This window comes from Paraburkholderia sp. J63 (assembly GCF_905220245.1).
Lineage (GTDB): Bacteria > Pseudomonadota > Gammaproteobacteria > Burkholderiales > Burkholderiaceae > Paraburkholderia.
In genome coordinates, this window is record NZ_CAJMZF010000008.1 from 173,015 (window position 1) to 230,685 (window position 57,671).

48 protein-coding genes, 1 tRNA gene, 1 pseudogene and 1 riboswitch (1 of these 51 cut by a window edge) are annotated in these 57,671 nt (G+C 66.1%); of the genes and pseudogenes, 26 read left to right on the forward strand and 24 right to left on the reverse strand.

The genetic code is table 11. From position 1 onward, the window contains the following. The first annotated feature begins 341 nt into the window (after positions 1-341). The gene (locus U5775_RS11700) at positions 342-806 is read left to right on the forward strand and encodes a rhodanese-like domain-containing protein (RefSeq protein ID WP_322058293.1); all 465 of its coding nucleotides are present in this window, start codon (positions 342-344) and stop codon (positions 804-806) included. A gap of 169 nt (positions 807-975) precedes the next feature. On the opposite strand, the gene U5775_RS11705 is transcribed toward U5775_RS11700, so the two are convergent. From U5775_RS11705 to hrpA, 5 genes are all read right to left on the reverse strand, one after another. Next, the gene (locus U5775_RS11705; protein WP_322058294.1) at positions 976-1,812 is read right to left on the reverse strand and encodes a competence/damage-inducible protein A; all 837 of its coding nucleotides are present in this window, start codon (positions 1,810-1,812) and stop codon (positions 976-978) included. Between the two features lie 42 nt (positions 1,813-1,854). After that, a complete protein-coding gene (locus U5775_RS11710; RefSeq protein ID WP_322058295.1) occupies positions 1,855-2,688 on the reverse strand; it encodes an EI24 domain-containing protein in 834 nt (277 codons plus the stop codon). Between the two features lie 176 nt (positions 2,689-2,864). Beyond that, on the reverse strand, positions 2,865-3,905 hold the full coding sequence (locus U5775_RS11715) for a sterol desaturase family protein (RefSeq protein ID WP_322058296.1): 1,041 nt from the start codon (positions 3,903-3,905) through the stop codon (positions 2,865-2,867). Between the two features lie 36 nt (positions 3,906-3,941). Next, positions 3,942-4,973, reverse strand: a complete 1,032-nt coding sequence (locus tag U5775_RS11720; RefSeq protein WP_322058297.1) for a beta-propeller fold lactonase family protein — start codon at positions 4,971-4,973, stop codon at positions 3,942-3,944. A 224-nt stretch (positions 4,974-5,197) separates the two neighbouring features. Further along, positions 5,198-9,427, reverse strand: a complete 4,230-nt coding sequence (gene hrpA / locus U5775_RS11725) for an ATP-dependent RNA helicase HrpA (protein ID WP_415913558.1) — start codon at positions 9,425-9,427, stop codon at positions 5,198-5,200. A gap of 398 nt (positions 9,428-9,825) precedes the next feature. Between hrpA and argA the strand changes: the two genes are divergently transcribed. The 3 genes from argA to proP all read left to right on the forward strand — a co-directional run bounded on the left by argA (position 9,826) and on the right by proP (position 13,674). Then, positions 9,826-11,226, forward strand: a complete 1,401-nt coding sequence (gene argA, locus U5775_RS11730) for an amino-acid N-acetyltransferase (RefSeq protein ID WP_322058299.1) — start codon at positions 9,826-9,828, stop codon at positions 11,224-11,226. A gap of 63 nt (positions 11,227-11,289) precedes the next feature. Then, positions 11,290-11,565 (forward strand): oxidative damage protection protein, encoded by a 276-nt coding sequence (locus U5775_RS11735; protein ID WP_027793465.1) that lies wholly within the window; start codon positions 11,290-11,292, stop codon positions 11,563-11,565. A gap of 639 nt (positions 11,566-12,204) precedes the next feature. Next, on the forward strand, positions 12,205-13,674 hold the full coding sequence (gene proP, locus U5775_RS11740; protein WP_322058300.1) for a glycine betaine/L-proline transporter ProP: 1,470 nt from the start codon (positions 12,205-12,207) through the stop codon (positions 13,672-13,674). 173 nt (positions 13,675-13,847) lie between these two features. Here proP and U5775_RS11745 read toward each other — a convergent pair whose 3' ends face one another. The 5 genes from U5775_RS11745 to U5775_RS11765 form a co-directional block, all read right to left on the reverse strand. Next, positions 13,848-14,327 (reverse strand): metallophosphoesterase family protein, encoded by a 480-nt coding sequence (locus U5775_RS11745; protein WP_322058301.1) that lies wholly within the window; start codon positions 14,325-14,327, stop codon positions 13,848-13,850. Between the two features lie 156 nt (positions 14,328-14,483). Further along, positions 14,484-14,882, reverse strand: a complete 399-nt coding sequence (locus tag U5775_RS11750) for a cupin domain-containing protein (RefSeq protein ID WP_322058302.1) — start codon at positions 14,880-14,882, stop codon at positions 14,484-14,486. Then, positions 14,879-16,327, reverse strand: a complete 1,449-nt coding sequence (locus U5775_RS11755; RefSeq protein ID WP_322058303.1) for an FAD-containing oxidoreductase — start codon at positions 16,325-16,327, stop codon at positions 14,879-14,881. Before U5775_RS11755 ends, U5775_RS11750 begins: the two co-directional genes overlap by 4 nt. A gap of 301 nt (positions 16,328-16,628) precedes the next feature. Further along, the gene (locus tag U5775_RS11760; protein WP_322058304.1) at positions 16,629-16,838 is read right to left on the reverse strand and encodes a hypothetical protein; all 210 of its coding nucleotides are present in this window, start codon (positions 16,836-16,838) and stop codon (positions 16,629-16,631) included. Between the two features lie 237 nt (positions 16,839-17,075). Beyond that, positions 17,076-17,690, reverse strand: coding sequence for a glutathione S-transferase (locus tag U5775_RS11765; protein WP_322058305.1), 615 nt, complete (start codon positions 17,688-17,690; stop codon positions 17,076-17,078). A 551-nt stretch (positions 17,691-18,241) separates the two neighbouring features. Between U5775_RS11765 and U5775_RS11770 the strand changes: the two genes are divergently transcribed. The 11 genes and pseudogenes from U5775_RS11770 to U5775_RS11820 all read left to right on the forward strand — a co-directional run bounded on the left by U5775_RS11770 (position 18,242) and on the right by U5775_RS11820 (position 27,536). Next, positions 18,242-18,490, forward strand: coding sequence for a hypothetical protein (locus U5775_RS11770; RefSeq protein ID WP_322058306.1), 249 nt, complete (start codon positions 18,242-18,244; stop codon positions 18,488-18,490). A gap of 402 nt (positions 18,491-18,892) precedes the next feature. Continuing rightward, positions 18,893-19,165 (forward strand): hypothetical protein, encoded by a 273-nt coding sequence (locus U5775_RS11775; RefSeq protein WP_322058307.1) that lies wholly within the window; start codon positions 18,893-18,895, stop codon positions 19,163-19,165. Between the two features lie 98 nt (positions 19,166-19,263). Then, positions 19,264-19,437 carry a hypothetical protein gene (locus tag U5775_RS11780; protein ID WP_322058308.1) on the forward strand — a complete coding sequence of 58 codons (174 nt, stop codon included), beginning with the start codon at positions 19,264-19,266 and terminating at the stop codon, positions 19,435-19,437. Positions 19,438-20,217: 780 nt separating this feature from the next. Next, on the forward strand, positions 20,218-21,357 hold the full coding sequence (locus U5775_RS11785; RefSeq protein WP_322058309.1) for a substrate-binding domain-containing protein: 1,140 nt from the start codon (positions 20,218-20,220) through the stop codon (positions 21,355-21,357). Continuing rightward, positions 21,270-22,160 (forward strand): annotated as a pseudogene (locus U5775_RS11790) (ABC transporter substrate-binding protein); the annotation flags it as partial. The gene U5775_RS11785 and the pseudogene U5775_RS11790, both read left to right, overlap by 88 nt. A gap of 47 nt (positions 22,161-22,207) precedes the next feature. Next, entirely contained in the window at positions 22,208-23,032 is an 825-nt protein-coding gene (locus U5775_RS11795) for an ABC transporter permease (RefSeq protein ID WP_322058310.1), read from the forward strand. Then, a complete protein-coding gene (locus U5775_RS11800) occupies positions 23,029-24,006 on the forward strand; it encodes an ABC transporter permease (RefSeq protein WP_322058311.1) in 978 nt (325 codons plus the stop codon). The genes U5775_RS11795 and U5775_RS11800 overlap by 4 nt, the downstream gene beginning before the upstream one ends. After that, entirely contained in the window at positions 24,003-25,043 is a 1,041-nt protein-coding gene (locus U5775_RS11805) for an ABC transporter ATP-binding protein (RefSeq protein WP_322058312.1), read from the forward strand. Before U5775_RS11800 ends, U5775_RS11805 begins: the two co-directional genes overlap by 4 nt. Positions 25,044-25,079: 36 nt before the next feature. Continuing rightward, positions 25,080-25,916, forward strand: a complete 837-nt coding sequence (locus U5775_RS11810) for a phosphodiesterase (protein ID WP_322058313.1) — start codon at positions 25,080-25,082, stop codon at positions 25,914-25,916. A gap of 199 nt (positions 25,917-26,115) precedes the next feature. After that, positions 26,116-27,327, forward strand: coding sequence for an MFS transporter (locus tag U5775_RS11815; RefSeq protein WP_322058314.1), 1,212 nt, complete (start codon positions 26,116-26,118; stop codon positions 27,325-27,327). Positions 27,328-27,398: 71 nt separating this feature from the next. Further along, a complete protein-coding gene (locus U5775_RS11820) occupies positions 27,399-27,536 on the forward strand; it encodes an entericidin A/B family lipoprotein (protein ID WP_322058315.1) in 138 nt (45 codons plus the stop codon). 107 nt (positions 27,537-27,643) lie between these two features. On the opposite strand, the gene U5775_RS11825 is transcribed toward U5775_RS11820, so the two are convergent. Further along, positions 27,644-28,639: an EamA family transporter gene (locus tag U5775_RS11825; RefSeq protein WP_322058316.1), complete on the reverse strand. Its 996-nt coding sequence runs from the start codon at positions 28,637-28,639 to the stop codon at positions 27,644-27,646. A gap of 655 nt (positions 28,640-29,294) precedes the next feature. On the opposite strand from U5775_RS11825, the gene U5775_RS11830 reads away from it, so the two are divergent. The 4 genes from U5775_RS11830 (at position 29,295) to U5775_RS11845 (ending at position 34,783) form a co-directional block, all read left to right on the forward strand. Then, positions 29,295-29,702, forward strand: a complete 408-nt coding sequence (locus U5775_RS11830) for a GreA/GreB family elongation factor (RefSeq protein ID WP_322058317.1) — start codon at positions 29,295-29,297, stop codon at positions 29,700-29,702. Between the two features lie 93 nt (positions 29,703-29,795). Beyond that, a riboswitch (TPP riboswitch) is annotated at positions 29,796-29,935 on the forward strand. A 99-nt stretch (positions 29,936-30,034) separates the two neighbouring features. Further along, positions 30,035-31,966, forward strand: coding sequence for a phosphomethylpyrimidine synthase ThiC (gene thiC, locus U5775_RS11835; RefSeq protein WP_322058318.1), 1,932 nt, complete (start codon positions 30,035-30,037; stop codon positions 31,964-31,966). Positions 31,967-32,499: 533 nt separating this feature from the next. After that, positions 32,500-32,895, forward strand: a complete 396-nt coding sequence (locus U5775_RS11840) for a hypothetical protein (protein ID WP_322058319.1) — start codon at positions 32,500-32,502, stop codon at positions 32,893-32,895. A 286-nt stretch (positions 32,896-33,181) separates the two neighbouring features. Further along, on the forward strand, positions 33,182-34,783 hold the full coding sequence (locus tag U5775_RS11845) for an L-lactate permease (protein ID WP_322058320.1): 1,602 nt from the start codon (positions 33,182-33,184) through the stop codon (positions 34,781-34,783). Positions 34,784-34,909: 126 nt separating this feature from the next. Here the strand turns inward: U5775_RS11845 and bamC are convergent, their stop codons facing one another. Further along, positions 34,910-36,157, reverse strand: a complete 1,248-nt coding sequence (bamC, locus tag U5775_RS11850; protein ID WP_322058321.1) for an outer membrane protein assembly factor BamC — start codon at positions 36,155-36,157, stop codon at positions 34,910-34,912. A gap of 41 nt (positions 36,158-36,198) precedes the next feature. On the opposite strand from bamC, the gene U5775_RS11855 reads away from it, so the two are divergent. Together U5775_RS11855 and U5775_RS11860 are read left to right on the forward strand one after the other, a co-directional pair. After that, positions 36,199-36,558: a hypothetical protein gene (locus tag U5775_RS11855; protein WP_322058322.1), complete on the forward strand. Its 360-nt coding sequence runs from the start codon at positions 36,199-36,201 to the stop codon at positions 36,556-36,558. Then, on the forward strand, positions 36,555-37,040 hold the full coding sequence (locus U5775_RS11860; protein WP_322058323.1) for a DUF2844 domain-containing protein: 486 nt from the start codon (positions 36,555-36,557) through the stop codon (positions 37,038-37,040). Before U5775_RS11855 ends, U5775_RS11860 begins: the two co-directional genes overlap by 4 nt. On the opposite strand, the gene U5775_RS11865 is transcribed toward U5775_RS11860, so the two are convergent. Beyond that, positions 37,018-37,353, reverse strand: a complete 336-nt coding sequence (locus tag U5775_RS11865) for a hypothetical protein (RefSeq protein ID WP_322058324.1) — start codon at positions 37,351-37,353, stop codon at positions 37,018-37,020. The genes U5775_RS11860 and U5775_RS11865 overlap by 23 nt on opposite strands. Here U5775_RS11865 and U5775_RS11870 point away from each other — a divergent pair. Then, positions 37,346-38,371 (forward strand): DUF3443 domain-containing protein, encoded by a 1,026-nt coding sequence (locus tag U5775_RS11870; protein WP_322058325.1) that lies wholly within the window; start codon positions 37,346-37,348, stop codon positions 38,369-38,371. The genes U5775_RS11865 and U5775_RS11870 overlap by 8 nt on opposite strands. An 18-nt stretch (positions 38,372-38,389) precedes the next feature. Here U5775_RS11870 and U5775_RS11875 read toward each other — a convergent pair whose 3' ends face one another. Then, complete coding sequence (locus U5775_RS11875) at positions 38,390-39,004, reverse strand: hypothetical protein (protein ID WP_322058326.1); 615 nt, start codon at positions 39,002-39,004, stop codon at positions 38,390-38,392. Between the two features lie 192 nt (positions 39,005-39,196). Here U5775_RS11875 and U5775_RS11880 point away from each other — a divergent pair, with 192 nt between their 5' ends. Then, the gene (locus U5775_RS11880; RefSeq protein ID WP_322058327.1) at positions 39,197-41,008 is read left to right on the forward strand and encodes a VRR-NUC domain-containing protein; all 1,812 of its coding nucleotides are present in this window, start codon (positions 39,197-39,199) and stop codon (positions 41,006-41,008) included. Then, positions 41,005-43,302: an ATP-dependent DNA helicase gene (locus U5775_RS11885; RefSeq protein ID WP_322058328.1), complete on the forward strand. Its 2,298-nt coding sequence runs from the start codon at positions 41,005-41,007 to the stop codon at positions 43,300-43,302. The genes U5775_RS11880 and U5775_RS11885 overlap by 4 nt, the downstream gene beginning before the upstream one ends. An 81-nt stretch (positions 43,303-43,383) precedes the next feature. Here the strand turns inward: U5775_RS11885 and U5775_RS11890 are convergent, their stop codons facing one another. The 3 genes from U5775_RS11890 to xylA all read right to left on the reverse strand — a co-directional run bounded on the left by U5775_RS11890 (position 43,384) and on the right by xylA (position 49,447). Continuing rightward, the gene (locus U5775_RS11890) at positions 43,384-46,251 is read right to left on the reverse strand and encodes an ATP-dependent Clp protease ATP-binding subunit (RefSeq protein WP_322058329.1); all 2,868 of its coding nucleotides are present in this window, start codon (positions 46,249-46,251) and stop codon (positions 43,384-43,386) included. Positions 46,252-46,576: 325 nt separating this feature from the next. Next, positions 46,577-48,067, reverse strand: coding sequence for a xylulokinase (gene xylB, locus U5775_RS11895; protein WP_322058330.1), 1,491 nt, complete (start codon positions 48,065-48,067; stop codon positions 46,577-46,579). Between the two features lie 57 nt (positions 48,068-48,124). After that, complete coding sequence (xylA, locus tag U5775_RS11900) at positions 48,125-49,447, reverse strand: xylose isomerase (RefSeq protein WP_322058331.1); 1,323 nt, start codon at positions 49,445-49,447, stop codon at positions 48,125-48,127. A gap of 314 nt (positions 49,448-49,761) precedes the next feature. Here xylA and U5775_RS11905 point away from each other — a divergent pair, with 314 nt between their 5' ends. Both U5775_RS11905 and U5775_RS11910 read left to right on the forward strand, forming a co-directional pair. Next, positions 49,762-50,991, forward strand: coding sequence for a DNA-binding transcriptional regulator (locus U5775_RS11905; protein WP_322058332.1), 1,230 nt, complete (start codon positions 49,762-49,764; stop codon positions 50,989-50,991). A gap of 54 nt (positions 50,992-51,045) precedes the next feature. Then, complete coding sequence (locus tag U5775_RS11910; protein ID WP_322058333.1) at positions 51,046-52,122, forward strand: aldose epimerase family protein; 1,077 nt, start codon at positions 51,046-51,048, stop codon at positions 52,120-52,122. Between the two features lie 54 nt (positions 52,123-52,176). On the opposite strand, the gene U5775_RS11915 is transcribed toward U5775_RS11910, so the two are convergent. From U5775_RS11915 to pheT, 7 genes are all read right to left on the reverse strand, one after another. Further along, positions 52,177-53,037: a 3-hydroxybutyryl-CoA dehydrogenase gene (locus tag U5775_RS11915; RefSeq protein ID WP_322058334.1), complete on the reverse strand. Its 861-nt coding sequence runs from the start codon at positions 53,035-53,037 to the stop codon at positions 52,177-52,179. Positions 53,038-53,231: 194 nt separating this feature from the next. Further along, positions 53,232-53,798, reverse strand: coding sequence for an acyloxyacyl hydrolase (locus U5775_RS11920; protein ID WP_322058335.1), 567 nt, complete (start codon positions 53,796-53,798; stop codon positions 53,232-53,234). Between the two features lie 553 nt (positions 53,799-54,351). After that, positions 54,352-55,290 (reverse strand): DMT family transporter, encoded by a 939-nt coding sequence (locus U5775_RS11925; protein WP_322058336.1) that lies wholly within the window; start codon positions 55,288-55,290, stop codon positions 54,352-54,354. Between the two features lie 295 nt (positions 55,291-55,585). Beyond that, a tRNA-Pro gene (locus U5775_RS11930) sits at positions 55,586-55,662 on the reverse strand. Between the two features lie 84 nt (positions 55,663-55,746). Then, complete coding sequence (locus U5775_RS11935) at positions 55,747-56,145, reverse strand: MerR family transcriptional regulator (RefSeq protein WP_322058337.1); 399 nt, start codon at positions 56,143-56,145, stop codon at positions 55,747-55,749. A gap of 135 nt (positions 56,146-56,280) precedes the next feature. Beyond that, positions 56,281-56,691: an integration host factor subunit alpha gene (locus U5775_RS11940; protein WP_028216809.1), complete on the reverse strand. Its 411-nt coding sequence runs from the start codon at positions 56,689-56,691 to the stop codon at positions 56,281-56,283. Positions 56,692-56,782: 91 nt separating this feature from the next. Further along, on the reverse strand, positions 56,783-57,671 hold the final stretch of the coding sequence (gene pheT, locus U5775_RS11945) for a phenylalanine--tRNA ligase subunit beta (RefSeq protein WP_322058338.1). 1,568 nt of this gene lie beyond the right edge of the window; the window shows 889 of its 2,457 coding nt (coding positions 1,569-2,457); its start codon lies beyond the right edge, outside the window; its stop codon occupies positions 56,783-56,785.

Genomic DNA, 57,671 nt, shown 5'->3' on the forward strand with positions numbered 1-57,671 from the left:
TGGGCGCACTCCTGGAGTGAAACGGCGCACGCCGCAAACGGGCTGGCGCCCCAAACGAGCCGCCCGCCGCTTCCCTGCTCGCACCATTTCCGTGCAATCCCGAATTTGGCGCGCGAAACAGACTCCATTATGGTGCATAAAATCCCGGCCGCACCATTCCGATGCAAACCCGGCGGCGCAACAAAGCGCGCGCACCAGCCAGGCGGGCGCGAAGCGAAGATGCGGACGCATCACCGCCCCGCCGATGCGCATTGCTGCGCCACGAACGCCCGCTTCCCGCACTCATGCAGCGCGCTAGAATGATCTTTTGGTCCAACACGAGAAACAGGAGATCTGCTGTCATGAGTACGCTCGAACAGTTGTACGCCCAAGCCGAAAAGCGCCGCGCCGAGAACCAGTTGCCCTACGCGGGCGCGGTCTCGCCCGCCGAGGCGTTCGAGCTTCTGCAACTCGATCCGCGCGTGAAGCTCGTCGACGTGCGCACGCGCGCCGAGCTCGACTGGGTCGGCCGTCCCGTGGTCGGCGACGGCCAGTATGCCCATGTCGAATGGACGCGCTACCCCGGTGGCGTGCCCAACGCCGAATTCCTCGCCCAGCTCAAGAACGTCGCCGATCCCGACGCGCCCGTGCTGTTTCTTTGCCGCAGCGCCGCGCGCTCGAAGCTCGCGGCCATCGAGGCCGCCAAGGCCGGTTTCAAGCAGGCGTACGACCTGCTCGAAGGCTTCGAAGGCGACAAGAACAGCGAAGGACATCGCAAGACGGTCACGGGCTGGTGCTTCCGCGGCCTGCCCTGGCTGGGCGCCTGACCGTCGACGCCTGATAACAACCGGGCCGGCTTGCACCGGTTGCCGGCACGGTCCGTCGGGCGCCAGTCGGACGGACCACTTTGACCGTGCCATATGACACGGCGATGATGCCGCGGCGCGCCCGGCGTACCCACCGCGCATCGGCAAAAATCCAGACGATGTCGCGGCGTTACCGGCCCGGCGCGGCGTTCGCGCCCTTGAGCTGCTCGGGCGGCTCTACAACGTCGCCGCCCAGCAGATGCACGCCTTCGCGCAGCTTCACGAACGCTGCCGCCACGGCCTCGGGCTCGCCCTTCACGCCCAGATCGATATGCCGGCGCGCATAAATGCCGCCGCGCTCCGCGTCGCCCACGCTCGGCAGGCTGAACACGCGCACGCCCGGGAAATCGCGCTCGATGCGCTCCATGAGCGGCGTGAGCGTCGACTCGGGCAGTTCGAACACCAGCAGCGACTTCTCCGCATGCGGCGTCTGATGATGCAGATGCGCGTACTTCGTATCGAGCACCCATTCGATCATCGGCCAGGCCATTACCGGAAAGCCCGGCACGAAATGGTGATCGCGAATCGAAAAGCCCGGGATCTTGTTATAGCCGTTCGGGATGATCTCGCAGCCCTGCGGGAAGGTGCCCATCTGGAAGCGGTGCTGGTTCTCGGGCGAGTTGAAATCGACGGGATCGGCGCCCGTATGCATGTCGCGGATGCGCTCGCGAATCGCCGCCCCGGCATCGGGATGCAGCGCGAGCGGCACGCCGAGCGCGGCCGCCGCGCACTGACGCGTATGGTCGTCCGGCGTCGCGCCGATGCCGCCCGTGGAAAACACGATGTCGCCCGACGCGAACGAGCGCTCGAGCGTCGCGGTGATGCGCGCGGGGTCGTCGCCAACGTACTCGGCCCAGTCGAGCGCGAGGCCACGCGCGCCGAGCAGTTCGATGACCTTCGGCAGATGCTTGTCGCTGCGGCGGCCCGAGAGAATCTCGTCGCCGATGATGATGACGCCAAATGCCATGAGTTGCCTCGTCGTAATCGCAGGAATGGGAGGGAGTGAATGTCAGTGCGTGACGGTCATGTCGCGCCCCGTGCGGCTCGCCTCTTCCACGCGCAGGCGCTGGAGCGCGCGCAGGCAATAGTGGCCGAACCAGAGCGCCGTGAACACCAGAATGAACGCATAGATCCAGATGGTCGCCACGGCAACGAACGGGAAAAACAGCAGCAGCCACGCGGACGCGATCCAGATCGCCGTGGGCAACGAGCTGAGCAGACCGCTCGCCACGCCGATCGCGAGCAGCGGCAGCCGGTGCCGGCGCACGAGCTCGCGCCGCTCCGCGGCGGTGGCGTGCAGCGCGAGCGCGTCGTAGGTCATCACCCGATAGGTGAGCCAGCCCCACAACAGCGGCGGCACGAATGCGAAGAACGGCGGGAAGAACCAGAGCGGCAGCGAGACGCACAGCAGTACGATGCAAACCACCGTGGTCCAGAGCGAATGAAACAGGCTGCCGTACCAGCTGCCGCCGTGCCGAGCCTCGAGCGTGGCGTACTGCCTGAGCGTGAGATGGCGGATCACGCGCGGCATCGAGATCGCAACGATCAGCAGCAGCACGGTAATGACGATGAGCGGCACCGAGAGAACGATCACCACGAACGGCCCGATCATGTTGCGCAGCGAGCCGTAGCCGAGCAGATCGAACAGATGGTAGAGGTACGCCGTGGCCCACCAGTGTTCGAGCGCGGGACGCAGCGCATCGACGAGCGGTTGCCAGAACGCGTAGAGCAAGCCGCCCCACAGCGCCGCCGCCATGAGGAACGGCACGAAGGTGAGGAACAGCATGGAGGGGTGGAACGCGCCGGCGAGCGCGCGTCCGAACGAGCGCAGCAGATCGTTCATGCGAAGGGAAAATGAGCGGTAAGACGAGGAAGCATCGCGAGGCCCACGGGTTCGGTGCGTCAAATCGACAGCATAAACCACGGCGCGGCGGGCCGGCGAAACACGCAGAGCGAAGCGCACGCGGCGCGCGAAGGATCGTCGCGGCGCGAAAGCGGAGGAACGGCGGAAACGTGGGATCAGGCGGCGCTGGCGTCGTCGCGGGTATCGCCTGGGGTATTGCCTTTCGTGCGCCGCTGCGCCGCGAGCCGCCGCGCGATGCGCTGGAACGCGAGCCCATGCTGCGCCCAGAAACCCTCGCCATAGCGCACGCCTTCGAGCTGGTCGCGAATGCCGGTAGGCTCGATCTCGCGATTGAACGACGCGCTGCCGAACATCATGTCCCACCAGGGAAACAGCACGCCGAAATTGCAGCCATAGGTCGTGCCCTCGTGGCCATAGCCGATCGCATGATGGCGACGGTGAAAGCGCGGGCTCACGAGCAGCCGCTCGCCAAGCCAGCCGAAATGTATGCGGATATTGGCGTGCTGCACGTTCTGCACGAAGTCCGTGATCGCGACCAGCACCACGAACTGCGCGGGCGGCACGCCGATCACGAGTGCGATGGCGGCGAACATGCAGGACTGCCCGAGCACGTCCAGCAGATGATTGCGGTTATCGCACCAGAACGACATCTTGCGCTGGCTATGATGGACCGCGTGCAGTTCCCACCAGGGGCCGAAGCGGTGCGAGAGCCGGTGATACCAGTAGCCGAAGAAGTCGAGCACGACCAGATAGATCGCGAACGTGACGAGCGGCACGGTCGTCACGCCGGGCCAGAGATTGTCGATGTCGACGCTCATCACGCCATGCAGGCGCAGCCAGCCCTGCGCGCGGTCGAAAACCGGCTGCAGCGCGAAAAAGAACAGCAGATTGAAGACGCCGAGCCGCGTGATCCAGGTATAGAGCGCGTCCACGCCCACGCCCTTGCGGCCGCGCCATTTTTCCACCGGCATGAGCGCTTCGAGCGGACGCAGGATCGCGTACATGGCCGCGATCTCCAGCACGCCGACGATCACCCAGTAGAGCGCGTCGAACGTGTCTTCGTCCACGTCCATGAAGCCCGCGTAAAAGAGCAGCGGCTGCAGTACGTTCACGTACACGAGCGTCTGGAGCCACGACACGAAGTCGTCGGCGCCGGACGCGGCCCAATGTGCGCAGGAACTCAGGAACTCAAGCATGTGCGGCGGCGATCGATCGGCAAGGCGCGTGCTGCCTCAGGCGCCGTTGGGCGACATGACCGGCGCGCGGTCGTAGAAGTAGATGCCATGCGGCGAACGGCCCACGGCAATCGTCTTGATGAGCTTCTTCGTCTGCATGTCGATCACGCCGATGCGCCTGGCGAAACGGAACGTGACCCACAGATAGCGCTTGTCGGCGGAGAGCTCCATGTCGTCGGGCCCGGGCAGCAGCCCGTTGATCTCGCCCACTTTCTCGAGCGACTCTTCGTCGATGATGCTGATGACGTTCGACACGCGGCTCGACACCAGCACGTGACGGCCGTCCACGAGCGAGCGGAAGTTGTGCGCCGCCTTGCCCACCTGGATCGTCTTGATGACCTTCTGGTTGCGCCAGTCCACCACCGCGACGTAGTCGGCGCCCGTCATGCCGACGAGCAGATACTTGTCGCCGGGCGTAAGCCACAGACCCGCGGGCGCCGCGCCCACCTTCATCTTCCAGAGCACGCGCTGAGTGGGCAGATCGACCGCCGCGACCTCGCCCGACACCTGGAGCGAAACGAACACGATATGGCTGTCCTTCGTGAACGCGAGGTGGCTGGGCATGGCCGAGAGCGGCAGGCGCTTGGCGACCGTGAAATTGCCGGCGCCGCCGTAGTGATAGATGTCCAGACGGTCCAGACGCAGGCCCGTGGTCACGAACCACTTGTTGTCGGGCGAGAAGCCGAGCTGGTACGGGTCTTCGATGTTCTCGATCCAGCGCTGCGGCTTGCCGGTCTTCGGGTCGACGAACATCAGGTTGTTCGACACCGAATTCGCGACGATGAGCGAGCTGTTGTCGGGCGTCGGGAACAGGTGGTGAGGCTCCTTGCCCGTGGGCACGGTGCCCACGACCTCGTGGGTTTTGTCGTCGATGAGGCTCAGCGTGGCTTCGCCCGAATTCAGCACGATGATGTTGTTCGCGCGCGCGACGGTTGAGCTCACGCCGGCGAGCGCGGCACAGGCCAGCGCGGCGCAGGCGGCCTTCACGACGAGGCGGCCCGCGGCGCGGCGAAATGATTGATTACGCATGGAGAGTCGGTTCCGGACAGATTCGTGATTGTAGAACGTCTACCTTCCCGCAAGGTTGACGTAGGGCCCATGAAATGCGGCAGGTGCGACGCTTCGTCCGCTTTTTCACCACTTTCGAACCTTTGCGATGACCCGAGGGCTCGGGGGCCGGTCACGCTCCTGATCACACCCCATCATCCCGGACGATCCGCGAAGCGCCGCAGGCCGTCGCATGGCACATGGCGTTAGCGCTGCATCGACTCCCAGACCTTGTGGAGCCGCTTGACCGACACCGGCATGGGCGTGCGCAATTCCTGCGCGAACAGCGAGATGCGCAGTTCTTCCAGCAGCCAGCGGAACTCGGTCAGACGCGGATCGAACACGCCGCCGCGCTGCGAGAGCGCGCGCTGATACTGCTGCGCGAGCGGCAGAAGCTCGGCCGCCTGGCGCGCGTCGCGGGCAGGATCGGCGCGCAGCTTGTCGATGCGCAGCGCCACGCCCTTCAGATAGCGCGGGAAATGCACGAGCTGCGCGTAAGGCGTCTCCAGAATGAAGCGCTTGCCGATGAGCGCATCGACCTGCGCCTGCATGTCCGCCGCCGGCGCGCCGAAAGCCTTCGCCTGCACGAGCTTCTTCGTCAGCGCCGCATATTCGGCGAGGATCTGGCCCACGAGCCGCGCAATCTCCTGCGCGAGCAGCGAGAGGCGTCCGCGGCCTTCGTCCTTGCGCGCGTGGAAGCTCGCGTCGTCGTCGGGTAGCGGGTCCTGCAGGCAGGCGCGGTCGAGCGCGAGCTCGATCAACTGGTCGCGCAATTCCTCCTGGGTGGCGCGCGCCATGAACTGCATCGCCATCTCGCGCAGGCCCGGCAGATTCTTCTCCATATAGCGGATCGGCTCGCGCAGTTGCAGCGCGAACAGACGCCGCAAGCCCGCGCGATGGATGCGCGCGGCCTCCTCGGGCGAATCGAACACTTCGACGTCGCAATGCGTGCCGCGGTCGACCAGCGCCGGATAGCCGAACAGCGTCTGGCCACCGCGGCGGATCTCCAGCAACTCGGGCAGCTTGCCGAAGTTCCAGGTCGTGAGGTTCTCGTACAGCGCGGTGGCCGGCGCGGCGTCGGCGGACGCGCTCGTGTGCGGCGCGTTGTTCTTCCTCTGCGCGCTCGCCGGCGCGGCCGCGCCCGTCTGCGCGATGTCCGGTGAATCCGGCGAATCTGGCGCGGCGGTGCGCGGCTCGCCAGCCCCGCGCGCCTCAAGCGCCGCCAGCGCGGTCGCGCTCGCGAGCTTCTGGAACTGCTGCTGCGCCTGCGCGCCCAGTTCGCTGCGCAGTTGCGCGAGATTGCGGCCCATCGCGAGCTGGCGACCGTGCTCGTCGATCACCTTGAAGTTCATGAAAAGGTGCGCCGGCAGCAGTTCGAGCTTGAAGTCGGACGACTTCAGGGCGACCTGCTTCTGCTCGCGCACATCGGCGATGAGCGCCTCCACGAGGCCACCCGCGCCGAATCGCTCGGCGCCCGCGCGCTCCGCAAAGCCCGCCGCGTACTCGGGCAGCGGCACGCAATGGCGGCGCAGCTTTTGCGGCAGCGACTTCAGCAGCAAATGCGCCTTCTCCTTGAGCATACCCGGCACGAGCCATTCGCAGCGGCGCGCATCCACCTGATTGAGCGCGTAGAGCGGCACCGCGAGCGTCACGCCATCGCGCGGCGAACCGGGCTCGAAGTGATAAGTGAGCGCCATCGCCACGCCCGACATCGTCATGCGCTTCGGGAACAGCTCGGTCGTCACGCCGGCGGCTTCGTGGCGCATCAGATCGTCGCGCGAGAGATAGAGCAGACGCAGCTTGTCCTCCGGCTGGCCGCTCTTTTTCACCTCGTCGCGATACCAGCGCTCGAACGACGCGCCCGAATACATGCCCTCGGGAATCGCCTGATCGTAGAAACCAAAGATCAATTCGTCGTCGACGAGCACGTCCTGGCGGCGCGACTTGTGCTCCAGTTGCTCGATATCGGCGAGCAGCTTGCGGTTGTGCGCGAAAAACGCGAGCTTCGTGTCGAATTCGCCCTCCACGAGCGCGCCGCGAATGAAGAGCTCGCGCGCACGCGCCGGGTCCTGCTTGCCGAATGCCACGCGCCGGCGCTGATAGACCGGCAGGCCGTAGAGCACGCCGCGCTCGAACGCGCTCACCTGCGCCGCGCGCTTTTCCCAGTGCGGCTCGGAAAGCGACTTGCGCAACAGATGCGCGCCCACTTTCTCGAGCCATTCGGGCTCGATCTTCGCGACGCAGCGCGCGTACAGACGGCTCGTCTCGACGAGCTCGGCGGCCACGACCCAGCGCCCCGCCTTCTTCACGAGCGCCGAGCCCGGCCACAGGTGGAACTTGATGCCGCGCGCGCCGAGGTAATAGGGCTCGTCGTCGGCCTTGAGGCCGATATTGCCGAGCAAGCCGGTCAGGAGCGCGTGATGGATCTGCTCGTAGGTCGCGTCGGCTTCGTTGATGCGCCAGCCGTGCTCGCGCACGACCGTGAGCAGTTGCGAATGCACGTCGCGCCATTCGCGCAGACGCAGATGCGAAAGGAAGTTCGCGCGGCACGAATCGACGAGTTGCTTGTTCGACTTCTTGTGCGCGACGGCGTCCTCGAACCACGCCCAGATCTTGAGCCACTGGAGGAATTCGGAGCGCTCGTCGGCAAAACGGCGATGCGCCTGGTCCGCCTGCTCCTGCGCCTCGATGGGCCGGTCGCGCGGGTCCTGCACCGAAAGCGCGCTCGCGATGATGAGCACCTCGCGCATGGCCTGTTCGTCGCGGGCGGCGAGAATCATGCGGCCCACGCGCGGATCGAGCGGCAGGCGCGCGAGCTCGCGGCCGAGCGGCGTGAGCGCGTTGTCGTCGTCGACGGCGCCCAGTTCGCCCAGCAACTGATAGCCGTCGGCGATCGCGCGGCCCGGCGGCGGCTCGATGAACGGGAATGTCTCGATCGCCGTGAGATGCAGCGATTTCATGCGCAGAATCACCGCCGCGAGCGACGAACGCAAAATTTCCGGATCGGAAAATTTTGGCCGCGAAAGGAAATCGGGCTCCTCATAGAGGCGGATGCAGATGCCATCCGCGACACGGCCGCAGCGGCCCGCGCGCTGGTTCGCGGCGGCCTGCGAAATCGACTCGATCTGCAACTGCTCGACCTTGTTGCGGTACGAGTAGCGCTTCACGCGCGCGAGGCCCGTGTCGACCACGTAGCGGATGCCCGGCACCGTGAGCGAGGTTTCCGCGACATTGGTGGCCAGCACGATGCGGCGCGCGTTCGACGGCTTGAACACGCGCTCCTGCTCCTGCGCGGAAAGCCGCGCGAACAGCGGCAGGATTTCCGTGTGCGGCGGATGATGCTTGCGCAGCGCTTCTGCGGCGTCGCGGATCTCGCGCTCGCCGGGCAGGAACACGAGCACGTCGCCCGAGCCCTCGCGGCACAGTTCGTCGACGGCATCGACGATCGCGTCCATCAGATCGCGGTCAGTGTCGCGCTGCGATTTTTTCGTCGGCACGTTGCCCTGCGCGTTCTTTACCACGGGGCTGTCCTCCTGCACCGGGCGATAACGCACTTCCACCGGATAGAGCCGCCCGCTCACCTCGATCACGGGCGCGGGCTTCTCCTCGCTGCCGAAATGGCGCGCGAAGCGATCGGCGTCGATGGTCGCCGAGGTCACGATCAGCTTCAGATCGGGCCGGCGCGGCAGGATCTCTTTCAGATAGCCGAGCAGGAAGTCGATGTTCAGGCTGCGCTCGTGCGCCTCGTCGATGATGATCGTGTCGTAGGCCTTGAGCAGCGGATCGGTTTGCGTCTCGGCGAGCAGGATGCCGTCGGTCATGAGCTTGACCGAGGCGCCCGGCGCGAGGTTGTCGGTGAAGCGCACCTTGTAGCCGACTACTTCGCCGAACGGCGTGCCGAGTTCCTCGGCGATGCGCCGCCCCGTAGCCGACGCCGCGATCCGGCGCGGCTGCGTATGGCCGATGAGGCCCGTGCCGCCCGCGCCGCGCCCGCGACCGAGCGAGAGCGCGATCTTCGGCAACTGCGTGGTCTTGCCCGAGCCGGTCTCGCCGCTCACGATCACGACCTGGTTTTCGGCGATGGCGCGCGCAATCTCCTCGCGGCGGCCCGAGACGGGCAGCGCTTCGGGGAACGTGATCGGCGGAATGGGATTCGGCGCGATCGGGGGGCGTGGTTCGCGTTGTTCTCGTGGTTCACGCGGCGCGTGGGGCTGGCGTTCGGCGCGCGGCGCGCGCTCGCCTTCGTTGGCGGGGCGCGATGCGTTTTCGGATTTGGGCTTGCCGGTGTGCGGCGGATTCGGCCCGCGCGGCTGATCTGCTTGCTTCAGTGGCTTCGGTTGCTGCGTGCGCGGCGGTGGGTTGCGCGGCGTCTGCGCTTGCGCATTGCGCGGCTCGCCTCGCGGCTGTGCGCGCGGCGGCGTGTGCGTTTGCGGCATGGATGCCTGGGACTTTGCCTGCGGCGTGCGCGCCGGGGCTTGCCCTTGCGATCGTTCCTGCGTCGGCTGCGGCGTCTGCGCAGCCGCATGCGCCCCAGCGCGCGTTTCGCGCGGCGCGGCCTTCGCCGTGTCTAGCTCAGGCGCCGCTTGCGCGCGCTTCTGCTCGACAGGCTGGCCACCTTCCTGCCCGCTCTTTTTCTGCTTGCCCGCCCCGCCGCCCACGAGCGCGGCAAGCCGCTCGGAGGACGCCAGCTTCTGCCCGTCGCCATACTTCTGCGACGCGCGTTTTTCCTGCGCGCCGCCGTGCGCCGCGTCTTTCCCTGCAGGGGTGTTGCTGCCCTGCGCCGAGGCAGGTCTTTTGGGTACATTCGACATGGGGGCGCATTATAATCCCGGGCATGAATTCCCAAACCGACCTCGTCCCCGCCTCCGCGAGCGCGCCGGCCTCCGCCGCCGCGGAATCCGCTTCCGAGCAAGCTGCCCAGCAGGCCGCGCAGCACGCGCAGTTCGTCGACTGGATGCGATCGGTCGCGCCCTACATTCACGCCTTCCAGGGCAAGACCTTCGTCGTCGGCTTCGGCGGCGAGGTCGTGCACCAGAACCTGCTCAACGCGCTCGTCGCCGACATCGCGCTCCTGCAGGCGATGGGCATCCAGATCGTGCTCGTGCACGGCTCTCGCCCGCAGGTCGAAGAACAGATGAGCCTGCACGGCGTCGAGTCCGAGTTCTCGCACGGCATGCGCATCACGAATGCCCGCGCGCTCGAATCGGCGAAAGAAGCGGCCGGCGAAGTGCGCCTCGACATCGAGGCCGCGATCAGCCAGGGCCTGCCGAACACGCCGATGGCGCACGCGCATATCAGCGTGGTCTCGGGCAACTTCGTGACGGCGCGCCCGGTCGGCATTCTCGACGGCGTCGACTTCCAGCACACGGGCGTCGTGCGCAAGATCGACGCGGACTCGATCCGCCATTCGCTCGCGAGCCGCAAGCTCGTGCTGCTCTCGCCGCTCGGCTTCTCGCCCACGGCCGAGGCGTTCAATCTGTCGATGGAAGACGTCGCCTCGGCGGCGGCCATCGCGCTGCGCGCCGACAAGATCATTTTCCTCACGGAAACGCAGGGCTTGATCAGCGAGGAAGGCGAGCTGATCCGCGAAATGTCGCTCGACGACGCCTACAAGCTGCAGGAAAGCGGCACCGTGCTCGGCGACGCGGGCTTCTATCTGAAGCATTCGATCCGCGCGTGCCGCGGCGGCGTGGGCCGCGCGCACATCCTGCCCTACGCGCTCGACGGCAGCGTGCTGCTCGAACTGTTCCTGCACGACGGCGTGGGCACCATGATCTCGTACGAGAATCTGGAGAGCCTGCGCGAAGCGACGCCCGACGACGTCGGCGGCATTCTCACGCTGATCGAGCCGCTCGAAAGCGACGGCACGCTCGTGCGCCGCGGACGTCACCAGATCGAGCGCGACATCGACCACTTCTCGGTGATCGAGCACGATGGCGTGCTGTTCGGCTGCGCCGCGCTCTATGCGTATTCGCAGGAGCGCATCGGCGAAATGGCGTGCCTCACGGTCTCGCCCGAGGCGCAAGGCTCGGGCGACGGCGAGCGGCTCCTGCGCCGCATCGAGCAGCGCGCGCGGGCGCGCGGCCTCACGCGCATTTTCGTGCTCACCACGCGCACCGAACACTGGTTCCTCAAGCGCGGCTTCGTGAAGGCCACGGTCGACGACCTGCCCGAAGACCGCCGCCGCCTCTATAACTGGCAGCGCAAGTCGCTCGTGCTGATGAAACAGCTCTGAGCGTCGCCATCTACGGATGAAGCGCCCCGCCGCCCCCACATACGACTACAGGAGAAGCACAGCATGGCCCGTATGATCCAATGCGCGAAGCTCGGCAAGGAAGCCGAGGGACTCGACTTTCCCCCGCTGCCGGGCGAACTCGGCAAGCGTATCTACGAAAACGTCTCGAAAGAGGCATGGCAGGCCTGGCTCAAGCAGCAGACCATGCTCATCAACGAGAACCGGCTGAACATGGCCGATCCGCGCGCGCGTCAATACCTGATGAAGCAGACGGAGAAGTTCTTCTTCGGTGAAGGCGCCGATCAGGCGTCGGGCTACGTGCCGCCGACCGAAGGCTGAAACGCCTGCGCCGCGCGCCGGAATCCGGCTCCGGCGGGCCGTTTTCACGGCAGCACGGAAGGCGGCCAGACGGACTGCAAAAACCGCGCCCTCGGGTGCGGTTTTTTTATGCGCTTCATGCGTTCCCGCGGTGCGTTTCAGGAGCCGCCAGAATCGCGCTATCCCCCGCCACACGGGGCCGGGCGCCCCCGCCCCAAAGTCCCGCCGAACGGGCGGTTTGCGCGATCTTCAGCTATCGTGCTATCATGTCGCTTCGTTCAACAGGCATTAGTCATCAATTGCAGTCAGGCTGGCACCCCAAACCGCCTTCTTCCTGATTGCTTTCATACAAAAAGAACGCTCCGCCACGCGGGTTTCTTTTTCGTTCAGCGGCGCTTTACGGGTACCCTCGTACCGGTCCAGCGTCCTCATGCGTCCTGCCCCCCAACCACGGCCACGCAGGCGCGTAACGCTTACGCACAATTCGACCGAGTGTCGTTTCGCGACATCTCAGCATGCCACTCGTGCGCCGCCTGCCTTGCAGACGGACCGGGCGCCCGCCTTTTGTGGCGTTCCACGCGCGAAATGTCGCCGCTATCGCGAAACGGCACTCTCCGGCAACCGTGGCGGGTCTTTGCAGGCCCGTCGCTGTCATTGGAGATGCAAACCTTGACCGCTTCCACTTCCGGTAAATCGGCGACTTCGACCGATCTCACCCTCGACGACATAACGATCGTCGATAAAAGCCTCCTCAAACGCGCCGTCGGCGCCATGGCGCTCGGCAACGCCATGGAATGGTTCGACTTCGGCGTGTACAGCTACATCGCCGTCACGCTCGGCCAGGTGTTCTTCCCGTCGAGCAGCCCCTCGGCGCAGCTCATCGCCACCTTCGGCACCTTCGCGGCCGCGTTCCTCGTGCGCCCGATCGGCGGCATGGTGTTCGGGCCGCTCGGCGACCGCGTCGGCCGCCAGCGCGTGCTCGCGATGACCATGATCATGATGGCCTGCGGCACCTTCGCGATCGGCCTGATTCCGTCTTACCACTCGATCGGCATTGCCGCGCCCGTGCTGCTGCTCGTGGCGCGCCTCGTCCAGGGCTTCTCGACGGGCGGCGAGTATGGCGGCGCGGCGACCTTCATCGCCGAGTTCGCCACCGACAAGCGCCGCGGCTTCCTCGGCAGCTTCCTCGAATTCGGCACGCTGATCGGCTACGTGTTCGGCGCGGGCACGGTCGCCGTGCTGACCGCCGTGCTTTCGCACCAGCAACTGCTCGACTGGGGCTGGCGCGTGCCGTTCATGATCGCGGGCCCGCTCGGCCTCGTGGGTCTCTATATCCGCATGAAGCTCGAGGAAACGCCCGCGTTCAAGCGCGAAGCCGAACTGCGCGAAGCCGAAGAGCATGCGCGTCCGAAGCTCACGCTCAAGTCGCTCGTCACGGAGCACCTGCGCCCCTTCCTGCTGTGCGTGGGCCTCGTGCTGATCTTCAACGTGACCGACTACATGGCGCTCTCGTACCTGCCGAGCTACCTCTCGGCGACGCTGCACTTCAACGAGACGCACGGTCTGTTCCTCGTGCTGATCGTGATGGTCCTGATGATGCCGATGACGCTCGCGTTCGGCCGTCTCTCGGACGCCATCGGCCGCAAGCCGGTGATGCTCGCGGGCTGCGTGGGCCTGATCGTGCTGTCGATTCCCTCGCTTACGCTGATCCAGACGGGCGAGCTCCTGCCGGTGTTCTTCGGTCTCCTGATTCTCGGCGCGTTGCTCTCGTGCTTCACGGGCGTGATGCCTTCCGCGCTGCCGGCGCTGTTCCCGACCGCGATCCGCTACGGCGCGCTCGCCATCGGCTTCAACGTCTCGGTGTCGCTGTTCGGCGGCACGACGCCGCTGGTCGCCGCCTGGCTCGTCGAGCACACGCAGAACCTCATGATGCCCGCGTACTACCTGATGGGCGCCGCGGTGATCGGGATCATTTCCGTGGTGTCGCTGCACGAGACCGCACGCAAGCCGCTGCCAGGCTCGGCGCCGTGCGTGGGCACCCGGGCCGAAGCCCACGCGGTGATGCGCGGCGTGCGCGTCGCCCGCGAAATCGACGAGGATTACGCCACGCACGGCGCAGTGCGGGTGTAACGCAGTCACGAATGCAGCCGTGGCACACGTAGCGCCGTAGCGTTACGTGCTGCGGGTTACGTGCTGCGGATTTCGCATCGGAAATCTTCGAAGGTCAGCCACGTGCTGGCCTTTTTTGCGTCTTGCGCGCGCTGCTTCCGATGTGCGCAACGCCTCGAATAGACGCGACGTGCTCAATCGATCAGTCGAGTGTGCTCGATGTGCAGGACACCGTCCTTTCCGATCGTCAACATCGCAGCGGAAATGGGCAATTTGAAGCGGCGCGGTCCTGCGCTGCCCGGATTCACGTAGTGCACGCCGTCACGCATTTCGAGCGCCGGCTTGTGCGAATGCCCGCTGACCACGACGGCGATGCCCTGCGCTACCGGATCACCACGCAGATCGGGCAGCTCGTGGACGACGGCCAGCGCGATGCCGCCAATTTCGACGACGGTTTGCACCGGCAGCGCCTCGGCCCATGCGCCGCGGTCGTTGTTGCCGCGCACCGCGGTTAGCGGGGCAATCCGGGCGAGCTGGTCGAGCACGCCTTGCTCGCAAATATCGCCCGCGTGAATGATCGCATCGCTGCCCTCGAGAAAGCTCAGCAGCTCGGGCCGCACGAGATTGTGCGTATCGGAAACCAGCGCGACGCGCAGCGGACGTTGAGGTGACATGAGGCGGTGTTTCGTAACGGAAAAACGGTTGCGATACTGGCGGTGACCGGTCGTGCACAATTCGCACGATTCGGGCTCAGCCGATAGGGGCGATTATCGTCGACGTCACTGGCGCTGCTTGTCCGAAAGGAAATTTTCGTCGCGGCGCGCGCCGGTTCACTCGCGTTCGTCAGCGCCCGCGCCCGCACCAAAATACACAGCGAGCCAGACCGTGGGCGCCGCTGTGTCGGTCCACGCCACGCGGTGCCGGCAATGCGCGGGAATATGCACGTAGTCGCCGGGGCGCATCCGGTGGTGTGCGCCGCCTTGCGCCTCGAATTCCAGCTCCGCCGCGCCCGCGAGCAAAACCACCCATTCGTCGCGCGGGTCGTCGTACCAGAACCCTTCCGGACTCGCCTGCCCCGTCGAGACGATCCGCTCGATCAGCACGCCAGCCTGCGCGACGAGCCGCTCGAAACGCTCGTCACGCGCATCGGCTTTGATGCCGGCGTAGAGGTTGCCGACGTGGTTGCCTGCATGCTCGCCGGCCTGCGCGTTTTCGCCGGAAACGTTCATTCAAGCGGCCTCAATCCGTCGAGCAAAGTCGGCACCAGCTCGCTCACCGTCGGGTGGATGTGCATCGCGTACTCGAGCGTCGTGTACGGCGCATCGGCGGTCATGGTGTCGATGAAGGTGTGGATCGCCTCATCGCCTTCTATGCCAAAGATCGTCGCGCCCAGAATGCGCCGCGTCTGGGCGTCGACCAGCGCTTTCATGAACCCGTCTGTCTCGCCGCGCTCGCGTGCGCGGCCGACGCGCGACATCGGCATCGTTGCGATCAGCGCGGGCCGCCCGCTTGCGCGCACCTCGCGCTCGCTCGATCCCACCCGCGCAAGCGGCGGGTCCACGAACACGGCATAGGCGGGAATGCGCGTGTCGGCGCTGCGATGCGCGCCGTCGAGCAGATTCGCGGCGACGATCTGGTAATCGTCGTACGAGGTGTGCGTGAACGCCCCGCGCCCGTTCACGTCGCCGAGCGCCCACACGCCGGGCGCTTGCGTGCGCAGCTCGCCGTCGACGGGGATGAGTCCGTGCTTGTCTCGCGCGATACCCGCCGCGTCGAGCCCGAGATCGTCGGTATTCGGAATGCGGCCCGTGGCGAACAGCAGATGCGAGACGTCGAGCGCCTCGCCATCAAGCTCGATGCGGATGCCGTCCGGGTGCGTGACGCCAGTGCCGCTCACACCGAGCGGCGCCACGCTGCGCGGCGCGTTGCCGAAGCGAAACTCCACGCCTTCGCGCGCAAGCACGTCCTGGACGGCCTGCGCGACGTCGTCGTCTTCGCGAGCAAGTATGCGTTCCCCACGCACGAGCACCGTCACGCGGCTACCGAAGCGGCGAAACATCTGCGCAAATTCGAGCGCCACGTAGCTCCCGCCGACAATCGCCAGATGCGCCGGCACCGTCTCCAGAGCGAGCATCGTCGAGTTGGTTTCGTATCGGATACGGTCGAGCCCGGGCACGTCGGGCACGGCGGCGCGCGTTCCGGTGTTGATGAAGATCTCGGGCGCTTCGAGCGTCGTCGTTTCGCCCCCCGCCGATGTCACGCTGATCGTATGTGCCGCGGTGAAGCGGGCATGCCCCTGCAGCACCGTCACGTTGGGCGCATTGCGCAGCCAGCGCTCGACGCCGTCGCGCGACGCGCCGATGATGCGGTCCTTACGCGCCTTCACGAACGCGAGGTCGACGCTCACATCGACACCTTGCGCGCCGTTTTCCAAACCGCCCTGCGCGGCCCCGCCGATCCGCACGCCAAAGTCCGCCGCGTGACGCGCGACGTGCGCGGCACGCGCACAGGCCACATAGGCCTTGGTCGGCGTACAGCCGACATTGACGCAAGTGCCGCCGAACGCCGCGCGCTCGATCACCGCCGTCCTGCGCCCACTGGCGCCGAGCCGCACCGCGAGCGGCGGACCGCTCTGCCCCGTGCCGATCACGATCGCATCGAAACGCTGTGCCATGCCGACCTCCTCGCGAAATGTCCTGCCGCGCCCGTCTCACGTTCGCGCCATATTACGCCGCCGACGCATACCCCGCGCCTGGGTGCGCACGCCTCGTTCGCGCATCGGCACCCCGGTGCGACAGCGCGACGAAGCGGTCAAATGCCCCTGGTTTCGAATCGGAAAATGAGAAAAAAAGAGCCGCCCCAAATCATGAGGCAGCTCACAGGGTGACGTCACAACAGCAAACGGGCGATGCCGCTGCGCGTCGGGGGGGAATCGCCAAACCGGTACGCTATCTGTCGTTCGAAGTAAAACGGGATCAGTGGACGCGTTCGTCCAGCTCGGCACATCCATGGCTTGCGACCCAGAGTTCGCGCGAGCGCTGCAACGCCGCGCGCGCTCCGCGCGTCGCGACCATCAGTCCGATCTGACCCACGTTGAAGTCGAGCGACACCATCAACTGCATCAGATCCACCATCGGCAGAACCAGGGCTGGCTGATATAGCTGTCGTTCGATAAAGGATTTCATGACGGCTCCCGCTTGAGCCGCCGCGTCGTCGTGACGCAGCGGTATTCCAATGAGAGTCATTCTAGGAATGTAGCGTCTGCCGATAAATGGCCCGAACGCGAAGTCACTTGTCGCTATCCGCGAACAATCGGGCGAGGCAGCAGCGCAGGCCGCCGCGCTAACCGCGGGGAAAACAGCGAAGCAGAAAACAGCAGCGGGAATGAGCGACCCGCGGACCCGCACGCGCGGGCCCATGGCTCATTCGAGCGGCGTCGCCACGAACTCAGGCAAGGCTTCAGCGCGCAGGGAGTGCGCGGCGAGCGCCGGATAGCGCGCAGGATCCACGACGCCCGGCAAGATGTGCTGCGTAAAGCGCCAGGCCACGGCAGCCGTGATGTCGGCCTGCGTGATCCGCCCCGCGCACAGCCAGCCCGCGCGGCCGTTCAACAGCTTGTCGAGCACCGCGTACGCGGCGTGCATCTGCACATTGACACGCTCGAACCACGGCTCGTGCTGACGCTCCTCGGGCCGCAACTGGCGTTCGTATACCTGCTGCACCGTCTTCTCCATGGCCGCGAGCGCAAATCCGTTCACGCGCAGCGCGTAGGTGCGCTCCTGCGATTCCTCGGGCATCAAACGCCGTGCCGCCGGCACCTTGCGGTCGAGGTAGTCGAGGATCAGCGTGGAATCGATCAGCAGCGTGCCGTCGTCATCGATGAAGGTCGGCGCCTTCACGACTGGGTTGATCTGCGCGAACTCGTCGTAATGCCGGAACACCGACACGCTGCGATGCTCGAACGGCATCCCGAGTACATGCAGCGAAATCGCGACACGGCGCACATACGGGGAATCCATCATGCCAATCAACTGCATTGCTTCACCTCGTACGAAGAAAAAGGGGAACGGACAATCGATAGTGCAGCATCGGCCGATGTATTTCAAGATTGGCGGTCATCCATGCAGTTCGCCGTTCCCGATTTACGACCGCCGCATTCGCTCTCAATAAAACAGTGCCGGAATAAAAATCGCCAGAAAATGCTGACTGGAAAATTGCACGACCGGCCGAAAAATATGATGGATATCAAACATTAAATGAGCCGAAATATGGCCGTGTCGATGTGCCACGCAGGATTTAATTCGCTCAACGCTAAATTCATTAGCTGACGTCGTGCGTGACGCGACGCGCCATTGTTGCATCGCAACGTCCGCTTATTTGGGATGCCGCAGCAACATACCCGCGCGCACAGCCGCGTCATACAAGGCTCGACGGGTCGCAGGTCGCAACGCAAGGACGCCGAAGTATTACTCACCCTGCATTTCAAGGGGTTTTCGCGCGCCGCATGTGTTGCACTGCATCGCCGGGAAACTCCTGGATTCGTAGGCCGAAAGGCTGAGATAGTCTGCTTGCACAAGGAGACGAAATCATGAGACAAGCATTCAATGTTGGCGTTGTCATCGTCCTCGCACTCCTCCTGGGGAACCGGGTGCTGACGCGTGTACAGGCGCACGAGAGCGGCTCGGTCACCTGCGCGAAGGGCTCCGAACTCGTCCGGCTCGGCGCACTGGCGCGCGGCTTCACCGACATGGGGGCACGCAGCCAGGGGGAGAACTTCCTCTCGTCGTGCCTCGTTTCCGGGCAAGCGCAGGTTGGCGATATCGTCGCGCACGACTGAATTCTCTGAACCATCCCGGGCGCCTCCCGTGCGGGGCGATCTGAAAAGGCCGGCGCGGCTAGTCACGCCCTGCGACGGGCATATGGGCTTGCCACGTTTTGTGACATGACCGGACGTCGCGAATAGCGCTGCGCACGTCGTCTGCGAGCTTGTTAGCGCCCGCGCAAAGCGTATCTGCGTATGCTCGTTAGAGGTCCCTGGTTTGGGACCGCGTGCACAACGCAGTGCACGCCCTTATGGGCTGTGCTTCCACGTACGCCCCTCATAACGCCTTCGCTCGCCCTCAAGAACACGCGTTATTGAGCCCACGTTCCGATTCACAATCTATGTTAACTAACGTTTCCTCCGAGTTGCCAATGCCTGTGTTGGCGGCGACAATGGTGCGCGATCAGGAGGGAATTTATGAAAGGCAGCATCCTGTTGCTTGGCCTTGGCATGTTGACGGCATGCACGTCGGTCACCGGCGTGAATTCGAGACAGGATGGGCATCTTGCGGTAACCAGCCGGGCGCGCTGGGACATTGTCTCGTGGAACCGTGTGCGCAGCGCCGGCTTCAAGGAAGCACAAGCCTATTGCCGCAAGCAGCATAAGGAGATGCACGCCGTCGAAGTCCACAGCGAAGGCCTGCGCGGCGTCACCACGCAAACTGTAGAGGTAATCTTCGACTGTATCTGAGACGGCCTCCGATACGCCGTCCAGCCCCGCCCCTCAAGCGTTTCGCCGCTTTACCCAGCGCTTTTCGGACGCAAACCTTACATATCAGCAATGGTTTGTTGTCGTTCTCCCTGATATTCAATTCGCATCCTGCAGATACACTGACGAAACATTTTGTTACGTCTTGTATCATGCTCACAGCCTTCTACATCGTGTCGCCTTTGGCGATTGCGGCATTGTTCGGTTTTGCGCGGCTCGTCAACCCGCGCACCGGCCAGATCGGCAGCCGCTGACTGCACGCCCGCCGCGGCCCGGCGGAGATTCCGTCGAGCGCGTGGCCGCCCGGCTGACGCTTTGCGCCGCCACGCGCCTGTTCACGCGCGACCAGGCTCCATGAACTCGCCGGTTTGTCTCTCTTCCCCCTGGCCTATCCCGATTGCTGCGCGCGTCTGCACGCGTGAAACGCTCCGCATACCCCCAGCCACCCATAATCTCCGTCGGACCACGACGGAAAAGAAAAACCCGCGAAGCCTTAAGCTATCGCGGGTTTTCCGGAATCCAGCGGAATTCGCTGGAACAACATCTGGTGCCGGCGACCGGACTTGAACCGGTAAGCCGTGAGGCGGCGGATTTTCGTCACACTACGTCTTTCGACGCCGCCCGCGGGTCTTGCGGGTGTTCGTGCGCTGGACTATGCCTTCGCCCTAGCGATCCGGAGCGGTCAAGCCGCGCCAAAGCCTTAGGCGCCCCCCGTCTAGTCTCTACACCTTCCGGGCCGGCGCAAGAAAGCGCCAGCCGGCTTGGCTCGGCGTTGCCTCGGTGCAATGCGCGCTCGCGCATCGCAAAGTCCAGGGGTTTCGCCGAATTTGAGGGGTTCTGCACCGGCCGTTTCCGGCTGGGCACTCAATCTGGTTTTAAGTCCGCTATGTTTACCAATTTCATCACGCCGGCAAAGCGGACGCGATTCTACCACTGCCCCGCGCGCCCTCCCAAGCGCTCCGCGTCATCGGGCGGTCATATGCCCTTCTCATAATCGGCCCGTCGAAAACGTTTACATCGCTCGGGCCGCCAGCATGACGTCAACCATCAAGGATGTCGCCGCACACGCCGGTTTTTCGATTGCCACCGTTTCGCGCGCGATCAATGCGCCGCATACGGTCAATCCCGTCACGCTCGCCAAGGTGCGTGAGGCCATCGACGCACTCAAGTTCCGTCCGAGCCAGATCGGCCGCCAACTGCGCGGCGAACGCACGCGCCTGATCGGCGTGGTGCTGCCCACGCTCGCCAATCCGGTGTTCGCGGAGTGCCTGCAAGGCATCGACGAGCTCGCATCGGCACAGGGTTTCCGGCTCATGCTGATGACGACGCAATACGACGCCCAGCGCGAGCGCCATGCCATCGAAACGTTGCGCACGCAACTGGTCGAAGGCCTGATCCTGACCGTCGCCGATGCGGACACGCATCCGCTGCTCGACGAACTCGACGCCGACGGTCCGCTCTACGTGCTCATGCACAACGACACGAAGCGCCGCCCGTCGGTCTCGGTCGACAATCGCCAGGCCGCCTTCGATGGCGTGCGCATGCTGATCGCCCATGGGCATCGGCGCATTCTCATGCTCGCCGGCACGCTGGCCGCATCGGACCGCGCCCGCCAGCGTCACGCGGGCTACGTCCAAGCAATGGAGCAGGCCGGGCTCACGCCGGCGCCCGCGCTCGAAGTCGACTTCAATGCCGAGGCGCTCGCGCCTTCGGTGCTCGCGCACCTGAGCACGGGCCCGGCGCGGCCCACGGCCCTCTTTTGCAGCAACGATCTGCTCGCGATGGTGGTGATGCGCGGCCTGCGCCGCGCGCGTCTGCGCGTGCCGCACGACATGTCGATTCTCGGCTTCGACGGTCTCGCCGTGGGCGAGCTGCTGGCGCCGCCGCTCGCGAGCATCGGCACGCCGAACGGCGAGATCGGGCGCGCCGCCTGGCAGCGGCTCATGGCGCGCATCGGCGGCGAATACGCGGGCGCATCGCTCGGCCTCGCGCTGCCGCACACGCTGCGCGAGGGCGGCACGATTGCAGCCATTGCGAGCGCGCCACTTTCCGGGGCGCCAGGCCAGCGTTTCATGGCCGGCCCGACGCACGCCAGATTCAGGCGATCCAGCGCGCGACCGGCATTCGCGTGCCGTTCGACAACAAGAACTCGGGCCAGGCCATCGCCCAGTTGATGGCCGAGCAGAAGAGCCCGGTCGCCGATGTGGTCTATCTGGGCGTTTCCTCGGCGTTCCAGGCGAAGGACAAGGGCGTGATCGCGCCATACAAGCCCGCCCACTGGGACGACATTCCCGCGAACATGAAGGACCCGCAAGGCTACTGGTTCGCGATCCATTCAGGCACGCTGGGTTTCTTCGTGAACAAGGACGCACTCGAAGGCAAGCCCGTGCCGCGCTCGTGGGCCGACCTGCTCAAGCCCGAGTACAAAGGCATGATCGGCTACCTCGACCCGTCCAGCGCATTCGTGGGCTACGCGGGCGCCGTGGCCGTGAATCTCGCACTCGGCGGCACGCTCGATGACTTCCAGCCCGCCCTCACGTGGTTCAGCAAGCTCAAGGCCAACCAGCCGATCGTGCCGAAGCAGACCGCCTATGCCCGCGTGCTCTCGGGCGAGATTCCCATTCTGCTCGACTACGACTTCGACGCTTATCGCGCGAAATACAAGGACCATGCGAACGTCGAGTTCGTGATTCCGCGTGAAGGCACTATTTCGGTTCCCTATGTAATGAGCCTCGTGAAGAACGCGCCGCACGAGCAGAACGGCAAGAAGGTGCTCGATTTCGTGCTCTCCGACGCAGGCCAGAAGCTCTGGGCCAACGCGTATCTGCGGCCCGTGCGTGCGAGTGCGATGTCGCCGGAGGCGGCCGCGAAATTCCTGCCCGCGAGCGATTACGCGCGCGCCAAGCCCGTCGACTTCGCGAAGATGGCGGCGCAGCAGCAGGCGTTCGGCGAGCGCTATTTGCAGATCATGCACTGAGCGCGCACGGCGTTTCCGATCGTCAACCCCACGGTTTCCCGCACGTCATGCACGACCTCACTTTTCCCCTGCGCTGGCGCGTGGCGCTCGTGGCGCCCGCGCTCGCGGTGTTCCTCGCGTTCTGGCTGCTGCCGATGGCAGCCCTCGTCCAGATCAGCGCCGACGGTCATCTCATCGCCACATACGGAGCACTCCTGACCAATAGCCGCTACATGACGAGTCTGTTTCAGACCGTGCTGCTCTCGGCCGCGGTCACGCTCGCCACGCTGGCGATCTCGACGATCTGCGGGCTGCTGCTCGCGCGCCGCGAGTTTGCGGGCCGGCGCGCGCTCGTCGCGCTGCTGACGTTTCCGCTCGCGTTTCCCGGCGTGGTGGTCGGCTTCATGGTCATCATGCTCGCGGGACGCCAGGGCCTGATTGGCGCGCTCGCGCTGCGCTTCACGGGCGAGCGCTGGGTCTTCGCCTATTCGATGGCAGGCCTCTTCGCGGGCTATCTGTATTTTTCGATTCCGCGCGTGATCGTCACCGTCATGGCCTGCGCGAGCAAGCTCGACGCCTCGCTCGAAGAGGCGGCGCGCTCGCTCGGTGCATCGCCGTGGCGCGTGACGCGCGACGTGGTGCTGCCCGCGCTCGCGCCGGGCCTGATCGCCGCGGGCGCCGTGTGCTTTGCGACCGCGATGGGCGCCTTCGGCACGGCGTTCACGCTCGCCACCGACATCGACGTGCTACCCATGACGATCTATACCGAGTTCACGCTCAACGCGAACATGGTGACGGCAGCCGGGCTCTCGATCGTGCTCGGCATCGTGACCTGGGGCGTGCTCACGCTCGCGCGCAGCCTGACCGGCGCCTCGGTGGCGGCCACGGCATGAGCACCCTGCCCTCCCGCGAGCGCGACGAAGATCGCCGCTCCACTCACGTCGAGCCGTGCGCAGACGCAAACGCAAAGGCGCGCGCCACGCCGCCTGCATCGCATCGGCGCTTCGCGCTGCCGTCCGCTCGCGCGTGGATCGCCGCTGCGCAATGGCTCGTTACGCTCGCCACCTGCGCGTTCCTCGTCGTGCCGGTCGTCATGTCGATCATTGCGGGCCTCACCGTCAACTACTTTCGCGGGATCGCGAGCGGCCTCACGCTGCGTTGGCTCGGCGAAGTCTGGACGCAATATCACGCGTCGGCGTTCCTCTCGCTCGAAGTCGCCGCCGCGACACTCGCGATCACGCTCGTGACCGGCGTACCCGCGGGCTATGCGCTCGCGCGCAGCCGCACGCGCGTGTCGCGCATGATCGAGGAACTGCTCGTGATGCCGGTCGCGCTGCCCGGTCTCGCCTCGGCGCTCGCGCTGCTCGTCGTCTATGGCGGCTTTTCGGCGTTCCGCATGAGCGCTGCGTTCATCGTAGTCGGTCACGTCGTGTTCACGCTGCCGTTCATGGTGCGTCCCGTGGCCGCCGTCTGTGCGTCGTCCGACTTGCGCACGCTCGAGGAAGGCGCCGCGAGTCTCGGTGCGAACTTCGTGCAGCGCTTCTTCACGATCGTGCTGCCGAACGCGCGGCCCGGCATCGTCGCGGGCGCGCTCGCGGTGCTCACGCTGTCGATCGGCGAATTCAACCTCACGTGGATGCTGCATACGCCCGATACCAAAACGCTCCCTGTTGGCCTCGCCGATACCTACGCGTCGTTGCGCATCGAAGTGGGCAGCGCGTACACGATTCTCTTTTTCATCATGACGATGCCGCTGCTCGTGGCCATGCAGTGGTTGGGCGTGGCGACGCCCGGCGTGGACACATCCGGCGCCAACGCGCGTCACAAGCGCAACGCGGGCACACCACTTCATCAGGATTCCCAATGAAGCTCGATTCGATTCCGATCACGCTCACGGGCTGCGCGAAGACGTTTCGCGGCGCACGCGTGCTGGAGCCGCTCGACCTCGCGATCGGCGCGGGCGAGACGCTCGTGCTGCTCGGCCCTTCGGGCTGCGGCAAGACCACGACATTGCGCCTGATCGCGGGCCTCGAAACGCCCGACGCGGGCGGACGCGTGCAGTTCGGCGACGACGACGTGACTGCGCTGCCCATCGAGCGCCGCAAGGTCGGCATGGTGTTCCAGAACTACGCGCTCTTTCCGAACCTCAACGTGCGTAGCAATATCGGCTACGGGCTGCGAATCCAGCGCGTGAGCGCTGCCGCCGCGCGCGAACGCGTGGACGAGCTGCTCGCGATGATGCGCCTCGAAGCGCATGCGGACAAACCCATCGCCCAGCTCTCGGGCGGCCAGCGCCAGCGCGTCGCGCTCGCCCGGGCGCTCGCGCCGCGTCCGCGCGTGCTGCTGCTCGACGAGCCGCTCACGGCGCTCGACGCGCGCCTGCGTGACGCGCTGCGCGGCGAAATGAACGCGCTGCTGCGCGAACTCGGCGTGACGACCGTCTACGTCACGCACGATCAGGCCGAGGCGATGGAACTCGGCGAGCGCATCGTCGTCATGAGCGCCGGACGCATCGAGCAGATCGGCACGCCGCGCGAAATCTACTACCGGCCCGCGAGCCGCGCGGTCGCGCAATTCGTCGGCACGCTCAACCGCATCGCAGGACAATGGAGCGACGGCATGCTGCGCACGCAGGGCGGCGCGGTGTGCGCGAGCACCCCGCAGGCTGCGGGCGCGAACGAGCTCTACTTCCGCCCCGAGGACGCCACGCTGGCAGATCCCTCAAGCGCAGCGCTGCGCGGCGCGATCGAGCAATCGACGTTTCTCGGCGAGCGCACGCGGCTCACCATCGGCGGCGCCGCGCCCGATGCGCTTTTCGTCGACGTCGCGGGACGCATCGAGCTCGCGCGCGGCACGCCGGTGGGCCTTGCCATCGCCCCCGATGCGCTCATCGCGCTCGCGTAATTTCTGCCAACCGAGTCCTGCCAACCGAGGCCACTCATGTTGCTCGCCCAAATCAGCGATCTGCACATCAAGCCACCGGGCGCGCTCGCCTACCGTCGCGTCGACACGGCCGCGAGCCTCGCGCGCACCATCGCGAGCCTGAACGCGCTCGCGCCGCGCCCCGACGCCGTGCTCGTGACTGGCGATCTCGTCGATGCCGGCAACGCCGACGAATACCGGCATCTGAAGACCTTGTTCGCGAAACTGGAGATACCGTACTGGCTCCTCGTCGGCAATCACGATGGCCGCGAGGCGCTGCGCGAGGCGTTCCCCGAGCGCGCCGAACTCCGTGCGGGCGACCCGCGCTTGCCATTCGTGCAATACGCTGTCGATCTCGCCCCGCTGCGCCTGATCGCGCTCGACTCGACGGAGCCTGGACAAAGCGCGGGCACGCTGTGCGCCGCGCGCCTCGAATGGCTCGCGCAGCAGCTCGATGCGGCGCGCGGCAAGCCGACGATCGTCGCGCTCCATCATCCGCCGTTCGATTGCGGCATCGGCCATATGGATGCGATCCGTCTCGACGATGCCGCCGCGCATGCGCTCGAAGCGCTGATCGCCCGGCACCCGAACGTGGAGCGCGTGCTGTGCGGCCACGTGCACCGGCCGATGTTCGTGCGCTTCGGCGGCACGATCGCGAGCGCCGTGCCCGCGCCCGCGCACCAGGTCACGCTCGATCTCGCGCCCGACGCGCGCTCCACCTTCACGCTCGAGCCGCCCGCGTTCGCGCTGCATCGCTACGACGCGAAGCGCGGCATCGTCACCCATCACGCGTATGTGGACGCGGCAGACGGCCCCTATCCGTTCCACGAACCGTCGGGCGCGTTGATCGGCTGATGCATCGGCTGATGATCGCCCGATGATTGCCTGATGATCGGCTGGCGCATCGGCCGAACGCGGACCGGGGCATGGCCAGCACGATCGCACCCGCTCCGGTATGATCGGCACGCCCGGGCTCGCGAGCGACGCATGGTCGACGCGAGCCCGGTCTGCCTTCTCAGTACCCGTACCGCCGGGCGCCGCCCGCACTGCGCACATGTCCACACCCGATTCCGCATCCGCTGGCGAACGCCAGTCGTTGCGCGGCCTGCTGCTTCTGCTCGCGACCATCGCGGGCGTCGCGGTCGCGAACATCTACTACAACCAGCCGCTCCTCGACGACTTCCGCCAGACCTTCCCCGCCGGCGCCGCATGGATCGGCGCCGTGCCCGCCTCGACGCAGCTCGGCTACGCGCTGGGCATGCTCCTGCTCGCGCCGCTAGGCGACCGCTTCGACCGGCGCCGCATCATCCTCGTGCAAACGGCGCTGCTGTGCCTCGCGCTGCTCGCCGCCGCCACCGCGCCCACGCTGCCGGTGCTGATCGGCGCGAGCCTCGCCATCGGCGTGCTCGCCACCATCGCGCAGCAAGCCGTGCCGTTCTCGGCCGAGCTCGCGCCGCCCGAGGCGCGCGGCCACGCCGTGGGCACCGTGATGAGCGGCCTGCTGCTCGGCATCCTGCTCGCGCGCACGGCGGCCGGCTTCGTCGGCCAGTATTTCGGCTGGCGCACGGTATTCGGCGCGTCGATCGTGGCGCTGCTCGCGCTCGCCGTAGTGGTCGTGAAGAAGCTGCCGAAGAGCCAGCCGACCTCGACGCTCAGCTACGGCAAGCTGCTGGCCACGCTCTGGCATCTCACGGTCGAATTGCGCGGCCTGCGCGAGGCCTCGGCGATCGGCGCGTGCCTCTTCGCGGCGTTCAGCCTGTTCTGGCCCGTGCTCACGCTGCTGCTCGCGGGCGAGCCGTTCCATCTGGGCCCGCAGGTCGCGGGCCTGTTCGGCATCGTCGGCGCCGCGGGCGCGCTTGCGGCGCCATGGGCGGGCCGGTCCGCCGACAAGCGCGGCCCGCGCGCCGTCATCACGCTGTCGATCGCGCTCATCGCCGTCGCGTTCGTGATCTTCGCGTTCTCGGGCACGAGCCTGATCGGCCTCGTGATCGGCGTGATCGTGCTCGACGTGGGCGTGCAGGCCGCGCAGATCTCGAACCAGTCGCGCATCTACGCGCTGCGCCCCGAGGCGCGCAGCCGCGTGAACACCGTGTTCATGGTCTGCTACTTCATTGGCGGCGCAACGGGCTCGGCAGTGGGCGCGGCCACCTGGCATGCGTTCGGCTGGACGGGTGTGTGCATGGCCGGCCTCGGCTTCAGCGCGCTCGCGGCATGGATCCACTACGCCACGCGCGCGCAGCCAGGCGCGAGCACGCAAACGTCCTGAGCGCCTGCGCTGCACCACCGGGCACGGGACGTGCTGGCGAAGGTTTCCCTCACTGTGCGGAGAAACCCCTCATGAAACGCCTGATTGCCTTGCTTCTCGTCACCGCCTCGGTTGCGGCGCTGGCCGCCTGCAATACCGTTGCCGGCGCGGGCCAGGACCTGTCCTCGGGTGGCCACGCCATCACGAACAGCGCCGAGCAGGCCAAGTAAGCGGCGCGGCGATCGTGGCGCCGGCCCGTGTGCCGGCGCCACGACTGTTCATTTAGCGCGTGAATACAGGCTCAAAAACGCTTCGGGCTGCGAATGATCCATCCAGATCAGGACGCGCGCCGTCTGTCGTCGAAGATGAACGAGAGCCCGACGCTGCCGAGAATCAGCACGGTCGCGATGACCGTGCCGAGCGTAATCGGCTCGCCGAGTGTCAGCGCGCCCAGCCCCACCGCGACCACCGGATTCACGTACATGCAGCTACTCGCCACGATCGGGCTCGTGTGGCGAATCAGATAGCCATAGGCCACATACGCGGCCATCGTGCCGATCAGCATCAAATAGACGAACGCGACGAAGGGCAGGAACTGCAGCGTGCCCATGCGCTCGCCCGTGATCCATGCCACCAGCGTCGAGATCGCCCCACCGAGACCGATCTGCAGCGCCGTCGCGATGAAGAGATCGGCGGGCAATTCGAGCCGGCCCGCGAGATGCGCGCCGATCGCCCAGAACAGCGCGCCGCCGAGAATCGCAAGGCTGCCGCCCGCCGATCCGCTCGCGCCGCCGCCATGGCTGAGAATCGCGATGCCGACGAGCCCGAGCGCCACCGCCGCCCACTCGCCTTTGGCGACGCGCCGCCCGGCCGCGGCGGCAATAAGCGTGGCGAATAGCGGCACGGTCGCGACCATGACCGCCGCCGTACCCGTGCCGACCGTGCGCATGCCGTAGGCCAGCATGCCGCTCGACAGCCCCACCAGCATCGTGCCGACGACGCCCGCGTTGCGCACCTGCGTCCAGGTCGGCATGACGGGACGCCGGCGCACCGCGAACACGAACAGTCCGATGCCTGCGAGCAGATTGCGCAGGCCCGAGAGCAGCAGCGGCGGAAAGGAGCCCAGCGCCACGTGCACGCCCAGATAGGTCGAGCCCCAGACGAAGTAGACGACCGCGAGCGATAGCGCGACACGGCCGCTGCGCGACTGCGGCAGCCGCACGCTGCGCGCGAGGCGCCAGCACTGGGCGCCTGCCTGGATCAGCGCCTGCAGCAGCCCTTGGGCAAGGGCGCCGCCGGTCCGGCGGGAAGGCAAACGGGGAGGCATCGTCATTGCACCGCGGTGGGATTGAGGGCGAACCGCGGACATCCCGCCGGACGTGAGACGGGACGAATGAGGCGCAACGGCATGATGGAAGCGGCGAAAAAGAAAGTGCGAGATGTACCCGGGAATGAGGGCACGAAGGACATGAGAGACACCACAAAACGCCCGATCCGGGCGCCACGCATTATGCAACAAGGCACCTCGTTGCGGACGCAGCGAGCATGCTTTATGCGCGGGCGCGCTGCTTGCGCGCAACGCTTGTTGAAACGGAGCGCCAGCACGCACGGCCCGACGGCTTTCGCGCACGCCAATGCGTGACAAGACGCCGCTCTAGTCCGCGTCGCCCACGGTCAACGAGACCGTGTTAGCATGCCATTTTCTTTCATAAAACTTTCAATTCCGTCGTCCGTCATGCATCTGCCGCTCACGCACCTTGCCGTGCACCTCGCCGCATCCTTGCCGCCGCGCTCCCAGCGCGGCGCGCTGGCGTGCGCGGGAGCGTTTCCCGATGCGCGCGCCGCCCGACGACACCTCCCCGGCGACCCGGCCCCGCTCGCCGCCGCCCGGCGTCCATACTGAACCCCACTCCGCTTCCGGAGCCGTTCGGTCGGGCTCCGGGCCGATCCTCCACTTTTTTCAATTCCGGATCGTAAGGAGAACCCTCATGTCGAAGAAAATCCGCTATCTGACCGAGCTCGATCTCGCTCGCCTCGAAAAATGCGCCGCCGAACCGGGCGCAGCGCCCGCGCGCCAGATCATGCTCGACGAATTGCTCGAACGCGCGGAGATCGTCGACCCGCGCAAGGTCGCGTCCAATGTCGTCACCATGAACTCGCAGGTCACGCTCGTGAACGAACGCACGGGCGAGAGCGTCACGTTCACCGTGGTCTACCCCTCGAGCGCCAACCTCGACGCCGGGCGCCTGAACGTCTTTTCACCGGCGGGTCTCGCGCTGCTGGGCGCGAAGCGCGGCGAGTCCGTGCGCTTTACGCCGCCGAGCGGTGCCGTCGAAACGTTCAAGATCGACCGCATCCTGTTTCAGCCCGAAGCCGCCGACGATTTCACGCTTTAAGCGCCGCATGCCCTCGCATGCCCTCGCCTCGCCTGGCACATTTCGCACGCGAGAGCACTTGCCAGATCGTCGCAGCGCGGTGTATCGTTTGGCCTGCTTACGCGGGGGTCCTGCGTCATGCGCTGCTTCGAATCGTTCAGACGAATGTTCAAGCCGCGTATTGCGTGGGTGAGAAATACCCTTTGAACCTGATCTGGATAATGCCAGCGCAGGGAAGCGTCCGGACTTTGCAGCATCGCTAAAAGCTTCATCCCTCAAAGCGAAGTCCGTCCACGTTCCGTCTCATCTCCTGCTAAGCCGCTGTTCCCACATTGCTTTGCATGGAGAGAGGCATGAACGCCAACCCGAAGTTCGTTTCCGCCAACGCGCACGTCGACGAAGCCGCAATCGCGCCGCTGCCGAATTCCCGCAAGATCTACGTGAGCGGCTCGCAGCCCGACATCCGCGTGCCGATGCGCGAAATCACGCAATCGGATACGCCCACGGGCTTCGGCGGCGAGAAGAATCCGCCGATCTACGTCTACGACACCTCGGGTCCGTACACCGATCCCGAAGCGAAGATCGACATCCGCGCGGGCCTGCCGGCGCTGCGTCAGGGCTGGATCGAGAAGCGCGGCGACACCGAAGCGCTGTCCGGCCTCTCCTCCGACTACGGCCGTGAGCGCGCCGCCGATGCGGCCACGGCCGAACTGCGCTTCCCGGGCCTGCATCGCACGCCGCGCCGCGCGCAAGCCGGCAAGAACGTCACGCAGATGCACTATGCGCGCCAGGGGATCATCACGCCCGAGATGGAGTTCATCGCGATTCGCGAGAACCAGCGCCGCGCCGAGTATCTGGAAAGCCTCAAGACGAGCGGCCCGAACGGCGCGAAGCTCGCCGCGATGATGGGCCGCCAGCACCCGGGCCAGGCGTTCGGCGCCGCCGCTTTCGGCGCGAACGCGCTGCAGGAGATCACGCCCGAATTCGTGCGCGAGGAAATCGCGCGCGGCCGCGCGATCATCCCCGCGAACATCAATCACCCGGAAAGCGAGCCGATGATCATCGGCCGCAACTTCCTCGTGAAGATCAACGCGAACATCGGCAACTCCGCGGTCACCTCGTCGATCGGCGAGGAAGTCGACAAGATGACGTGGGCGATCCGCTGGGGTGGTGACACGGTCATGGATCTCTCGACCGGCAAGCACATTCACGAAACGCGCGAATGGATCATCCGCAATTCGCCGGTGCCGATCGGCACGGTGCCGATTTATCAGGCGCTCGAAAAGGTCAACGGCAAGGCCGAAGACCTCACGTGGGAAATGTTCCGCGACACGCTGATCGAGCAGGCCGAACAGGGCGTCGACTACTTCACGATTCACGCGGGCGTGCGCCTGCAATACGTGCCGCTCACAGCCAACCGCATGACGGGCATCGTCTCGCGCGGCGGCTCGATCATGGCCAAGTGGTGCCTCGCGCATCACAAGGAGTCCTTCATTTACGAGCATTTCGAAGAGATCTGCGAAATCATGAAGGCCTATGACGTGAGCTTCTCGCTCGGCGACGGCCTGCGTCCGGGCTCGATCTACGACGCCAACGACGAAGCGCAGCTCGGCGAACTGAAGACGCTCGGCGAGCTCACGCAGATCGCGTGGAAGCACGACGTGCAGGTGATGATCGAAGGTCCGGGCCACGTGCCGATGCAGCTCATCAAGGAGAACATGGACCTGCAACTGGAATGGTGCGACGAAGCGCCGTTCTACACGCTCGGGCCGCTCACCACCGACATCGCGCCGGGCTACGATCACATCACCTCGGGCATCGGTGCCGCGATGATCGGCTGGTTCGGCACGGCGATGCTCTGCTACGTCACGCCCAAGGAACATTTGGGTCTGCCGAACAAGGACGATGTGAAGGAAGGCATCATCACGTACAAGCTCGCGGCGCACGCGGCTGATCTCGCGAAGGGCCATCCGGGCGCGCAGGTGCGCGACAACGCCCTTTCGAAGGCGCGCTTCGAGTTCCGCTGGGAAGACCAGTTCAATATCGGCCTCGATCCGGACAAGGCACGCGAGTTCCACGACGAAACGCTGCCGAAGGACTCGGCCAAGGTCGCGCACTTCTGCTCGATGTGCGGCCCCCACTTCTGCTCGATGAAGATCACCCAGGACGTGCGCGACTTCGCGGCGAAACAGGGCATGAGCGACGACGAGGCCCTGAAAAAGGGCATGGAAGTGAAGGCCGTCGAGTTCATCAAGCAAGGCGCGGAAATTTATCAGCGTCAGTAAGGCAGCCAGGACCGTTCGCTGCGTTGCACGATGGCGCGAAGGCGCGCCTCGCTTGCGGCGTGGCGAACCGGCTGCTGCGCGAGCGCGCTCCCGTCCGAAACATTTTCTAACGACTCCGACAACTCACTGACAAGCGCACACACCCGGATACGGGTCGCGCCACTACGATGGGTGTATTGAAGGTGCGCAAAGGGCACAGTAGTCGCCGCCCCCGGATGCGCACCTCGGCAGATGACCCACCGACGCAGCGAAAAACAACGACATTACGACAGGCAAATCGGCTTCCAACGCCGGCTTCAGAGAGGATACGCGGCGCATGTCTCGCAAGAGCATGCGCCGCGTTTGTATTCGCGGTTTGGATGGGTGCGGTGTTCACACACAGCCGCGCCATTTCGTGAAATATCCGGTTATGCGCGCGCAACACGGCGCAACACAAAGTGGCTGCAACGAGCGTAAGCTCGATCGATCAGGTTTCGGGGATACGACGCCTCAACGCGCCTGATCGTCAGCTTTGTGTGGGACAGGAGTCCGCCATGAATCGCCCTTCAACCGCCCTCGCCTCGCCTTGCGTATCGCGCCCGCTCAAGCGCGTCTCGACGCTCGGCGCAGCCGCCGCGCTGCTCACGCTTTCGGGCTGCTACTACTATTACCCGTACGGCTATGCGCCGTACTACTACGGCACGGCGCCCGCCGCGGGCACGCAGCAAGGCAACGCAGACCTGCAGACCAGCCCGCAGGCGAACCAACCGCCCAACCCCGCTCCCGCCGCCATCCCCGACGCGCAATACCCCGGACCGCTCTATCCGTCGCCGCCCGTCGCCATCGCGGTGCCCGCTTATCCCGCGTATTACCCGTACCCCGCGTGGGGATGGGGCGCACCGGCTGTCTCGTTCGGCTTCGGCTACTGGGGCGGCGGCTGGCATCGCTAGGGAGCGTTCGCACCTATAGCCAGGATCGACTGGCATGGGCGCGAACCGTCGCCCGGCCGCTCCCGCGCCGCACGACCGTACTTTCCCTCCTTGACGCTCCCGAACCATTTTCTATCCTGCTATTGGGCATCGGGGACTGAAGCACAGCCTTACTGAATTCGCCCTCCCACACGACGGCGCCCCGCTTCCATCGCGGGCGTCGCGCGCGCCGCCGACGCCACGCCCGGCACACCCTTGCGCACGCACGCATCGGTGCGCCGATACGAATCAGCACAAAGGAGACGTCATGTTCCATCAGCTGTTGACTCCCATCGGCAACTCGCTATTTCTCTCGTTCCTCGTGGCCGTGCTGCCGATCGCCGTGGTGCTCGTCCTGCTCGGCTGGGCGCGCCGGCCCGCGTGGCAGGCTTCGCTCGCGGGCCTCGTCGTGGGGCTTATCGTGGCCATCGTGGGTTGGCAGTTTCCGGTCAATCTCGCCATCAGCTCGGTGCTCAACGGCGTGGTCTTCGCGCTGTGGCCGGTCATGTGGATCGTCGTCACGGCCATCCTGCTCTACAACATTGCGCTGCGCTCGGGGCGCTTCGCGGCCTTTCGCATGTGGCTGCTCGACAATCTGCCCAACGACCGGCGCATCGTGCTCGTGGTGGTGGGCTTCTCGTTCGGCGCGCTGTTCGAAGGCATTTCGGGCTTCGGCACGCCCGTCGCGATCACGAGCTCGCTCTTGATCATGCTCGGCTTCCCGACGCTCGAAGCACTCACCTTCACGCTGATCTTCAACACGGCGCCCGTGGCGTTCGGCGCGCTCGGCGTGCCGATCACGGTGCTCGGCGCGGTCACGCACCTGCCCGCCGACGTGCTCGGCCAAATGGTCGGCCGCCAGTTGCCGTTCTTCGCGCTCGCGCTGCCCTTCTACGTGATCACCATCTACGCGGGCGTGGGCGGCATGCTGCGCATCTGGCCGGTGCTGCTGGTCTCGGGCGGCAGCTTCGCGATCACGCAGTTCGTCACCGCGAACTTCATCAACTACAGCCTCACCGACGTGCTCTCGTCGCTCGTCTCGCTGATCCTCACGATCCTGTTCCTGCGCGTCTGGAAGCCCGCGCCCGATGCGCGCTTCGAGATCAAGGTCGACCGCGCGAAGGAAGTGCGCGGCGACATCCCGGGCGCGCAGGGCTGGTATCCGTGGATCATCGTGGCCGTGGTCGTGATTCTCTGGACGATCGCCAAGGTGTTCGCGATCGGCGACATGAAGGTGCCCTGGCCGGGCCTCGACAAGGCCGTCTACATCACGCTGTACAAGACATCGTATGGCGCGGTCTGGGACTTCCAGCCGCTCGGCACGGGCACGGCGATCCTGCTTGCGGCGATCATCACGGCGTTCATCGTGCGGCTGAAGCCCGCCGACTTCGGCGGTGCGATCGTCGACACCTGGGTGCAGACGCGCATCGCCATCCTGACCGTCGCGACCATCGTCGGGCTCGCGTTCCTGATGAACTACTCGGGACTCACCTACACGCTGGGCCTCGGCGTCGCCTCGGTGGGCGCGCTGTTTCCCCTCGTCTCGGCGTTCCTCGGCTGGGTCGCCGTGTTCCTCTCGGGCAGCGACACCTCGGGCAACGCGCTGTTCGGCAATCTCCAGGTGGTGGCCGCGAACCAGCTCAACCTGAACCCCGTGCTGATGGCGGCGACCAATTCGTCGGGCGGCGTGATGGGCAAGATGATCTCGCCGCAGAACATCTCGACGGGCGTCGCCACCACCGATCTCAAGGGCAAGGAAGGTCACGTGTTCGCGAAGACCTTCAAGCACTCGATCCTCTTGACGATCCTGCTCGGCATTCTCGTGTGGCTCCAGCAGAACGTGTTCACGTGGATGATTCCGCCGCATTGAAGGCGCCGTGCGGCACGCGCCGCATGTGAAACGCCATAAAAAAACCGCCTGCGAATACACCGGTTCGCAGGCGGTTTTTTGTCGGCTGCGGCAACCCGTGGGCCGCCCGCCGCATCTCGATGACGCTTACTGCAACTGCTCGACCACGAGGTTCATGATCTCGCGAGCGGGCTGCGACGCGTCGATCTGACCTTTGTCGTCGACGACCGACACGCGGGTCTGGTTCTCGGTCACGGCGCGCACGTTGAGCTTGTACTGCTTCGCGACCTTGTCCTTGTGGCCGTGGAAGAGCTGGCTCCAGAAACCCTGCTCGGCCGAGGTCATGTCCTTCGGATCGACGTAGCGCAGGTAGTAGATGCCCTTCGAGCGGTCGCGGTCGTCCACCGTGAAGTTCGCGCGGTCGAGCGCGACGCCCACGCGCAGCCACGCGCGGTCGTAGGGCTCGGACAGCGTGAGCTCGGTCGAAGTGTACTGGCCACCTGCCACGTTCGCCGAGGATGCGTTGCCCGGCGTGCTCTGACCCACGGCGGCGGCGTTCTGCGCCGCGATGGCGGCCGCTGCCGCGTCAGGCGCCTTCGACGACGCGCTGGTCGCGTTGGCGGCACTGGCGTTGGTCTTCGCATCGGCCTCGGCGGCGATCTGCGCGTCGGGGACGCCCGGCTTCGCGTTCGCGAGCGTCATCATGAGCCGCTTGAGGTACTCGGTTTCGAGCGCCGGATCGTTGGGCTTCGGCTCCCACTTGCTGGTGTCGTTGTTGGTGCCCGTGAGCTGCTCGCTCAGGCCCTTCTGGCTGATGAAGATGTACGTGCCGCCCGTGGGCGACGTTTCGAGGCGCGTGCGGTACTTGTTACGCTCGGCCGTAACGTACGAATTGCCCGTGGCCCACGACAGCGTGTTGCGGATGAGCCCGTCGTTGATCTTCGGATGGGTTTCGTTCCAGTCGGTTTCCATCACGCCCTTGTCGCGCTGGTCGACCACCAGCAGGAAACCCTGCTCCTGCCAGAAGCGGCGCACCTGCGGCCAGACCTGGTCGGGCGTGCGGTTGTCGATGACGAGCCAGCTTTCCGTGCCGTCACGCTGAATGTGCATGCCGGGCACCTGCGGGAGCACCTGGGTCTGGTCGGACGGCGGCGCTTCGGCCTGAACCTGCTTGAGCGCGGACAGCGAGGTCTCGCCGCCCTGCGGGGGCAGCGAGCGCTGGTCGGCCGACTCGTCGAGCATGTTCGGCGGAACGGCCAGCGACGCCTGTTTCGCCTTCGCGTCGCTGCGGTAATCGATCTTGCCGGGCGTCGGCGAGCTGCAGCCGGCGACCAGCCCGCCCGCCATCAGGAGCGCGAGCGCGCGAGCGGCAAGACGTTGGTGAAAATCACTCATGTTCGGGTAATCCCTTCGGCTTAGGCCACGGGCTAGTTTCCGTGGATCAACCAGCCATTTTACCGGCGAGTCGCCGTGCTGTGCAAAAACCGGAGTCCGGCGGCGGTATCGGATGCGTGTCGAGCACGCGAACCGGGCCGGCAGACGATGCGCGAGCCGGTCGCGCAGCCGGTTTCGACCGCCCCGATGTAACGTTCATCCACATTTCAAAAAGTCCTCTCCCAAGCTTCAAGTCAGACAAATTCTCTTTTAAATCAAAGCATTATGAGGAAGCGCGCGCGACCGTCGAGTTTATGCATTTCGGTATCGACGTCATTCGAGCCTTGCACGCGCGACCCGGTGCTAATTTCCCCAAGAAAAAAGAGATAAGTCCGAAGAACACCATACGGAGAGCTTCATGAACACTTGCAGCCGCTTGCAGGCGAGCCGCGTCGCGGCCTTCGCCTGCCTCTTCTCGTGCCTGGCGGCCGGCCCCGCACCGGCCTGGGCGGCCCTCGGCGACACGGTCGCCTCCGGCGTCTCCCCGACGCCCGCGACCGCCGGCGCAACGCTCGCGGGCAGTGCGGCGCGCGTGACGAGCTATGTCGACGCGGGTGGCACGCACTTCAACGAGTACATCGCGAGCCGCAGCGGCGAGATTTTCGCCTACGTGTGGCAAGGCCCCACCCCGCCGGATCTCGATGTGCTGCTCGGTCAATACGCCGCCGCCTGGCGCAGCGGCGCCGCCGCGCTGCACGCGAGCGGACGCGACGGCCTGCACGCGGCGCGCGTCGATACGCCCACGGTCGTCGTCGAGTCGGGTGGCCACATGCGCAGCTATATCGGCCGCGCGTGGCTGCCAGGGGCGCTTCCCGCTGGCGTCACCGAAGGGGATCTGCGATGAGCGCGCCCGCACGACACGCTTCGGAACGCGCCTGGCTCCCGAGCGTGCTCGCAGGCGCAGGGCCGTTCGTGATGGCCGCCATCCTAGCCTTGGCCCTCGCGGGTTGCGGCGGCGACGGCAACAGCGGCACGGTAAGCACCACGATGCCCGCGAGCGCGCCCGCTGCCGCAAGCGCGCCATCGGCCTCGTCCCCGGCGAGCCCGTCATCGCCGGACAGTTCGAGCACGTCGGGCACGGTGCCGCAATCGACTACGCCGAACGTCGTCGCGGTCAGCGTCGCCGCGACGCCCACCTCGACGCGCAACATGCTCATGGCGAGTGTCACCGTGTGCGTGCCGGGCACGAGCACCTGCGCGACCATCGACAACGTGCAGGTCGACACCGGCTCGCAGGGCCTGCGCCTGCTCGCCTCCGCGCTGCCGGCCGGGTTCGCGCTGCCCGCGGTCGCCGCGGGCGCCAGCGCCTCGCCCGCGGGCGAATGCTCGGCCTTCGGCACCGGCTACACGTGGGGCGCGGTGCGCAGCGCCGACGTGCGGCTCGCGGGCGAAGTGGCGCCCGCGCTGCCGATCCAGGTGATCGCCGACGCGTCCGTGCCGACCACGCCGGGCGTCTGCCAGGGCTTCGGGCTCGCGATGATCAACACCACGGCGCTGCGCTCGAACGGCATTCTCGGCGTCGGACCGTTCAGCGCCGACTGCGGGGCGACCTGCGTCAACGGGGCCAATAGTTCGTGGTACTACGCATGCCCTTCGGGCACCTGCACGCCCAGCACGCAGCCGCTCGCGCAGCAGGTGAGCAATCCCGTCGCGGCCTTCGCGACCGACAACAACGGCGTCGTGATCGATCTACCAGCCGTATCCGATACGGGCCAGAGCAGCGTGAGCGGATCGCTGATCTTCGGCATCGGCTCGCAAGCGAACAATGGGCTCGGCGGCGCGACCGTGCTGCGCGCGAACACGGTGTCGGGCTTCGTGACGACCACGACCTCGGACGGCAGCGTCTATGCCCTGAGCTATCTGGACAGCGGCTCGAACGGCTTTTTCTTCTCGGACGCGGCGCTCACGCGCTGCGGCGTCTGGTATTGCCCGAGCGCGCCGCTCAGTATCGGCGCGACGATTCAGGGCACGGACGGCGTGAGCGCGCCGGCCTCGCTCCCGGTCGCGAACGCGCAAATGCTCTTTGCGAGCGGCAACTGGGCGTTCGACAACCTCGCGGGCTACAACGGCAACATGTTCGGCTGGGGCTTGCCGTTCTTCTTCGGGCGGCGCGTCTATACGGCGATCGAAGCCCAGGTGACGCCCGCGGGCACGGGGCCGTATTTCGCGTTCTGAGCCTCGGGCGGGCGCGGCTTACTCGTCGTCGGCGCCCGGCGCGGGCGTGGTCTTCGCGAGTGCGGCCGGCGAGAGCCAGCGGAACGAGAGGAGGCTCCCCGTCTTGTCGTAGGTGCACTCGGCGGCCGTGGACGGAGGCGGCGCCTTGTGCAGGCCGAGCTTCACGGCCAGCGCGGCCATCGGCGTGGTGGGCTTGCTTTCGGCGACCGGCGCCGAGGAGGCCGATGCGGCGGAAGCGGCCGATGCGCCCGACGCGGCGGATACCGCGGGTACCCCGGACGCCGGCACGCCGTGCTGCGCTGTCGAGGCCACCGTCGAAGCCGGCGCCACGGGCGCGCCCGACGCGCCCACGGTGGAAACCACAGGCGCACCGGAAACAGCCGACGCAGCCGACGCGCTGAGCACGCCCGACGCCGGCAGCGCGCCGCGCGCGAGCGTCCCTTCGACGACGACGCGCTTGCCGCGATACGAGACCGCGGTATGGGTGACGGACAATTCGCCCAGCGACGCATTGCCGAGCCGGGTGCGCATTTCCTGCTCGCACGCGCTGGGGTTCTGATACTGCGCGACGCATCCCGCGAGCAAAGTGGCACCGGCGGCGAGGCCGACGAGGCAGGCTTTCCGTTTGTTCATCGCTCTTGTTGCGCTTCTCGCGCGGTTCGGTTTTCAGGCTGGGCAATTGTAGCGTACAGGCCGCGAAGACCCGAGACGCATCGGTCCCTCCGGGCCGCGCGATGGCGCTCGTGCCGATGGCCGCCGCGACCGGCGCATGCGAAGCGCGCCGGCCTGCTATCATCGCGGCTGTATATCCATACAGTGCCGCGCGTGCTTCCCGAAACTCCCGATCCGTTTTATTACCTCGCGAACTTCGAGCGCGCGCTCGCCTCGCTCGATGCGCGCTGCGCCGACCTGTTCGACGCCGCCGAGCGCCGTTTCGTGCAGGGCTTCGGCGCGTTGCCGCGCGCCCCGCGCGCTCTGTTCGTGCGGATGCTGATGCGCAAGGGCCCGCATTTTCGCGCGAGCAAGCTCGATTACGCCGAGATTGGCTGCCCGCGCGCGGCAGCCGCTCCGCTCGTCGAGGCGGGCTGGCTGGACGCCGCGCCCGTGCTCGCGCTCGACGCGCTCGCGGCGCTCGTTACGAAAGCCGAATTGCAGACGCTGGCCGCGCGCCTCGCGGCCGGGATTCAGGCGCACGACGTGCCCGATACTCCTGATTCGCCTGACCTGCCGGGGCCGCTGGACGAGCCGAATGCCGCCGTCCCCGCGCATGCCATACCCGCCTCGCGCACCTCACGCGCGACCCGCGCCGAAACGCTCGAAGCGCTGCAAGCCGCCGCGCCCGAGGCGCGCGGCTGGCCCGCGTGGTTTCCGGGCTCGGCCGATACCGTCTTCCATCTGGCCGCCGCGCCGTTGTGCGAACGGCTCAGGCTGATGTTCTTCGGCAACCTGCGGCAGGACTGGACCGAGTTCGTGCTCGCCGACCTCGGCGTCTATCGTTACGAGCCGGTGCCGCTCGATAGCGCATCGCGCGCATTCCAGCAGCGTGCCGACATCGACGCGTATCTCGCGCTGCGCGACTGCCGCGAGACCTTCGACCTCGCGCCGGACGCGACAAGCGCCGTCGCGGCCCTCGGCAGCGCGCTCGATACGCTCGACACCCTCGCGCCACACACCCGGCACAACGACTGGCTGCGCTCGCGTCACGACCGGGTGCGCCACGCGGCGGGCCAGGCGGCCGAGCGCCTCGGCGAGCAGGCGCTGGCATGGCGCGCCTACGCCGACTGCGGCCACCCCGAGTCGCGCTACCGGCGCGTGCGCGTGCTCGAGCAACTGGGCCGCCGCGACGAAGCCCTCGCGCTCGCCGAAGCAATCACGGGCGCGCCCGCGAACGAGGAGGAAGCGCAGCGCGCGACGCGCACCCTCGCGCGCCTCCAGCGGCGGCGCGCCATAAAGAAAACGCAGACGACGCCCGACACGCCGACTTTCGCAAGCGCCGAACTCACGCTGCCCGCCGCCTGCGCAGGCCTGCGCGTAGAAGAAGCCGCGCGCCAGAAGCTCGAAAGCGCCGAGGCGCCCGTCTTCTACGTCGAGAACACGCTCATCAACAGTCTCTTCGGCCTGCTCTGCTGGCCCGCGCTGTTCGCGCCGCTGCCGGGCGCGTTCTTCCATCCGTTCCAGCGCGGCCCCGCCGACCTGCACGCCGCCGACTTCGTCGCGCGCCGCGCCGGGCTCTTCGCCGCGTGCCTCGCCGAGCTGGAAAGCGGCACCTGGCGCACGACCATCGAGCAGCGTTTCGGCGAGAAGTACGGCACCCAGTCGCCCTACGTCGCGTGGCCCGCGCTCGACACCGCGCTGCTCGCGCTGGCGCTCGACTGCTTTCCGGCCGCGCACCTGAAGCTATGGTTCGAGCGCCTGCTGCGCGAGCCCGGCGCGAACCGTTCGGGCCTGCCCGACCTCGTGCGCTTCTGGCCACGCGAGCGACGTTACGAGCTGATCGAGGTGAAGGGCCCCGGCGACCGGCTGCAGGACAACCAGCGCCGCTGGCTCGCGTACTGCGCCGCGCATGGCCAGCCTGTGACGGTGCTGCAGGTGCGCTGGGCCGAACAGGACAACGCGTCGGCGGCGCCCCTGCCATGAGCTACACCGTCGCGGTCCGGACGCTCTGCGAGTTCACCGCGAAACGCGGCGATCTCGACCTGCGCTTCACGCCTTCGCCCGATGCGAGCGAAGGCCGCGCGGGCCACGCCGCGATCGCCGCGCGCAGGCCCACAGGCTACGAGACCGAAATCGCGCTCGCGGGCACGTTCGGCACGCTCACCGTGCGCGGCCGCGCCGACGGCTACGACCCGGCCCGCCAGCGGCTCGAAGAGTTCAAGACCTATCGCGGCGATCTGGACGCGATGCGCGAGAACCAGCGCGTGCTGCACTGGGCGCAACTGCGCGTCTATGGCGCGCTGATGTGCGAGAAGCTTGGCGTCGACGCGATCGAGCTCGCGCTCGTCTATTACGAGGTCGGCTCGGGCCGCGAGACGGCGCTGGTCGAGCACGCGAGCGCGCAGCAACTGCGTGCCGAATTCGAATCGCAGTGCGAACGTTTCATCGCGTGGGCGGAACAGGAGAGCGCGCATCGCGCGGCGCGCGACATGGCGCTCGCGGCATTGCGCCTCCCGCATGCCACGTTCCGCGAAGGCCAGCGCGATCTCGCCGAGGCCGTGTGGCGCGCGGCAACGCAGGGACGTTGCCTGCTCGTCGAAGCGCCCACCGGCATCGGCAAGACCATCGGCACGCTGTTCCCGCAACTGAAGGCCTGCGCGCGCGCCGGCATCGACAAGGTGCTGTTCCTGAGCGCGAAAAGCCCGGGACGCCAGCTCGCACTCGATGCGCTCGGCACGCTTGCCGCCGCCCAGATCGATGACGAACCTCGCGATAACGAACGGCGCGAGCGAGCCCCGCTGCCGCTGCGCGTCCTCGAACTCGTCGCGCGCGAGAAAGCCTGCGAGCATCCCGACCTCGCGTGTCACGGACAATCGTGTCCGCTCGCACGCGGCTTCTACGACCGCCTGCCCGCCGCACGCGCCGCCGCCCTCGCGCGCGCGCGGCTCGACCGCGCCGCGCTGCGCGAGGTCGCGCGCGATCATGCGGTGTGCCCGTACTATCTCGGCCAGGAACTCGCGCGCTGGAGCGACGTGATCGTCGGCGACTACAACTATTACTTCGACGTGAGCGCGATGCTGTTCATGCTCGGCGCCCACAACCAGTGGCGCACGAGCGTGCTCGTGGACGAGGCGCACAATCTGCCCGAGCGCGCCCGCGCGATGTATTCGGCCGAACTCGTGCAGACGCGTCTCGATGCTGTGCGGCGCGGCGCCAGCGCGCCCGTGAAGCGCGCGCTCACGCGTCTCGCGCGCCACTGGAACGCGCAGAACGCCGTGCAGCCGCACGCGTGGCGCGCGAGCGAGACGCTGCCCGAAGGCCTCGTCGCGGCGCTCGGCGACGCCATCGCCGCGATGGGCGACCAGCTCGCACAACCAGCGCTCGTGCGCGACGCCGAGCTCGAACGCTTCTATTTCGACGCGCTGCACTTCGTGCGCATGGCCGAGCGCTTCGACGCACAATCGATCTTCGACGTCACGCCGCTCGCCGCACGCGACGCGAAGCGCACGCGTTCGACGCTCTGCATCCGCAATATCGTGCCCGCCGGCGCGCTGCGCGCACGCATGGCGGCGGCCCATAGCGTGACGCTCTTTTCGGCGACGCTCGCGCCCACGCACTACTACACCGAGATGCTCGGCCTGCCCGCGAACACGGTGAAGGTGGAGATCGGCACGCCGTTTCGCGCCGAGCAGCTCGACGTGCGGATCGCGCGCGATATCTCGACGCGCTACAAAGATCGCGAGCGTTCGCTCGACGCGCTCGTCGCGCGCATCGCGAAGCAATACGACGCGCGTCCTGGCAACTACCTGTGCTTCTTCAGCAGTTACGACTATCTCCAGCTTGCCGCCGATGCGTTCGTCGTGCGGCATCCGCACGTGAGCGTATGGATGCAGTCGCGCACGATGGACGAAGCGCAGCAGCAGACCTTCGTCGCGCGCTTCGTGGAGGGCGGCTGCGGGATCGGCTTTGCCGTGCTTGGCGGCGCATTCGGCGAAGGCATCGACCTGCCCGGCACGCGCCTCATCGGCACCTTCATCGCGACGCTCGGCATGCCGCAGGTGAATCCCGTCAACGAAGCGATGCGCGAGCGCATGCAAACGCTCTATGGCGCCGGATTCGACTACACCTATCTGATCCCGGGGCTGCGCAAGGTCGTGCAGGCCGCGGGCCGCGTGATCCGCTCGGAGCATGACCGCGGCGTCGTGCATCTGCTCGACGACCGCTTTGCGCGGCCGGACGTGCGCGCGCTGTTGCCGGCGTGGTGGCGAATCGGCTAACACAATACCGTCTGCATTCCGAATTAAATTACGCGGCATGGAATCGGCGCCGCGAGTGGCGCCGATTGTTTCGTCACGGGCTCAGACCGCCTTCGACTTCCCGCCGCCCTTGCCGCCCTTCTTCGGCGGCGGGGGTGGCGGATCGCCCTCGGCGTCATCGGCGGCGATTTCCGGCGCGACCTCCTTCACGTCCGGCTTCGCGCCTTTCCCGTCGCCCTTCGCCTTTTTCCCCGGCTTGTTTTCGGGCACATCGGGCGGCACGGCGAGCTTGCTGATGGTCACTTCATGATTCGCCGTGTCGTAGCCGATCTCGGCGGTGTCGCCCGTTTGCAGCGCGTCCCCGAGCATCTCCCTGGCAAGCCGCGTCTCCACTTCCTGGCGGATCTGGCGCTTCAGTTCGCGCGCGCCGAACTCGGGTTGATAGCCGGCCTCGACCAGATGCGCGACGAGCGCGTCGCTCATCTTCAGCGTGATGCCCTGCGCGGCCGCGGTGCGCTTCACGCGATCGAGCTGGATCTGCACGATCGATTGAATGTTCTCGCGCGAGAGCGCATGGAACACGATGATCTCGTCGATGCGATTGAGAAACTCGGGGCGGAAGTGTCCCTTGAGCACCTTCATGAGCTCGTCGCGCAGCGCCTTGTCGTTCATGCGCGACGCGGCCGGACGCTCGAGATTCTCCATGATGATCGGCGCGCCCAGATTGCTCGTGGCGATGATGATCGTGTTGCTGAAGTCGACCACGCGGCCCTTGCCATCGGTGAGCCGGCCGTCGTCGAACACCTGGAGCAGCACGTTGTAGACGTCCGGGTGCGCCTTCTCGATCTCGTCGAGCAGGATCACGCTATAGGGACGACGCCGCACGCGCTCGGTGAGCTGGCCGCCTTCGTCATAGCCCACATAGCCGGGCGGCGCGCCGATCAGACGCGCCACGGCGTGGCGCTCCATGTACTCGCTCATGTCGATGCGGATGATGGCCTGCTCGTCGCCGAACACGGTTTCCGCGAGCGCCTTCGCCAGCTCGGTCTTGCCCACGCCGGTGGGCCCGAGGAACAGGAAGGTCGCAATGGGCCGATGTTCCTGGCCAAGCCCCGCACGCGAAAGACGCACCGCGTCGCTGACCGCGACCACGGCGTCGCTCTGACCGACCACGCGCTCGCGCAGCTTCTCCTCCATCTTGAGGAGCTTCTGGCGCTCTTCCTGCGTGAGGTCGGCCACGGGGATGCCGGTGAGACGCGAGACCACTTCGGCAATGGACGCCACCGTCACTTCGAGCGTCTCGGAGCCGGTCTTGCGCTGCCACGCCTCGGTAAGCTCGTCGAGCTTGGCCTGCTTCTCATTGATACGTTCTTCGAAGTTTTTTGCCTCGTCGAAGCGCTTGCGCGAAGCCGCATAGTCCTGCTCGCGCTTCAATTGCGCGATCTCCGCTTCGAGTTCCTGCATGTCGGCGGGCCGCGAGGTCGCGCCGATGCGCACACGCGCCGCCGCCTGATCGATCAGATCGATCGCCTTGTCGGGCAGAAAGCGCGAAGTGATGTAGCGGTCCGACAGTTCGGCCGCCGCGACGAACGCGTCGTCGGCGAAAGTGACCTGGTGGTGCGCTTCGAGCTTGTCGCGCAGGCCGCGCAGAATCACGATCGTCTGCTCGACGGTCGGCTCCGGCACGAGCACGGGCTGGAAGCGCCGCTCGAGCGCCGCGTCCTTCTCGATGTACTTCTGGTACTCGTTGAGCGTGGTCGCACCGATGAGGCTCAGCTCGCCGCGCGCGAGCGCGGGCTTGAGTACGTTGGCGATGTCGAGGCCGCCCTCGCCCCCGCCCTGCCCCGCGCCCACGATCGTATGCAGTTCGTCGATGAAGAGAATGAGCTCGTCGTTCTTCGCCGTCACCTCGTCGATCAACTGCTTCGCGCGCTCCTCGAACTCACCGCGATACTTCGCACCCGCGACCATCGAGTTGATGTTCACTTCGACGAGCCGCTTGCCGCGCAACACCTCGGGCACGTCGCCGTTCACGATGCGCTGCGCGAGCCCTTCGACGATGGCGGTCTTGCCCACGCCGGGCTCGCCGATCAGCACCGGATTGTTTTTCTTGCGCCGCGCGAGCACTTCGATCGTGCTTTCGATTTCCTGCGCGCGGCCCAGCACCGGATCGAGCTTGCCCTGGCGCGCGAGCGCCGTGAGATCGCGGCCGAACTTGTCGAGGTTCGGCGTACCGGTGGGCGCGTCCACGCGGCCGTCCTCGGCGCCCTTGCCCACGACTTTGACGACTTTCTGGCGCAGCGCCTCGGGCGTCACGCCGTACTTCTTGAGCAGCGCGCCCGCGATGCTGTCCGGCACCGCCGCGAGCCCGATCAGCAAATGCTCGGGACCGACGTACGAGTGGCCCAGATCGCGCGAGGCCTGGAACGCAAACTGAAACGCCTTCTTCAGGCGCGGCGAGATCGTCATCTTGTCGATGGGCGCATCGGGGTCGGCGCTGCCCTTTTGCGCGTGCTGGTCGATATAGCCTTTGATGTCCTGCGGCGAGAGCTTCAATTCCTTAAGGAGTGCCGCACAAACGTCGGTATCGGCGAGCACGTAGAGCAGATGCTCGGTGTCGAGCTCGGTACGCCGCAACTCGTGGGCCTTTTCGGCGGCGCGTTGCAGGATTTCGAGCGTTTGCTCGCTGAATGCATCGGTGGCGTCGACGGATTCGCGCGGCACCTCGGCGGCGAAGCCCGGACCTTCGTCGTCGTCGTGATCACCTTCACCGCCCATGTCGCCGCCGAAGAAGCGCGAGAGACCGCCGCCACCGAGCAGCGAGTCGAACGGATTGAGTGCACTTTGATGACGCATCAATTGCCGATAGTCGTAATCGCATATCGACATGGACTTGCGCTGGCCGTTTTGCACGACCGTCACGCGCGCGACGGCGGGTCGCGCATTGCAGATTTCGCAGAGGGCAGGCATGGTCGACTTGTCTCCAGTTCGGCGCCGTTGCGCGTGATGCGAACGGCACGGCGCATCGCACGGATGCATCGGAAAAGTGACAGAGCGGCGGCGGCTCGCGCGCGAGACGCGGCGCCGCGGCAGACATCGCTGCGCCGGCGGCGGAGCGCACGGCGGACACACGACGAGTCGATTGTGGCAGGAAAAATGGCGGCTCGCTCCGAGCGTGCATCGGGGCGTGCGAAGCGCCCGGGCGAGCGCCAATGCGCGGTTTTACAGCGAGGATCCACGACCTCGCTTCACGGTCTTGTCATATGAAAGCCGTAATGGGGCCGCGAACTTTTTTTCAGGCGCCGAGGGAGAATACTGGTTCTAGCGCGCGATAGAGCGCGCGAAACGTCGGACGGCGCGCTTCGCGATACCACGCGTGACGGCCGGCGTCGGGCTCGCGCACGGCCAGCACCGGCGGCTGCGGACAGACGGCGGCGAGCGGTGCATCGGGTTCGAGCGCGAGATGCGCGAGGCGCGCCGCCCCCAAGGCCGGACCCACCTCACCGCCCGCGCGCAGCGTGAGCGCCCGCCCGCTGATGTCGGCAAGCATCTGCGTCCACCACGCGCTACGCGAGCCGCCGCCGATCACCGTGATCGTCTCGGGCACGAGCCCCGCCGCGTGCAGCGCATCCATGCCGTCAAGCAGCGCGAAGCCCACGCCTTCGAGCGTGGCGTTGGCGAGATCGGTGCGCGTGGTCTGCGGCGTCATCCCGTAGAACACGCCCTTCGCGTTGACGTTGTTATGCGGCGTGCGCTCGCCGCTCAGATAGGGCAGGAACCAGGGCCTGCGCGAATCGATTCCCGTGCCCGCATGCGCTTGCGCATCGGCGAGCAGCGCGGCGACGCTTTCATGGCCCGTCAGGCGCGCCGTGAAATCGAGGCAGCTCGCGGCGTTGAGCATCACCGACATCAGATGCCACGTATGCGGCAACGCATGGCAGAAGCTATGGACCGCGGAATCGGGATTCGCGAGAAAGCCATCCGAGACCGCGAAATAGACCCCCGATGTGCCCAGCGACAGCATCGCATCGCCGGGCCGCACGATCCCCACGCCCACCGCGCCCGCCGCGTTGTCGCCGCCGCCCGCCACCACCGGAATCTCGCGCAAGCCGAATTCGCGCGCGATCTCGGCCCGCAGCGTACCGGTCACTTCATTGCCTTCGAAGACCTCGGGCATCTGCGCGCGCGTCAGGCCGCACGCGGATAGCAACGCGTCGCTATAGTCGCGCTTCGCCACGTCGAGCCAGAGCGTGCCGGCCGCATCGGACGGATCGGTGGCGAATACGCCCGTCATCAACCAGCGCAGATAATCCTTCGGCAACAGCACGTGCGCAATGCGCGCGAAGACGTCGGGCTCGTGCTTGCGCACCCAGAGCAGCTTGGGCGCGGTGAACCCCGGCATGGCGAGATTGCCGGCCAGCGCATGGAGGTCGGGCACGGCCTTTTCGAGCTCGATACATTCGGTGTCCGAACGACCGTCGTTCCAGAGGATCGCCGCTCGCAGCACCTCGCCTTTCGCATCGAGCAGCGTCGCGCCGTGCATCTGGCCGGTGAGGCCCAGCGCTTCGATACGAGCCGTCTCGATGCCATTGCGGCGCACTTCATCGAGCAGCTCGCGCAGCGCGCTGCGCGTGGCGCGCCACCAGTCCTGCGGAGCCTGCTCGGACCAGCGCGGCTGCGGCCGGCTCGCCGTAAGCGGCGCGCTCGCGCTGCCGAGCACGTCGCCGGCGCGGTCGAGCAGCACGGCCTTCACGCCCGAGGTGCCGAGGTCGATACCGATAAACATGTCTGCGTCCTTTCTCGTGCCCTCTCGTCCTTTCTCGTGCGCCTCGTGGCGTATGTTTCAGCGCTGCGCGTAGATCGCCTGATTGACGACGTTCTCCAGCCGCTCCTGCTGGCCGCTCGCATGCTGCGGATTGAAGCCGTGCGCAATGGCATCGGCAGCCAGCGACGAAAGCGAATAGCCGCCGGCGAGGATCTTGCGGCCGAGCTCGGTGTCCCAGCCCGCATAGCGCTGACGCTTGAACTGCTCGAGGCGATCGTTCTCCACCAGCACGGCCGCGCGTTCGAGCGCGAGGGCGAGCACGTCGATCGCGCCTACGTGGCCGTAGAACAGGTCTTCGGGATCGGCGCTCTGCCGCCGCACCTTCGCATCGAAATTCATACCGCCCGTGGTGAAGCCACCGTGGCGCAGAATCTCGTAGAACGCCAGCGTGAGCTCCTCCACGCTGTTCGGGAATTGATCGGTGTCCCAGCCGTTCTGCGGGTCGCCGCGATTGGCGTCGACGCTGCCGAACACGCCGAGCGCATAGGCCATCGCGATCTCGTGGTGAAACGAGTGGCCCGCGAGCGTGGCGTGATTCGCCTCGATGTTCACGCGAATTTCGTTTTGCAGTCCGTATTGAGTGAGAAAGCCGTGGACCGTCGCGACATCGTAGTCGTACTGGTGCTTGGTGGGCTCCTGCGGCTTGGGCTCGATCAGCAGCGTGCCTTTAAAACCGATGCGCTCCTTGTGCTCGACCACCATCGAGAGAAAGCGCGCGAACTGCTCGCGCTCGCGCACGAGGTCCGTGTTGAGCAGCGTCTCGTAGCCCTCGCGGCCGCCCCAGAGCACGTAGTTCTCGCCCCCCAGCCGGTGCGTGGCGTCGAGCGCGTGACACACCTGCGTGGCCGCATAAGCGAAGACCTCGGGGTTCGGATTCGTGGCCGCGCCCGCCGCGTAGCGCGGATGCGAAAACAGGTTTGCCGTGCCCCAGAGCAGCTTCATGCCGCTCGCCTGCTGCTTGCCGGCCAGGTAATCTACCATGCGCGCGAAGTTTTCCTGGTAGTCCTTGAGGTCTTTGCCTTCGGGCGCGACGTCGGTGTCATGGAAGGTATAGAACGGCACGCCGAGCTTCGTGAAGAACTCGAAGGCCGCGTCGGCTTTCTGGTGCGCGCGCTCCATCGCGTCGCCGGGCTGCTGCCACGGTCGATGAAACGTGCCCTGGCCAAAGATGTCGACACCGGGCCACACGAACGTATGCCAGTAGCACACCGCAATGCGCAGGTGCTCTTCGAGCGTCTTGCCGAGCAGCTTCTTGCTGCGGTCGTAGTGGTGGTAGGCGAGCGGATTGTCGGATTGCGGACCCTCGTAGCGGATCGCGGGAATAGCTTCGAAACAGGACATGGCGTCTCCCATCCCATGCAAAACCATCATGTTGCGGCGCAACGGCGCGTGCCGTGCGATCTGACGCCATACTGCCCGCTTCGCACTTCGGGCGGCAATTACGAAATTGCGCGATCCGCGTAACGTTTCCTGCCAGCAATCCGGTGGGCACGCGCGCGCGGCACGCTCCCGGCCTAAAATAGCCGGACGCTTAAAAGCCCGCGCGCCGCTGCGCCGCGAAAACCGCCCGTGCAGCACGCCCATTCGCACCTGAACCGGAGACACCTGCGCCTGCCGCAACGCGAGCAGGCGCAGGCCAAAACGAACCGCATGCCATGACCCGTGCTCCCGCTCCCCAGACAGCGCATCGCATCGCGCTGCTCTTCAACGCGAACAAGGTGTACGACCGCGAGATCATCGCGGGCATCGGCCATTACCTGCGCTCGACGCGCGTCGCGTGGGACCTCTTTCTCGAAGAGGACTTCCGCTGCCGGCTCGCGGGCCTCGAGCGCTTCGACGGCGACGGCATCATTGCCGACTTCGACGATCCCGCCGTCGCCGACGCGCTTGCGGGCTGCCCGCTGCCCGTGGTGGCGGTCGGCTCGTCGTTCGACGATACGGCGCAGTACCCCGCCACCCTGCCCTATATCGCCACCGACAACCGCAAGCTCGTCTCGCTTGCGTGGACGCATTTGATCGGCGCGGGGCTGCCGCATCTCGCCATGTACAGCCTGCCTGTTGCACCGGAGAATCGCTGGGCGCAGGAGCGCGAGCGGGCCTTCACGGCGCTCGCGCAGACAGAGGGCGTTCAGGCGCCCGTCTATCGCGGCCTCGCCACGAGCGCGCCGTCCTGGAACCAGGCCATCGAGCAATTGAGCGCATGGCTTCACGCGCTGCCCAAGCCCGTCGGCGTGATCGCCGTGACCGATGCACGCGCGCGGCATCTGTTGCAGGCCTGCCTGATGCACGGTATCGCGGTGCCGGAACAGGTGGCGATCATCGGCATCGACAACGACCCACTCACGCGCACGCTCACACGCATCCCGCTTTCCTCGGTGATTCAGGGCACCGAGGAAATGGGCAAGACGGCGGCGCATCTGCTGCATCAGATGCTGGGCGGTGCACGTTTTCCGGGACGACGCATTCTGGTTCCGCCCGTCGGCATCAATGTGCTGGAATCGACCCGACATGAACCGCTGTCGAGCCCGCACGTGATGCGTGCACGACACTTCATCCGCCAGTACGCGTGCCAGGGCATCAAGACCGAGCAGGTCGCCGATTACGTGGGCATATCGCGTTCGTCGCTGGAAGAATATTTCCGGCGCGAACTGCACTGCACCGTCCACCAGGAGATCCTGCGGCACAAGCTCGACGCGGCAAAGGCCATGCTCACGAGCCGCGACGCATCGAGCGCCGAAGTAGCTATCCGCTGCGGCTTCACCTCGCTCCAGTACATGTACGCCGTGTTCCGGCGTGAACTGGGCTGCACGCCGCGCGAATATCAGGACAGCGTGGCGCCCCCCGCCGCTCCGGCTTCGCCCGCTTCTCCTCAAGCGCCCGCCTGAGCGGCCAGGACCGGACCACGGCCCTTCCGATTCAAGACTTCCGACTTACGCCACATGAACCGAATCGCCCAATTGAGTTCCGAGCCCTGGGGTGCGCTGCCCGGCGGCGACGTCTGCCGGCTCTACACGCTGCGCAACGCTCAAGGCATGAAAGTGCAGATCAGCGACCTCGGTGCGACGCTGGTGGGCTGGCAAGCGCCCGACCGCGCCGGCCGGCTCGCCGACATTCTGCTGGGCCACGACACGCCCGCCGCCTACTACACGGCCACGACCTACATGGGCGGCCTGATCGGCCGCTGGGCCAACCGCATTGCCGGTGCGCGCTTCACGCTGGATGGCATCGACTACACGCTCGATCGCAACGAGAACGGCAATTTACTGCATGGCGGCGCAAACGGGTTTCATCGTGCGATGTGGCAGGCCGAAGACGATCGTGGCGCGCTGCTGCTGCGCCTCGATTCGCCCGAGGGCGACGGTGGCTTTCCGGGAAATCTGAGCGTGCAGGTGCTCTACACACTCGACGACGACGGCACGCTCACGCTCGACTACGAAGCGCTCAGCGACGCGCCCACGCCGCTGAACCTCACGAGCCACGGCTATTTCAATCTCAGCGGCGAGCCGGGCTCCGAGATTCGCGGCCACATCCTGACGATCGACGCCGATACGTACCTCGAAGTCGATCCGCGAATGATCCCCACTCGCATGGCCGACGTCCGCGGCACCGCCTTCGACTTTCGCCAGGGCGCGCCGCTCGGCGCGCGGCTCGAATGGCCTGATGCACAGCTCGCGTTGGCGGGCGGCTTCGACCACTGCTACATCGTGCGCGATGCCGCTCAAGAGGGGCGTGCGCCGGCCATGCGCACCGTGGCGAATGTCTACGATCCCGGCAGCGGGCGCGAACTCACGGTCGCCACCAACCAGCGCGGCCTGCAGTGCTATACGGGAAATCATCTGGAAGGTCAGCCGGGACGCCACGGCGCCCCATGTGTGCGCCACGGGGGCCTATGCCTGGAAGCGGGAGGATTCCCGAACCAGATCAACATGAATGCACCGGACTGCAATGAAGTGGTATTGCGCCCCGGCGGCACTTACCGCCAGATCACGCAGTACAAGGTCGGCGTGCGCACCTGAAGCGAAGTGCAGGCGCGGACAGACGCGCCCGACCTGCACCCAGGTTCCTGATTATCAGGAAACCTTATCGTACTGATACACGCCGCGGCCGGTCTTGCGACCGAGCTGTCCCGCCGCCACCATCTCGCGCAAAAGCGGACACGCACGATACTTCGAGTCGCCGAAGTCCTTCAGGAACACGTCCATCACGGAGAGACACACGTCGAGGCCGATCAGGTCCGCGAGCGCGAGCGGCCCAATCGGATGATTCGCGCCGAGCTTCATGCCGGCATCGATTTCCTCGGCGCTCGCGACGCCTTCGGCGAGCACGAAGAACGCCTCGTTGATCATCGGCACGAGAATGCGGTTCACGACGAAGCCCGGCGAGTTCTTCACAGCGATGGGCGTTTTCTCGAGACGCTGCGCGAGCTCGCGCACGGCCTCGGCCACAGCCGGGCGCGTCTGCAGACCGCGAATGACTTCGACGAGCGGCATCATCGGCACCGGGTTGAAGAAGTGCATGCCGATGAAACGCGCAGGATCGGCAAGCGTCGTCGCCAGCGCCGTGATCGAAATGGACGAGGTGTTCGAAGCGATGATCGCGTCGGGATGCGCGGCGGCTTCGATCTGCTTGAGGATGCGCGCCTTGAGTTCGGCGTTCTCGGTGGCCGCCTCGATCACGAGGTCGGCGCTGCCAAGACGCTGGTAGTCGGTGCTGGTCTCGATGCGTGCGAGCGCCGCGTCGCGCGCGGCCGCATCGAGCTTGCCCTTCGAAACGAGCCGCTCGAGGCTGTGCGTGAGCGTCGCCACGCCTTTGGCGAGCGCCGCGTCCGTCACGTCGATCATCATCGTCTTCAGGCCCGCCACGGCCACCGCCTGCGCGATGCCATTGCCCATGGTGCCCGCCCCCACGATCCCAACCGTCTCGATTGCCATGCCTGCTCCTCACTGTCTTGTCCGCGACGCCGGTGCATCGCCGATGAAAAAACCGGCCATGCAGTGCACGTGGTGCACTGCATCATGAACCGACAGTGTAACGGGTTGTGAAGGCAGACCGGAACCGGCACGTCGGGGGGTGCACGATCATGCAGCTCCCCGCCCACTCCGGACAAACGTGTGACGAACGCGACTCAGAAGTTGTACTGCAGGTAGATTTCGCTGAAGTTCAGGCCGGGATTCGGCGTCTTAATGTCGGCGTTGGAGATGTGCTGAAAGCGAAAACCGGCTTGATAGTTCTGGTGCTCGCCGAACTGCGCGCCAATGCCGACCATGTCCGCGAACTGGAACGCCGTTGACAAGGTGCGATCACCGGTGAGCTGCACGTGCGAAAGCATCCGCACACCCACGCCCGCCTCGAAGTACGGCCGGATCCATCCGCTGTCCTTGATGATGCGGAACACCGGCGTCACGCCGAATTCCCAGATGTTCGGATGCGAGGCGCCGTTTTCCGTCAAATCCCAATAGGCGACGTGCCCCTCGCCCACCACGGTGAAATGAAATCCCGCGAAATGCCACCACTGGAGCCCGGGGTCCCAGACCAAACCGAGGTCGAGTTTCTTCACGCCATAGCCCGCGATGCCCGGCCCGAACTGAATGCCGAATTGATCCGCGTGCGCCCCTGCTGCTCCGAAGGCCAGGAAGGCTGCGCATGCACAGCGCGCCACCCGGACCTGCCAGCCCGATCTTCTTTCTGTCATGAATATCCCCGGCAACGAACGACACTTCACGACGCGACTTTTGAACAGCGGCTTTCCTTTGCGACACGCATTGGCCCTGTAGCACCATTCCGTTCGGGGATGGACGCCGCAAAAACCTTGCCTGTCAAAGGAACATTTACCAGAACCCGAATGCGACGATCAACCGTTTGCAAATGTATCGTGCACTGTGCCACCCAGTTTAGTCGCGAATTCGTTGTTCTGCTTATCGCGGGGCCTAAACACTCGAGCTTGCCTGACTCAATGCTTTCAGCACAATACATCATGCCTTCAGTCAAGGTGGATAAGGTTTTAACCGGCAGCTTTTACTTGGCAGCAAGGCACTGGCTTTAACGCTTTTACCAACGCAAGCGCATTAAATCCCATTCATTGGTATTCAATGCTTTTCGGCTAAAGAGATTGGCGCACTGGTGCACTCGATCATATGAATCTGCCGGGCTTCCTTTGCGCGAGACGTCGCGTTGCACGACGCCATATCGTTGTGCGCACATCGAATGCGCGCACAACGATCACAACCACACTACGCCGGACGCACTTATTGCTTGGCGCCCGCACTGCCCTCCCGGGAGCCCAGACCCGGCAGACGCTTGACGAAGCCGGTCGCGAGCGAGGTGCCCACTAGAATTGCGGCACACGCCTCGATCATGCCCACCGATACGTGCTCGCGAAGAAACAGCGCGCCCCAGAGGATGCCGAATATCGGAATCACGAACGTCACGGTAATCGTGCGCGCGGGACCGATCGCGGCAATCAGGCGGAAGAACAGCAGATACGCGACGCCCGTGCACGCCACACCGAGACACAGCGCCGCGCCCCACGCGTGCAGGGAGACGGCCGCGTGCGGCCAGGTGGCCAGCGCGAACGGCGCCAGCACGACGGCGGCTGCCGTCATGGTGCCGGCGGCCACGGTGAGCGGATCGACGCCGGTCAGATGCCGCTTCGTGTAGCTCGCCGCCACGCCGTAGAGCGCGGCCGCACAGAGCGCTGCGGTGGCCGCGAGCGCGGTGGTCGCAGTGCTCGCGCCGTCGCCGGCGTGCGTGGCGATCTGATCCCAGACCAGCGCGAGCACGCCCGTGAAGCCAATGACAAGGCCCGCGATGCGCAGTCCGCTCAGCCGGTCCTTGAGCCACAGATACGCGACCACGGCGCCGAACAACGGCGTGGTCGCGTTGATCACCGAGGTCACGCCCGCGGAGAGCGTCAGTTCCGCCCACGCGAAGAGGCAGAACGGCGCGGCCGAATTCAGGATGCCGACCACAAGCAGCGGCCACGCGCGCTCGCGCAACGCGCCCAGCGCCTCGCGCGGCGAGCGCCTCGAGAACAGCACGATCAGCAGAAACAGCGCGCCGATGCCCACGCGCAGCGCCATCAGCGGCGCCACGCCCAGATCGGTCACGCCGACACGGATAAAGAGGAACGATCCACCCCACAGGGCGGCGAGAAAAACAAGCTGGGCTAGTTCGATCGGATTCATGGAAGTGGCGCTGGCTATCTGGCCTGCAGGTGGTGTGCGGTGCCCGTATCGTGTGGCCTTGTGAGGCGTAGCGAGAAAACCCGGGAAACACCTGCGCATCGGCGATGCGCGTAACGGAAGGTACAGCACCGGCGGATAAATACTCATCGTAATGGGCGCGGCGCAACCCTCTTAACGAATGATTCTCATCGATATGTGAGAAAAATTAACACCGAATCTTGCGCAGTCATTGGCGGGCGGTGGGCGCGCAGAAAAGAAAAAACCCGCACAGCCAATGACTGTGCGGGTTCTGTTCTGGTCGGGGCGAGAGGATTTGAACCTCCGACCACCTGCACCCCATGCAGGTACGCTACCAGGCTGCGCTACGCCCCGAGAGCTAGAAAGTATAACAGACCCTTTCTCTAATTAGAACCACCTGAATCGCAATTCTTCGCAACGACGCTTGAGCGAAGGATCTCACTGCCCGAGCAGGTCGATCACGTGCAGCAACTCCTTGCGCAACTGATCGACGTCAACCATCGCCCTGTTGCCCTGCGCGACGCTCGTCTCAGCCGCCTCGCCCGGCGCCGCTTCCTCACCGCCCGCACCTGGCGAATCGAGCCGGTTGCGCGCGCCGTTGATCGTGAACCCCTGCTCATAAAGCAGTTCGCGAATGCGCCGGATCAGCAGGACTTCGTGATGCTGATAGTAGCGGCGGTTGCCGCGCCGCTTGACCGGCTTCAGCTGCGTGAACTCCTGCTCCCAATACCGCAGTACATGGGGCTTCACTCCGCACAGCTCGCTCACTTCGCCGATCGTGAAGTAGCGCTTGGCGGGGATGGGGGGCAAGACGACCTTTTCGATTGTCGATGTCATCGCCGGGTTGCCGTCGTGGTGGTTGCGCAATGTGGCGTCGCCGCCTGGGTCAGGTGTTGCCAGTCACGCCCGCTGCATGCTCACCCGTGCGGGCCTCTCGCGGGGTCTACCGCGCCTGATGCCTTGATCGACGAATCAGCGCGTGAAGCTTGCCTCAGCGCCGCTCTCGACCAGGGCCTTGAGCTTCTGGCTCGCGTGGAACGTCACCACGCGTCGCGCAGCAATGGGAATCGCCTCCCCGGTCTTCGGGTTGCGGCCCGGCCGTTGCGGCTTGTCGCGCAACTGAAAATTGCCGAAGCCCGAGAGCTTCACGCTGTCGCCGCTTTCGAGCGCGTCGCGAATCACTTCGAAGAACGCTTCGACCATGTCCTTGGCCTCGCGCTTGTTGAGCCCGACATTGTCGAACAGCAGCTCCGCGAGCTCGGCTTTGGTCAGCGTGGGCGTGTCGTTCGTGGCGCTTGCCGACGAGGCAGGGATGTCGCGAATCATGGCGCTACGCTGTGCCGCAAGAAGGGCTTCGAAATCACTCGAGTTCATTTCGTTCATCTATCTATGAAATGGCGCGCTTCCGGTTGCCGGGGTGACTTGCAACCTCGCAAACCGGAAGCCGATGCTGGTACGTGATGAGCCGTGGAGCTTATCCGCGCAACCGGGCGCCAAACACTCGAGCCAGGCGATCCACCAGGGACTTGATGGCCGTATCGACCGTTTCGTCCTGAAGAGTTCCGCCAGTATCTTGCAGGGTCACCCGGAAGGCAAGGCTTTTCTCGTCCGCGCCAAGTCCGGAAGTATTTGATTTTGCACGAAATTCATCGAACAACGCAACCCTCTGGACAATCTTGCAGGACTCGTCCTGCATGCCCTTCTGGAACTCGTCGAGCAGCGCCTGGACCTCGATCTTTTGATCGACGACAAGCGCAACGTCGCGACGGACCGGCGGGAATTTCGAGACTTCCGACGGTGCGGGCAGTTCGCGCGCCATCAGTGCGTCGGCTTCGACTTCGAACAGCATCGGGGCATGAGGCAGGTCATACTTCTGCATCCAGCGCGGATGCAGCTCGCCGATCCAGCCCACGGCGCGGCCATCGACTTCGATGCGCGCACTACGACCCGGATGCAGCGCCGGGTGCTCCGCCTTCACGAAGCGCGGCGCTTTTGCCGGGCCCAGCGACGCGAACAGCGCTTCGAGATCGCCCTTCACATCGAAGAAGTCGACGCCACGCGCGGGCGCGCCCCACTGCTCCTCGAGCGCGGGACCGTAGGCGAGCGCACCGATCATCTTCGGTTGTGCGAAACCTTCCACCATCATCTCGCCGGCCTTGATCGACGGATCGTGCAGGAACACGCGGCCCGACTCGAACACGCGCACGCGGTCCGCGCGGCGGTTGAGGTTGTGGCGCAGCACGTTGATGAGGCTGCCGAACAGCGTCGTGCGCATGACCGAGAGCTGGCTCGCGATCGGGTTCAGCAGCTTCACGGGATTCGCATTGCCTGCGAAGTCCTGCTCCCACTCGGCGTCGACGAAG

Bases quoted from the DNA above. Each gene is read 5' to 3' on its own strand.
- U5775_RS11775 (WP_322058307.1), top strand. From the start codon at position 18,893: ATGAAAGGCAGCATCCTGTTGCTTGGCCTTGGCATGTTGACGGCATGC.
- U5775_RS11755 (WP_322058303.1), bottom strand. From the start codon at position 16,327: ATGGCACAGCGTTTCGATGCGATCGTGATCGGCACGGGGCAGAGCGGT.
- U5775_RS11700 (WP_322058293.1), top strand. From the start codon at position 342: ATGAGTACGCTCGAACAGTTGTACGCCCAAGCCGAAAAGCGCCGCGCC.
- proP (WP_322058300.1), top strand. From the start codon at position 12,205: ATGCAAACCTTGACCGCTTCCACTTCCGGTAAATCGGCGACTTCGACC.
- U5775_RS11885 (WP_322058328.1), top strand. From the start codon at position 41,005: ATGAGCTACACCGTCGCGGTCCGGACGCTCTGCGAGTTCACCGCGAAA.
- U5775_RS11815 (WP_322058314.1), top strand. From the start codon at position 26,116: ATGTCCACACCCGATTCCGCATCCGCTGGCGAACGCCAGTCGTTGCGC.
- U5775_RS11915 (WP_322058334.1), bottom strand. From the start codon at position 53,037: ATGGCAATCGAGACGGTTGGGATCGTGGGGGCGGGCACCATGGGCAAT.
- U5775_RS11860 (WP_322058323.1), top strand. From the start codon at position 36,555: ATGAACACTTGCAGCCGCTTGCAGGCGAGCCGCGTCGCGGCCTTCGCC.
- argA (WP_322058299.1), top strand. From the start codon at position 9,826: ATGAATTCCCAAACCGACCTCGTCCCCGCCTCCGCGAGCGCGCCGGCC.
- bamC (WP_322058321.1), bottom strand. From the start codon at position 36,157: ATGAGTGATTTTCACCAACGTCTTGCCGCTCGCGCGCTCGCGCTCCTG.
- U5775_RS11905 (WP_322058332.1), top strand. From the start codon at position 49,762: ATGACCCGTGCTCCCGCTCCCCAGACAGCGCATCGCATCGCGCTGCTC.
- U5775_RS11745 (WP_322058301.1), bottom strand. From the start codon at position 14,327: ATGTCACCTCAACGTCCGCTGCGCGTCGCGCTGGTTTCCGATACGCAC.
- U5775_RS11795 (WP_322058310.1), top strand. From the start codon at position 22,208: ATGCACGACCTCACTTTTCCCCTGCGCTGGCGCGTGGCGCTCGTGGCG.
- U5775_RS11935 (WP_322058337.1), bottom strand. From the start codon at position 56,145: ATGACATCGACAATCGAAAAGGTCGTCTTGCCCCCCATCCCCGCCAAG.
- U5775_RS11760 (WP_322058304.1), bottom strand. From the start codon at position 16,838: ATGAAATCCTTTATCGAACGACAGCTATATCAGCCAGCCCTGGTTCTG.
- U5775_RS11830 (WP_322058317.1), top strand. From the start codon at position 29,295: ATGTCGAAGAAAATCCGCTATCTGACCGAGCTCGATCTCGCTCGCCTC.
- U5775_RS11770 (WP_322058306.1), top strand. From the start codon at position 18,242: ATGAGACAAGCATTCAATGTTGGCGTTGTCATCGTCCTCGCACTCCTC.
- U5775_RS11715 (WP_322058296.1), bottom strand. From the start codon at position 3,905: ATGCTTGAGTTCCTGAGTTCCTGCGCACATTGGGCCGCGTCCGGCGCC.
- U5775_RS11925 (WP_322058336.1), bottom strand. From the start codon at position 55,290: ATGAATCCGATCGAACTAGCCCAGCTTGTTTTTCTCGCCGCCCTGTGG.
- U5775_RS11765 (WP_322058305.1), bottom strand. From the start codon at position 17,690: ATGCAGTTGATTGGCATGATGGATTCCCCGTATGTGCGCCGTGTCGCG.
- U5775_RS11845 (WP_322058320.1), top strand. From the start codon at position 33,182: ATGTTCCATCAGCTGTTGACTCCCATCGGCAACTCGCTATTTCTCTCG.
- thiC (WP_322058318.1), top strand. From the start codon at position 30,035: ATGAACGCCAACCCGAAGTTCGTTTCCGCCAACGCGCACGTCGACGAA.
- U5775_RS11870 (WP_322058325.1), top strand. From the start codon at position 37,346: ATGCTCATGGCGAGTGTCACCGTGTGCGTGCCGGGCACGAGCACCTGC.
- U5775_RS11820 (WP_322058315.1), top strand. From the start codon at position 27,399: ATGAAACGCCTGATTGCCTTGCTTCTCGTCACCGCCTCGGTTGCGGCG.
- U5775_RS11805 (WP_322058312.1), top strand. From the start codon at position 24,003: ATGAAGCTCGATTCGATTCCGATCACGCTCACGGGCTGCGCGAAGACG.
- U5775_RS11785 (WP_322058309.1), top strand. From the start codon at position 20,218: ATGACGTCAACCATCAAGGATGTCGCCGCACACGCCGGTTTTTCGATT.
- xylB (WP_322058330.1), bottom strand. From the start codon at position 48,067: ATGTTTATCGGTATCGACCTCGGCACCTCGGGCGTGAAGGCCGTGCTG.
- U5775_RS11735 (WP_027793465.1), top strand. From the start codon at position 11,290: ATGGCCCGTATGATCCAATGCGCGAAGCTCGGCAAGGAAGCCGAGGGA.
- xylA (WP_322058331.1), bottom strand. From the start codon at position 49,447: ATGTCCTGTTTCGAAGCTATTCCCGCGATCCGCTACGAGGGTCCGCAA.
- hrpA (WP_415913558.1), bottom strand. From the start codon at position 9,427: ATGCCGCAAACGCACACGCCGCCGCGCGCACAGCCGCGAGGCGAGCCG.
- U5775_RS11840 (WP_322058319.1), top strand. From the start codon at position 32,500: ATGAATCGCCCTTCAACCGCCCTCGCCTCGCCTTGCGTATCGCGCCCG.
- U5775_RS11890 (WP_322058329.1), bottom strand. From the start codon at position 46,251: ATGCCTGCCCTCTGCGAAATCTGCAATGCGCGACCCGCCGTCGCGCGC.
- U5775_RS11800 (WP_322058311.1), top strand. From the start codon at position 23,029: ATGAGCACCCTGCCCTCCCGCGAGCGCGACGAAGATCGCCGCTCCACT.
- U5775_RS11710 (WP_322058295.1), bottom strand. From the start codon at position 2,688: ATGAACGATCTGCTGCGCTCGTTCGGACGCGCGCTCGCCGGCGCGTTC.
- U5775_RS11705 (WP_322058294.1), bottom strand. From the start codon at position 1,812: ATGGCATTTGGCGTCATCATCATCGGCGACGAGATTCTCTCGGGCCGC.
- U5775_RS11720 (WP_322058297.1), bottom strand. From the start codon at position 4,973: ATGCGTAATCAATCATTTCGCCGCGCCGCGGGCCGCCTCGTCGTGAAG.
- U5775_RS11825 (WP_322058316.1), bottom strand. From the start codon at position 28,639: ATGACGATGCCTCCCCGTTTGCCTTCCCGCCGGACCGGCGGCGCCCTT.
- U5775_RS11865 (WP_322058324.1), bottom strand. From the start codon at position 37,353: ATGAGCATGTTGCGCGTCGAGGTGGGCGTCGCGGCGACGCTGACCGCG.
- U5775_RS11940 (WP_028216809.1), bottom strand. From the start codon at position 56,691: ATGAACGAAATGAACTCGAGTGATTTCGAAGCCCTTCTTGCGGCACAG.
- U5775_RS11875 (WP_322058326.1), bottom strand. From the start codon at position 39,004: ATGAACAAACGGAAAGCCTGCCTCGTCGGCCTCGCCGCCGGTGCCACT.
- U5775_RS11910 (WP_322058333.1), top strand. From the start codon at position 51,046: ATGAACCGAATCGCCCAATTGAGTTCCGAGCCCTGGGGTGCGCTGCCC.
- U5775_RS11810 (WP_322058313.1), top strand. From the start codon at position 25,080: ATGTTGCTCGCCCAAATCAGCGATCTGCACATCAAGCCACCGGGCGCG.
- U5775_RS11920 (WP_322058335.1), bottom strand. From the start codon at position 53,798: ATGACAGAAAGAAGATCGGGCTGGCAGGTCCGGGTGGCGCGCTGTGCA.
- U5775_RS11750 (WP_322058302.1), bottom strand. From the start codon at position 14,882: ATGAACGTTTCCGGCGAAAACGCGCAGGCCGGCGAGCATGCAGGCAAC.